At 60.5% G+C, this 55,965-nt stretch carries 54 protein-coding genes (2 of these 54 running past the window's edge); 31 read left to right on the top strand and 23 right to left on the bottom strand.

Annotated elements, in window-relative coordinates:
- The 5 genes in view from ACS5RD_RS19395 to ACS5RD_RS19415 are tightly spaced (at most 24 nt apart) and all read right to left on the bottom strand, a layout consistent with a single transcriptional unit that may run on beyond the window.
- Positions 1–1,052, bottom strand: the 5' portion of a protein-coding gene (locus ACS5RD_RS19395; RefSeq protein WP_489928745.1) for an aldehyde dehydrogenase. It extends 412 nt beyond the left edge of the window; 1,052 of the gene's 1,464 nt are visible here — the first part of the coding sequence; its start codon is at positions 1,050–1,052; the stop codon falls past the left edge of the window.
- 24 nt (positions 1,053–1,076) lie between these two features.
- Positions 1,077–2,114 carry an LLM class flavin-dependent oxidoreductase gene (locus tag ACS5RD_RS19400; protein ID WP_489928746.1) on the bottom strand — a complete coding sequence of 346 codons (1,038 nt, stop codon included), beginning with the start codon at positions 2,112–2,114 and terminating at the stop codon, positions 1,077–1,079.
- Positions 2,111–3,043, bottom strand: coding sequence for a flavin reductase family protein (locus ACS5RD_RS19405; protein ID WP_489928747.1), 933 nt, complete (start codon positions 3,041–3,043; stop codon positions 2,111–2,113). The genes ACS5RD_RS19400 and ACS5RD_RS19405 overlap by 4 nt, the downstream gene beginning before the upstream one ends.
- Positions 3,040–3,858, bottom strand: a complete 819-nt coding sequence (locus ACS5RD_RS19410) for an alpha/beta fold hydrolase (RefSeq protein WP_489928748.1) — start codon at positions 3,856–3,858, stop codon at positions 3,040–3,042. Before ACS5RD_RS19410 ends, ACS5RD_RS19405 begins: the two co-directional genes overlap by 4 nt.
- Positions 3,830–4,432 carry an amino acid synthesis family protein gene (locus ACS5RD_RS19415; RefSeq protein ID WP_489928749.1) on the bottom strand — a complete coding sequence of 201 codons (603 nt, stop codon included), beginning with the start codon at positions 4,430–4,432 and terminating at the stop codon, positions 3,830–3,832. Before ACS5RD_RS19415 ends, ACS5RD_RS19410 begins: the two co-directional genes overlap by 29 nt.
- Before the next feature lie 106 nt (positions 4,433–4,538).
- Between ACS5RD_RS19415 and ACS5RD_RS19420 the strand changes: the two genes are divergently transcribed.
- Both ACS5RD_RS19420 and ACS5RD_RS19425 read left to right on the top strand, forming a co-directional pair.
- Complete coding sequence (locus ACS5RD_RS19420; protein ID WP_054007152.1) at positions 4,539–5,216, top strand: GntR family transcriptional regulator; 678 nt, start codon at positions 4,539–4,541, stop codon at positions 5,214–5,216.
- Entirely contained in the window at positions 5,216–5,506 is a 291-nt protein-coding gene (locus tag ACS5RD_RS19425) for a DUF1330 domain-containing protein (protein ID WP_489928750.1), read from the top strand. Before ACS5RD_RS19420 ends, ACS5RD_RS19425 begins: the two co-directional genes overlap by 1 nt.
- On the opposite strand, the gene speB is transcribed toward ACS5RD_RS19425, so the two are convergent.
- Complete coding sequence (gene speB, locus ACS5RD_RS19430) at positions 5,503–6,462, bottom strand: agmatinase (RefSeq protein ID WP_489928751.1); 960 nt, start codon at positions 6,460–6,462, stop codon at positions 5,503–5,505. The genes ACS5RD_RS19425 and speB overlap by 4 nt on opposite strands.
- Before the next feature lie 227 nt (positions 6,463–6,689).
- Between speB and ACS5RD_RS19435 the strand changes: the two genes are divergently transcribed.
- Complete coding sequence (locus tag ACS5RD_RS19435) at positions 6,690–8,033, top strand: trimethylamine monooxygenase (protein ID WP_489928752.1); 1,344 nt, start codon at positions 6,690–6,692, stop codon at positions 8,031–8,033.
- 195 nt (positions 8,034–8,228) lie between these two features.
- Here ACS5RD_RS19435 and ACS5RD_RS19440 read toward each other — a convergent pair whose 3' ends face one another.
- The 5 genes from ACS5RD_RS19440 to ACS5RD_RS19460 form a co-directional block, all read right to left on the bottom strand.
- Positions 8,229–8,942 carry a type 1 glutamine amidotransferase gene (locus ACS5RD_RS19440; protein WP_489928753.1) on the bottom strand — a complete coding sequence of 238 codons (714 nt, stop codon included), beginning with the start codon at positions 8,940–8,942 and terminating at the stop codon, positions 8,229–8,231.
- A gap of 126 nt (positions 8,943–9,068) precedes the next feature.
- Entirely contained in the window at positions 9,069–10,376 is a 1,308-nt protein-coding gene (gene glnT, locus ACS5RD_RS19445) for a type III glutamate--ammonia ligase (protein ID WP_489928754.1), read from the bottom strand.
- A 63-nt stretch (positions 10,377–10,439) separates the two neighbouring features.
- Positions 10,440–11,765, bottom strand: a complete 1,326-nt coding sequence (locus ACS5RD_RS19450; RefSeq protein WP_489928755.1) for an FMN-binding glutamate synthase family protein — start codon at positions 11,763–11,765, stop codon at positions 10,440–10,442.
- Between the two features lie 7 nt (positions 11,766–11,772).
- On the bottom strand, positions 11,773–12,462 hold the full coding sequence (locus tag ACS5RD_RS19455; RefSeq protein ID WP_489928756.1) for a protein GlxC: 690 nt from the start codon (positions 12,460–12,462) through the stop codon (positions 11,773–11,775).
- Positions 12,463–12,464: 2 nt separating this feature from the next.
- Positions 12,465–13,361: a class II glutamine amidotransferase gene (locus ACS5RD_RS19460; protein ID WP_489928757.1), complete on the bottom strand. Its 897-nt coding sequence runs from the start codon at positions 13,359–13,361 to the stop codon at positions 12,465–12,467.
- A gap of 277 nt (positions 13,362–13,638) precedes the next feature.
- Here ACS5RD_RS19460 and ACS5RD_RS19465 point away from each other — a divergent pair, with 277 nt between their 5' ends.
- The 11 genes from ACS5RD_RS19465 (at position 13,639) to ACS5RD_RS19515 (ending at position 22,963) form a co-directional block, all read left to right on the top strand.
- Positions 13,639–13,929, top strand: a complete 291-nt coding sequence (locus ACS5RD_RS19465) for a hypothetical protein (protein WP_304925745.1) — start codon at positions 13,639–13,641, stop codon at positions 13,927–13,929.
- Complete coding sequence (locus ACS5RD_RS19470) at positions 13,930–14,310, top strand: hypothetical protein (protein WP_054007146.1); 381 nt, start codon at positions 13,930–13,932, stop codon at positions 14,308–14,310.
- A 9-nt stretch (positions 14,311–14,319) separates the two neighbouring features.
- Positions 14,320–14,508 (top strand): hypothetical protein, encoded by a 189-nt coding sequence (locus tag ACS5RD_RS19475; protein ID WP_489928758.1) that lies wholly within the window; start codon positions 14,320–14,322, stop codon positions 14,506–14,508.
- On the top strand, positions 14,495–15,922 hold the full coding sequence (locus ACS5RD_RS19480; protein WP_489928759.1) for an APC family permease: 1,428 nt from the start codon (positions 14,495–14,497) through the stop codon (positions 15,920–15,922). Before ACS5RD_RS19475 ends, ACS5RD_RS19480 begins: the two co-directional genes overlap by 14 nt.
- A 53-nt stretch (positions 15,923–15,975) precedes the next feature.
- Positions 15,976–16,635, top strand: a complete 660-nt coding sequence (locus ACS5RD_RS19485; protein ID WP_054007143.1) for a hypothetical protein — start codon at positions 15,976–15,978, stop codon at positions 16,633–16,635.
- Positions 16,632–16,904 carry a hypothetical protein gene (locus ACS5RD_RS19490; RefSeq protein WP_489928760.1) on the top strand — a complete coding sequence of 91 codons (273 nt, stop codon included), beginning with the start codon at positions 16,632–16,634 and terminating at the stop codon, positions 16,902–16,904. Before ACS5RD_RS19485 ends, ACS5RD_RS19490 begins: the two co-directional genes overlap by 4 nt.
- A gap of 213 nt (positions 16,905–17,117) precedes the next feature.
- The gene (locus tag ACS5RD_RS19495) at positions 17,118–18,890 is read left to right on the top strand and encodes a trimethylamine N-oxide permease (protein ID WP_489928761.1); all 1,773 of its coding nucleotides are present in this window, start codon (positions 17,118–17,120) and stop codon (positions 18,888–18,890) included.
- A 180-nt stretch (positions 18,891–19,070) separates the two neighbouring features.
- The gene (locus tag ACS5RD_RS19500) at positions 19,071–20,210 is read left to right on the top strand and encodes an aminomethyl transferase family protein (RefSeq protein WP_489928762.1); all 1,140 of its coding nucleotides are present in this window, start codon (positions 19,071–19,073) and stop codon (positions 20,208–20,210) included.
- A gap of 125 nt (positions 20,211–20,335) precedes the next feature.
- Positions 20,336–20,950 (top strand): dimethylamine monooxygenase subunit DmmA family protein, encoded by a 615-nt coding sequence (locus ACS5RD_RS19505; RefSeq protein ID WP_054007139.1) that lies wholly within the window; start codon positions 20,336–20,338, stop codon positions 20,948–20,950.
- Entirely contained in the window at positions 20,947–21,912 is a 966-nt protein-coding gene (locus ACS5RD_RS19510) for a PDR/VanB family oxidoreductase (RefSeq protein ID WP_489928763.1), read from the top strand. The genes ACS5RD_RS19505 and ACS5RD_RS19510 overlap by 4 nt, the downstream gene beginning before the upstream one ends.
- Before the next feature lie 10 nt (positions 21,913–21,922).
- Positions 21,923–22,963 (top strand): heme-dependent oxidative N-demethylase family protein, encoded by a 1,041-nt coding sequence (locus ACS5RD_RS19515; protein WP_054007137.1) that lies wholly within the window; start codon positions 21,923–21,925, stop codon positions 22,961–22,963.
- Positions 22,964–23,045: 82 nt separating this feature from the next.
- Here the strand turns inward: ACS5RD_RS19515 and ACS5RD_RS19520 are convergent, their stop codons facing one another.
- Positions 23,046–23,705: a helix-turn-helix domain-containing protein gene (locus ACS5RD_RS19520; RefSeq protein WP_054007136.1), complete on the bottom strand. Its 660-nt coding sequence runs from the start codon at positions 23,703–23,705 to the stop codon at positions 23,046–23,048.
- Positions 23,706–23,792: 87 nt separating this feature from the next.
- Here ACS5RD_RS19520 and ACS5RD_RS19525 point away from each other — a divergent pair, with 87 nt between their 5' ends.
- Positions 23,793–24,797: a GlxA family transcriptional regulator gene (locus ACS5RD_RS19525; RefSeq protein WP_489928764.1), complete on the top strand. Its 1,005-nt coding sequence runs from the start codon at positions 23,793–23,795 to the stop codon at positions 24,795–24,797.
- A gap of 73 nt (positions 24,798–24,870) precedes the next feature.
- Here the strand turns inward: ACS5RD_RS19525 and ACS5RD_RS19530 are convergent, their stop codons facing one another.
- From ACS5RD_RS19530 to ACS5RD_RS19550, 5 genes are all read right to left on the bottom strand, one after another.
- Entirely contained in the window at positions 24,871–25,434 is a 564-nt protein-coding gene (locus ACS5RD_RS19530; protein ID WP_489928765.1) for a sarcosine oxidase subunit gamma, read from the bottom strand.
- A complete protein-coding gene (locus tag ACS5RD_RS19535) occupies positions 25,427–28,324 on the bottom strand; it encodes a sarcosine oxidase subunit alpha family protein (RefSeq protein WP_489928766.1) in 2,898 nt (965 codons plus the stop codon). Before ACS5RD_RS19535 ends, ACS5RD_RS19530 begins: the two co-directional genes overlap by 8 nt.
- Positions 28,321–28,608, bottom strand: coding sequence for a sarcosine oxidase subunit delta (locus tag ACS5RD_RS19540; protein WP_489928767.1), 288 nt, complete (start codon positions 28,606–28,608; stop codon positions 28,321–28,323). Before ACS5RD_RS19540 ends, ACS5RD_RS19535 begins: the two co-directional genes overlap by 4 nt.
- 9 nt (positions 28,609–28,617) lie before the next feature.
- The gene (locus ACS5RD_RS19545) at positions 28,618–29,868 is read right to left on the bottom strand and encodes a sarcosine oxidase subunit beta family protein (protein ID WP_489928768.1); all 1,251 of its coding nucleotides are present in this window, start codon (positions 29,866–29,868) and stop codon (positions 28,618–28,620) included.
- 85 nt (positions 29,869–29,953) lie between these two features.
- The gene (locus ACS5RD_RS19550) at positions 29,954–30,796 is read right to left on the bottom strand and encodes an EamA family transporter (protein WP_489928769.1); all 843 of its coding nucleotides are present in this window, start codon (positions 30,794–30,796) and stop codon (positions 29,954–29,956) included.
- 120 nt (positions 30,797–30,916) lie between these two features.
- Here ACS5RD_RS19550 and ACS5RD_RS19555 point away from each other — a divergent pair, with 120 nt between their 5' ends.
- The 3 genes from ACS5RD_RS19555 to ACS5RD_RS19565 all read left to right on the top strand — a co-directional run bounded on the left by ACS5RD_RS19555 (position 30,917) and on the right by ACS5RD_RS19565 (position 34,063).
- Entirely contained in the window at positions 30,917–33,286 is a 2,370-nt protein-coding gene (locus ACS5RD_RS19555) for a trimethylamine N-oxide demethylase (RefSeq protein ID WP_489928770.1), read from the top strand.
- Positions 33,287–33,295: 9 nt separating this feature from the next.
- Positions 33,296–33,697 carry a group II truncated hemoglobin gene (locus tag ACS5RD_RS19560; RefSeq protein WP_489928771.1) on the top strand — a complete coding sequence of 134 codons (402 nt, stop codon included), beginning with the start codon at positions 33,296–33,298 and terminating at the stop codon, positions 33,695–33,697.
- A 144-nt stretch (positions 33,698–33,841) separates the two neighbouring features.
- Positions 33,842–34,063 (top strand): hypothetical protein, encoded by a 222-nt coding sequence (locus ACS5RD_RS19565; protein WP_489928772.1) that lies wholly within the window; start codon positions 33,842–33,844, stop codon positions 34,061–34,063.
- Between the two features lie 279 nt (positions 34,064–34,342).
- On the opposite strand, the gene ACS5RD_RS19570 is transcribed toward ACS5RD_RS19565, so the two are convergent.
- A complete protein-coding gene (locus tag ACS5RD_RS19570; RefSeq protein WP_489928773.1) occupies positions 34,343–35,197 on the bottom strand; it encodes a ParB/RepB/Spo0J family partition protein in 855 nt (284 codons plus the stop codon).
- An 85-nt stretch (positions 35,198–35,282) separates the two neighbouring features.
- On the bottom strand, positions 35,283–36,197 hold the full coding sequence (locus ACS5RD_RS19575) for a 2-hydroxyacid dehydrogenase (protein ID WP_489928774.1): 915 nt from the start codon (positions 36,195–36,197) through the stop codon (positions 35,283–35,285).
- A gap of 72 nt (positions 36,198–36,269) precedes the next feature.
- On the opposite strand from ACS5RD_RS19575, the gene ACS5RD_RS19580 reads away from it, so the two are divergent.
- Positions 36,270–37,019: an SDR family oxidoreductase gene (locus tag ACS5RD_RS19580; RefSeq protein WP_489928775.1), complete on the top strand. Its 750-nt coding sequence runs from the start codon at positions 36,270–36,272 to the stop codon at positions 37,017–37,019.
- Between the two features lie 17 nt (positions 37,020–37,036).
- A complete protein-coding gene (locus tag ACS5RD_RS19585; RefSeq protein ID WP_489928776.1) occupies positions 37,037–37,561 on the top strand; it encodes a gluconokinase in 525 nt (174 codons plus the stop codon).
- Positions 37,562–37,751: 190 nt separating this feature from the next.
- Here ACS5RD_RS19585 and ACS5RD_RS19590 read toward each other — a convergent pair whose 3' ends face one another.
- Positions 37,752–38,696, bottom strand: coding sequence for a LysR substrate-binding domain-containing protein (locus tag ACS5RD_RS19590; RefSeq protein WP_489928777.1), 945 nt, complete (start codon positions 38,694–38,696; stop codon positions 37,752–37,754).
- 143 nt (positions 38,697–38,839) lie between these two features.
- On the opposite strand from ACS5RD_RS19590, the gene chvE reads away from it, so the two are divergent.
- From chvE to ACS5RD_RS19625, 7 genes are all read left to right on the top strand, one after another.
- Entirely contained in the window at positions 38,840–39,916 is a 1,077-nt protein-coding gene (gene chvE, locus ACS5RD_RS19595; RefSeq protein WP_054007124.1) for a multiple monosaccharide ABC transporter substrate-binding protein, read from the top strand.
- A 52-nt stretch (positions 39,917–39,968) separates the two neighbouring features.
- Complete coding sequence (mmsA, locus tag ACS5RD_RS19600) at positions 39,969–41,498, top strand: multiple monosaccharide ABC transporter ATP-binding protein (protein ID WP_489928778.1); 1,530 nt, start codon at positions 39,969–39,971, stop codon at positions 41,496–41,498.
- Positions 41,498–42,673: a multiple monosaccharide ABC transporter permease gene (mmsB, locus tag ACS5RD_RS19605; RefSeq protein ID WP_489928779.1), complete on the top strand. Its 1,176-nt coding sequence runs from the start codon at positions 41,498–41,500 to the stop codon at positions 42,671–42,673. Before mmsA ends, mmsB begins: the two co-directional genes overlap by 1 nt.
- Positions 42,674–42,685: 12 nt before the next feature.
- A complete protein-coding gene (gene araD1 / locus ACS5RD_RS19610; protein WP_489928780.1) occupies positions 42,686–43,678 on the top strand; it encodes an AraD1 family protein in 993 nt (330 codons plus the stop codon).
- Positions 43,679–43,685: 7 nt separating this feature from the next.
- Positions 43,686–45,428: an L-arabinonate dehydratase gene (gene araD / locus ACS5RD_RS19615; protein WP_489928781.1), complete on the top strand. Its 1,743-nt coding sequence runs from the start codon at positions 43,686–43,688 to the stop codon at positions 45,426–45,428.
- Between the two features lie 11 nt (positions 45,429–45,439).
- Positions 45,440–46,351 carry a Gfo/Idh/MocA family protein gene (locus tag ACS5RD_RS19620; protein WP_489931409.1) on the top strand — a complete coding sequence of 304 codons (912 nt, stop codon included), beginning with the start codon at positions 45,440–45,442 and terminating at the stop codon, positions 46,349–46,351.
- A 73-nt stretch (positions 46,352–46,424) separates the two neighbouring features.
- Positions 46,425–47,930 (top strand): aldehyde dehydrogenase (NADP(+)), encoded by a 1,506-nt coding sequence (locus ACS5RD_RS19625; RefSeq protein WP_489928782.1) that lies wholly within the window; start codon positions 46,425–46,427, stop codon positions 47,928–47,930.
- A 43-nt stretch (positions 47,931–47,973) separates the two neighbouring features.
- On the opposite strand, the gene ACS5RD_RS19630 is transcribed toward ACS5RD_RS19625, so the two are convergent.
- The gene (locus ACS5RD_RS19630) at positions 47,974–49,125 is read right to left on the bottom strand and encodes a fumarylacetoacetate hydrolase family protein (protein ID WP_489928783.1); all 1,152 of its coding nucleotides are present in this window, start codon (positions 49,123–49,125) and stop codon (positions 47,974–47,976) included.
- Between the two features lie 72 nt (positions 49,126–49,197).
- Positions 49,198–50,559: a four-carbon acid sugar kinase family protein gene (locus tag ACS5RD_RS19635; RefSeq protein WP_489928784.1), complete on the bottom strand. Its 1,362-nt coding sequence runs from the start codon at positions 50,557–50,559 to the stop codon at positions 49,198–49,200.
- A 73-nt stretch (positions 50,560–50,632) separates the two neighbouring features.
- Here ACS5RD_RS19635 and ACS5RD_RS19640 point away from each other — a divergent pair, with 73 nt between their 5' ends.
- Positions 50,633–51,460, top strand: a complete 828-nt coding sequence (locus tag ACS5RD_RS19640) for a phosphogluconate dehydrogenase C-terminal domain-containing protein (RefSeq protein WP_489928785.1) — start codon at positions 50,633–50,635, stop codon at positions 51,458–51,460.
- Between the two features lie 49 nt (positions 51,461–51,509).
- On the opposite strand, the gene oiaX is transcribed toward ACS5RD_RS19640, so the two are convergent.
- Positions 51,510–52,757 carry a 3-oxo-isoapionate-4-phosphate decarboxylase OiaX gene (gene oiaX, locus ACS5RD_RS19645; protein ID WP_489928786.1) on the bottom strand — a complete coding sequence of 416 codons (1,248 nt, stop codon included), beginning with the start codon at positions 52,755–52,757 and terminating at the stop codon, positions 51,510–51,512.
- A gap of 100 nt (positions 52,758–52,857) precedes the next feature.
- Between oiaX and ACS5RD_RS19650 the strand changes: the two genes are divergently transcribed.
- The 3 genes in view from ACS5RD_RS19650 to nanR are tightly spaced (at most 54 nt apart) and all read left to right on the top strand, a layout consistent with a single transcriptional unit that may run on beyond the window.
- Positions 52,858–53,877, top strand: coding sequence for a Gfo/Idh/MocA family protein (locus ACS5RD_RS19650; protein ID WP_489928787.1), 1,020 nt, complete (start codon positions 52,858–52,860; stop codon positions 53,875–53,877).
- The gene (locus tag ACS5RD_RS19655; protein ID WP_489928788.1) at positions 53,874–55,511 is read left to right on the top strand and encodes a D-apionate lactonase family protein; all 1,638 of its coding nucleotides are present in this window, start codon (positions 53,874–53,876) and stop codon (positions 55,509–55,511) included. Before ACS5RD_RS19650 ends, ACS5RD_RS19655 begins: the two co-directional genes overlap by 4 nt.
- Positions 55,512–55,565: 54 nt before the next feature.
- A protein-coding gene (nanR, locus tag ACS5RD_RS19660; protein ID WP_489928789.1) for a transcriptional regulator NanR crosses the window boundary here: on the top strand, positions 55,566–55,965 show its 5' portion. Its footprint extends 305 nt past the window's final position; the window shows 400 of its 705 coding nt (coding positions 1–400); it begins with the start codon at positions 55,566–55,568; its stop codon lies off the right edge, out of view.

Genomic DNA, 55,965 nt, shown 5'->3' on the forward strand with positions numbered 1-55,965 from the left:
ACGCCGCCCGTTACCAATTTGGCCCCCTGCCCTAGGCTTTGCGCCACCAGGTCGGCAATCCGCACGCGTTGCCGCTGGGTACAAAGCGGGCCGACCTCGGTGGTCATCTGATCGGGGGCAGCAATCCGAATGGCTTCCGCCTTGGCCTTCAGCTTGGCGAGGAACGCGTCTTTCACCGAAGCCTGAATGATCAGGCGTGATCCTGCCACACAGCTCTGCCCGGTCGCCGCGAAAATACCCGAGATTTGCGCATTCACCGCCGAGTCCAGATCGGCATCTTCAAACACGATGAACGGCGATTTGCCGCCCAGCTCCAACGAGATCGAGGCAAGGTTCTCCGCCGAACCACGCACCACATGCCGCGCGGTTTCCGGCCCACCAGTGAAGGCGATATGGGCGACCTTCGGGTGGGTGGTAAGGGCTGCACCCGCCGCTGGGCCACCTGTGAGGATATTGACCACTCCGGGCGGGAAACCCGCTTCATGCACCAATTTTGCAAATTCCAGCATCGGCGCGGGACCGTCCTCGGACGCCTTCAACACCACCGTGCAGCCCGCAGCCAAAGCAGGGCCAAGCTTGACTGCCGACAGAAACAACTGACTGTTCCATGGCACGATCGCCGCCACCACGCCAATAGGTTCGCGCCTAAGCCAGACTTCCATATCCGGCTTGTCTATGGGGAGATGCGCGCCCTCGATCTTGTCAGCCAGACCCGCATAATAGCGATAATATTCCGCGACATAGGCGATCTGGGCAGAGGTTTCGCGGATGATCTTGCCGGTGTCTCGGGTTTCCAAAGCGGCCAAACGTGGGGCCGCTGCCTGTACCAGATCCGCCAGCTTATACAGCAATTTCCCCCGCGCCGAGGCGGTCAAACCCGCCCAAGCAGTGCTGCAAAACGCATCCCACGCGGCATCGACAGCGCGGCCCACATCGGCAGCGGAAGCCTCTGGCATCACCGCCCAGGGCTGACCCGTCGCCGGATCAAGGCTTTCAAAGCTGGCCGCGCCATCCTCAAAAACCCCACCGATATACTGTTGGAATCGCTGCATCATATCCCCTTGGGCGAAATTTGGTCAGGCGAAAGCTGGCATCACATCCTGCACAAAGCGCGTCAGTGACGCCTTTTTGCGCGCAAAACTCATGCCAGAGTCGATCCACAGGCTAAACTCATCATAGCCCAAATCCTGATAGCTTTTGATCCGCGCGATCACCTCGGCGGGTTGGCCGACGATGTTGTTCTTGCGCATCGCAGCCGCTGAATAGAACGGATGCGCCGCCACTTCTTCGGGTGTCAGTGTTTCAATCAGACCCTGCGAGATCGGGCGCTTGTTCAGGAACCAAGCTCCGAAGTAGTTGTAAAACAAGTTCAATTCTTCCGCACCAAGATCGGCATCCGCCTCGCTATCCGCCACATAGGTATGCCGCAGCACCATGATCTTTGGGCGCGGCACCTCCGGGTGGGCGGCACAGGCGGTGTTAAAGCGCTCCATCAGACTGACCACTTCTTCATCGCCCAGATGCAGCGGCGTCACCTGCACGTTGCAACCATTGGCCACCGCGAAATCGTGGCTGTTCGGATCGCGCGCCGCCACCCAGATCGGCGGGAACGGCTGCTGCACTGGCTTGGGGGCGGAAGTGGTTTTCGGAAACTGCCAATGCTCGCCGTTGTGCTCATAATCCCCGGCCCACAAGCCCTTGATCGCCGGAATCAGCTCGCGCATTTTCTGGCCAGCGGTCCAAGCGTCCAATCCGGGGCTCATCCGGTCATATTCAAAGGTGTAGGCTCCCCGCGCGATGCCCAGATCAAGTCGGCCATCCATGATGATATCGGCCATCGCAGCCTCGCCCGCCAAGCGGATCGGGTGCCAGAACGGTGCCACCACATTGCCAGTGCCAAGCCGCACATTCTTGGTGCGCCGCGCGAGGTCAACAAGGTTCAGAAACGGGTTCGGGGCGATGGTGAAATCCATACCGTGATGCTCGCCCGTCCAGATCGCGTGCATGCCATTTTCGTCAGCGATCTGGCAGAGTTCCAGCATTTCCTCATACAACCGCTGCTGCGGCTCATCGGCACTGACCCGCTCCATATGCACGAACAGTGAGAATTTCATGGCTTTTTTCCTTCGCCTTTTGCCGCAACCGGGGCAACCCGGCCAGAGTTCTGATTGCCAAAATAGATGCCGTAATCGCCGACACGCGCCTCATCGGCCAGCCGCTCTAGCATGATCCGCATGGCGGGATCGGTCACGTCATCAAAGCCGTTGGGGGTAAGTTCAACAAAGCCACCCATGCTGGGGGTGCCGCCCGTGCTGGGGCAGAGAAACGCAATATGCTGCTGGCCCGCCGCGACATCTTCATAGACCGAATAGATGAAGCCCGGCACCGCTTGCACGCCCGCAGCCTCGATTAGCGCCTGCAAGGTCGCCGTCGCCCCGTTCGCCCCAACGCGCGCCGTCGGAAGGCTTAGCCCGCCGCGGCCATCGTCTTGCAACAGCACATGGCCATCTTGCTCAATCAAAGCCGAAACGACCACCGCAGGCCCACTCGCCAAAGCCGCGCCCGCTTGTGCCGGGGTGAAATACGAGCCGCGATAATAGCCCAAACCGGCCTGCCCCGATGCCTCAAACGCCTCAACCCTACCGATCAGAATGGCATGATCTCCTGCATCGACCACCTGATGCAGACAGCAATCGAACCAAGCCGAAACCCCGTGTAGAATGGGCGCGCCATGCGGGCCAAGTTGCCATTGCACGCTGGCAAAACGATCCTCGACCGGCTTGGCAAAGGTATTCGACACATCCTTCTGGCTCTCCGACAAGATGTTGATGGCAAATCCTTTTGCCGCCATGAACCTTGCATAATTGCTGGAAGTTTTCGCTATGGACACCAGCAAAAGGGCTGGGTCCAGCGACACCGAAGAAAACGAATTGGCGGTAAAGCCAATCGGCGCGCCCGCCTCATCCAGCGTGGTCACAACGGTCACGCCGGTCATAAAGGTGCCAAACGCATCGCGCAGCAGGCGGCGGTTTTCCAATGTCATGCGCGTATTCCCTTTTTAGCGGCCAGCAGCGGCACCGCAAGCCAAGCCGCAAGCGCCGTATTAACCTGTGCCGGGGCCGTCAGATTGACCATATGGCGGTGGCCCTCAATCACCACAGCCTGCCCCATCGGCGCCGCCATCGCCATCGCTTTTGCCATCGCAGGGGTAGAGTTCGCATCCCCCGAAGCAGTCAAGACCAAGGCGGGGCTATGGATTTTCGGCCAAGCCTCCGCATAGGCCATATCGCCATTGGCAAAGGCGCGGTAAGCCGCCGCATAGCCTTGCAATTTAACCATACGCAGCCAACCCGCCACCTGTGCGCGCACCGCTTGATCCGCCGCGGTGTCGCCAAACCAGCGCGTCAGCGGCACGTCAATGTCATTCGCGCCGTTGGCCAAAGCGGCAGCCCGCGCCTGCACCGCCGCGCGCGCCTCGGGTGTGCGGCGATAAACCCCGTTCAAAACCGCCAGCCGCAGCACCAGATCAGGATGATCCACTGCCAACCCCGCCGCAATCAGCGCCCCCATCGAATGGCCCGCGACATTGACAAAACTACAGCCCAACTGCCGCAGGGTTTTCGCCGCCCAAGCCACATAATCCTTCAGATCCGGTTGCCCCGGTAGCAAATCTGACAACCCATGCCCCGGCATATCGAGCGCTATCACCCGGTTGGTTTTGGCGAAATGCGCGATCTGCGGCCCCCAAGCCTCGGCACACATGCCGACGCCGTGCAGCAGAACCAACGGCTCGCCCTGGCCCAACTCCAGATAGCTGATTTGCTGTCCGTCAGACAGCCGCAGGGTTTGCAGCGTCATGGCCCAGATCCTTAAGGTCTTGATAACGATCACCAATCCGATGGTGCGGCCGACCGCCGATGGAAGCCCCCAGTGCCACCACAATCTCATCCGCCGCCGGGGCATCCGGGATGGCGAAATGGATCGTCAGGTAATGCGAGCGGCGGCCTTCGTCGTTTTTATCCATCAGCGGGATCATCACCGGGGTATTCGCGCCACCCCGGATATTGGTGAACGCCAGATATGATTTCGCCCCGACCGCCGTGCGATAATGATTGCCAAACCGCAAGGTGTGGATCAGCGCCGAGGCGTGCTCGACCTCGCCATCCAGACCCACAATCGCGGCCTTGCCGTAGGCCTCAATCGCCTCACCCGAACCCGCAGCCTCCAGGATCATCGCGGTCAGCAGCGCGCCCAGATCGGGGGCAACATCATGGATCGCGGGCTTGAGGTTCTCAACAAAGCCCATCCCGGCCCAAGGGTTTTTCACCACCGCCGCCGCCGCGATCAGCTTCAACGGCACCGGGGCCGCTTTGCCGCCCTCGATCAGCGTGGTTTCAATATGGAGCAGGGTCTTGCGGATAACGGCTGGCATTGGGGCCTCAGAATCGCTGGGTTTCTCTAGTGGTATGATGGTATACCATATGACCGCATGTCAAGAACCAGTTGCGGTGATACTGTGCTTTCGCTACAGTCTGGTTATGAACCCGCTTGATGACCTGAAAATCACCCACCCGCCGCAGACCTTGCGCGAGATTGTGCTGGAGCGGATGCGCAGCGCGATCCTGTCAGGCCGCTTTGCCTCTGGCGAACGGTTGGTCGAACGCACGCTTTGCGACCAACTCGGCGTCAGCAGGTCAGTGGTGCGCGAGGCGATCCGCTATCTTGAGGCCGAAGGTCTGGTCGAAATCATGCCGAACAAAGGCCCGATGGTGGCCCGGATGGATTGGACACAGGCCGAGCAAATCTATGAAATCAGGCTACTTTTGGAACAAAACGCTGCCGCTGCCTGCGCTCAAGCCGCTGACGCCACAGTGAAAGCCAAGCTACAAGCGGCCACCCATGCCATCGAGGCCGCCTCTGCCGCCAATGAAAACCCCGCTCTGATTGCCGCCACAACCCGGTTTTACGAGATCATCTTCACCGCCGCAGGGCATCAGATCGCGTGGGAGGTCGTGCAGCGGCTGAACGGCCGGATCAGCCGCCTGCGCGCGATGACTTTGGCCACCACCGACCGCCGCGTTTCTGGCCCGGTGCGGATGGCGCGGATTTGTGCGGCGATCTGCGCCAATGACCCCGATAGCGCCGCGCAAGCCGTCTGCGATCATCTCGATGAAGCCGCCAAAATCGCCCACCGCCTGCTGAAAGAGGCCAAGTAATGCCCGCCTATTGGATCGCCCATGTCACCGTCACCGACACCGACACCGCGCGGTACAAGGGCTACCAAGCCCTCGCCCCGCTGGCTTTTGCGAAATTTGGCGCAAAATTTTTGGCCCGTGGCGGGGCGTCTGACAACCCCGAAGGTGCCGGATTTGAACGCCATGTCGTGATCGAATTTCCCGATCTGGCAACCGCCCGCGCCTGCTACGCCTCGCCCGAATATGGCGCCGCTAAAGCCGAGCGAGACGGTGCCGCGCGCGTGATGATCACCATGGTCGAAGGGCTTTAGCCAATGTGCTTTCCCTGCGGCACGCCCGGCAAAACGCAGAGCATTTCATACAGCAAATTCGCCCCGATCAGCGCGGTATTGCCCGACGGATCATAGGGCGGCGAAACCTCGACCAGATCGCCACCGACGATGTTCAGACCCGCACATCCGCGCACGATTTCAAGACCTTGCCAGATGGTAAGCCCGCCCGGCTCCACCGTGCCAGTGCCCGGCGCGAAGGCGGGATCAAGGCTATCAATATCATAGCTCAGATACACCGGCGCGTCGCCGATTTTCGCGCGAATTTCCGCCATCAGTGGCTTTAACGACTTATACCAACACTCCTCGGCCTGCACCACAGTCCAGCCGTTTTTGCGGCCCCAGTCGAAGTCTTCAAGGCTATACCCGGTGCCGCGCAAACCGATTTGAAAAACCTTATCATTCTGCAAACAGCCGTCTTCCCAAGCCCGCCGGAACGGGCAACCATGCGCGACTTTCTCACCAAACATCGTGTCATTCACATCGGCGTGAGCGTCGACATGAATCAGCGCCACCGGGCCATGTTTGGCTTTAATCGCCCGCAAAATCGGCCACGTCAGCGTGTGATCGCCGCCCAAAGTCAACGGCAAGGCGCCATGCGCCAGCACGCCGTTGTAATAGTCGGTGATGATATCGACCGTTTTTTTCAGATCAAAGGTGTTGATCGGCACATCGCCAATGTCGGCGACTTGCAGATGGTCAAACGGCGCAGCCCCCGTCGCCATGTTGAACGGCCGCAGCATACGGGATTCGTCGCGAATTTGGCGTGGCCCATGCCTTGTACCCGAACGGTTCGAGGTGCCGATATCCATCGGAATTCCGATGAAAGCCACATCCAGCCCGGCTGCGGTGTCTTGCGTCGGCAGACGCATCATCGTGGCTGGGCCGCCAAAGCGCGCCATCTCATTGCCGCCAAGCGGTTGATTGAATTTGGACATTTCTGCGATCTCTCCCAAAGCTTGCGTCCAGCTTAGCCGCAAGCCGCGATCCGTGGAAAGGGCTTTGTCTGCCACGGCTTTGCCGATTTTTCAGGCAGGCCGAAAGATTCATCTGTTTCATCTTTTTCCCAACAGGAAAATAATTTGACAGCAGCGCGCCTGTATCGCTAGCCTGTTTTCCAACAGGAATGCAGCCCGAACCGGGCGCGGACAACTCGGAGGAAGACATGACAAAACGTGTGGCAGTGATCGGCGCAGGGCCGTCTGGTCTGGCCCAACTGCGGGCTTTTCAATCGGCCAAGATGAAGGGCGCAGAAATCCCCGAAATTGTTTGTTTTGAAAAGCAATCCAACTGGGGCGGCTTGTGGAATTACACTTGGCGCACCGGGTTGGACGAGAATGGCGAGCCGGTTCACAGCTCAATGTATCGCTATCTGTGGTCGAATGGCCCGAAGGAAGGTCTTGAATTCGCGGATTATTCCTTTGAGGAACATTTCGGCAAGCAAATCGCCTCCTATCCTCCGCGCGCCGTGTTGTTCGACTACATTCAAGGCCGGGTGGTGAAGGCGGGCGTGCGCGATTGGATCCGGTTTTCGACCCCGGTGCGGTTTGTGAAATACAATGAAGATAAGGGCAATTTCACCGTCACCGCGCATGATATGAAAACCGACCGGATGTATGAGGAGGAATTTGACAACGTCATCGTCGCCTCTGGCCACTTCTCAACCCCCAACGTGCCAGAATATCCGGGCTTTGATAAATTTGGCGGCCGGGTGCTGCACGCGCATGACTTCCGCGACGCGATGGAGTTCAATGGCAAGGATATCCTGCTGCTGGGGTCGAGCTATTCGGCGGAAGATATTGGCTCACAGTGCTGGAAATATGGCGCGAAGACGATCACCGTCGCCTACCGGAATGCGCCTTTGGGCTATGATTGGCCGGAGAATTTCGTCGAGGTGCCTGCGCTGGTGCGGGTGGATGAGACCTCCGCGTATTTCAAAGATGGCACCAGCAAACGGGTCGATGCGATCATTCTGTGCACCGGGTATAAGCATCACTTCCCGTTCTTGCCCGATGATCTGCGGCTGAAAACCGCGAACCGTTTGGCTGCGGCGGATCTCTACAAGGGGGTGGTTTGGGTGAATAACCCGAAGTTGTTCTATGTCGGCATGCAGGACCAGTGGTTCACCTTTAACATGTTTGACGCGCAGGCGTGGTGGGTGCGGGATGTGATCTTGGGGCGGATTGCGGTGCCAGCGGATAACGCGGTGCTGCTGGCCGATGTGGTGGACCGGGTGGCGCGCGAGGATGCGGGGCAGGACGCGCATGATGCGATCCATTATCAGGGCGATTATGTGAAGGAACTGATCGCGGAAACTGACTATCCCAGCTTTGACGTGGATGGGGCCTGCGAGGCGTTCTTTGAGTGGAAGGACCACAAGAAAGCCGGGATCATGACCTTCCGCAACCACGCGTATCGGTCGGTGATTACCGGGTCGATGGCCCCGGTGCATCATACGCCTTGGAAGGATGCGCTGGAGGATAGTTTGGAAGCTTACCTTCGGAACTGAGGAAAGGAAAAAGGCCTCGGAATTCCCGGGGCCTTTTTGCTGGTCCCAACTCGGGACCTTTTTTATTGTGTTTATATTCAGCGCATTGCGAGGTGGTGTTAAGAAAAAATTAACGAATACGCTGTCTTGGGGCATCCTCTCTGCTCAAATATCTCCACCAGCGGCTCTGGTCAAATGCAGGCCGCTGCCAGAGGATCAGGCCACCAAAGCCTTAAGTCCTTCGGTGATTTGCACAGCTATCTTGCGAAACTCGGGCAAATGCGGAGTCACCGCTGCTTCTAGCCTTTCGGCAGCCACTGTCCCAATCGCGGCGTGCAGGGCGGCGCGGTATTCTGGTATCGTTTGCCAATCGGCGACGGTGGAGGGCAAGATTTCGAGGTGATATTGCACGCCGTAAGCATGGCGACCGACACGCATGGCTTGCACGGCGCAGGCGGGGTTGGAGGCCAGCACGACGGTGTCAGGCGGCACGGTTGTGACCTCAACGCCGTGCCATTGCAAAGTGGTCATCTCGACCGGGAGTTGGGCAAAGATCGAGTCAGAGCGCCCTGCCCCGGTTTGGGTGATTTGGGTGAGCCCGACTTCAGGGCGCGACATTGGGTGGGCTTGCCCGCCAAGGGAGACGGCAAGCAGTTGGTGGCCCAAACAGATGCCGAAATAGGGCCGTTTCAAGGTTTCGACCCAATGTTTGATCGCGGCTTTTTCGGCGATCAGCCATGGGTGCTCGGACTCCTGCCAGACATCCATCGGGCCGCCCATCACGGCGAGCAGGTCATAAGCGTCTAGAGCTGGGATTTGGCCGCCTTCGTCTAAAGCTATGACGTGCAACTCGTGGCCGTCGGTTGTCCAGAGTTCGGTGAAGATCCCGGCAGTCTCACAGACGAGGTGTTGGAAGATCAGGATTTTCATGGAAATCCGGCACTTGGGGCCGCAAGGGGAGCCTCCGGCGGGAGTATTTAGGCCAAGATGAAATTGTTTAGGGAGTGCTGGGTTTAGGGAGTGCCGGGGGTTTGCCCGGCACTCCCTTTGGTTTGGTTAGATGTCGAGGGTGTTTTCGTGTTCCCATTTCGAGAAATGGCTGACGTAGCTGTCCCACTCTTTGGCCTTGAGTTTCAGATAGGCGGCGGAGAATTCTTCGCCCATCGCGGCCTTCAGCGTGGTGTCTTTGTCGTAGTCGCGCAAAGCGTCGAGCAGGTTCAGCGGCAGTTTCGGCGCACCTGTGACGGTCTGACCTTGAGTATACATATCAATGTCATAGCGCGGGCCGGGATCGGCCTTTGTGCGCACACCGTCGAGGCCCGCGGCGAGGATCACGGCTTGCATCAGATAGGGGTTCGCCGCGCCATCGGGCAGGCGCAACTCAAAACGGCCCGGCCCCGGGACGCGGACCATGTGGGTGCGGTTGTTGCCTGTCCATGTCACAGTATTGGGTGCCCACGTCGCGCCGGATGAGGTGCGCGGCGCGTTGATACGTTTGTAGCTGTTGACGGTTGGGTTGCAGATCGCGGCCAAAGCGCTGGCGTGTTTCATGATGCCGCCGAGGAAGCTGCGGCCACGGTCCGACAGGCCCAACTCTTTGGAATCGTCGGAGAATACGTTCTTCTTGCCCGCAAGATCCCAGACCGAGATATGCGCGTGGCAACCCGAACCCGTCAGGCCTTTGAACGGCTTTGGCATGAAGGTGCAACGCAGCCCGTGCTTTTCAGCCACCGATTTCATCATGAATTTGAAGAAGCTGTGCTTGTCGGCGGTTTGCAGAACGTCGTCGTATTTCCAGTTCATCTCATACTGGCCAGTCGCGTCTTCGTGGTCGTTCTGGTAGGCTTCCCAGCCGAGTTCCAGCATGTAATCGCAAACCTCGGCGATCACGTCATACTGGCGCATCATAGCTTGCTGATCGTAGCAGGGTTTCTCTGCATTATCATAGGGATCGGCGATTTTGTCGCCTTCCGGGGTCAGCAGGAAGAATTCCGGCTCGACGCCAGTTTTGACGCGCAGGCCCTCTTTTGCGGCCTCGTCGACCAGTTTGCGCAGCACGTTGCGCGGGGCTTGGGCGACGGGTTGACCCTCCATCACGCAGTTAGAGGCGAGCCATGCGACCTCTTTTTTCCACGGCAGTTGGATGACGGATGAGGCATCCGGCACCGCCATCATATCCGGGTGGGCGGCGGTGAGGTCGAGCCAAGTGGCAAAACCTGCAAAGCCCGCGCCCGCAACGGCCATGTCGTTGATCGCTTGGGCTGGCACCAGTTTGGCGCGCTGCGAGCCGAACAGGTCGGTGTAGGAAATCATGAAGTATTTGACGCCTTTTTCCTTGGCATAGGCGGCTAGATCTTTGACCATTTAGGTCGCTCCCTGTCGTCTGTAAGGTAAAAGCCGGTCTGAATGTTCAGACCGGCCCATGAGTTAGAACCCGTTCTTGCCGGGAATCCATGAGGTGCCCGCAAGTGGAACGCCCGCCATAGCAGCGCCTTCGATGGTCAGCGCGCAGAGGTCTTCGGGTTCCAGATTGTTCAGATGGTTCTTGCCACAAGCGCGCGCGATGGTTTGCGCTTCCAGCGTCATCACCTTGAGGTAGTTTTTCAGGCGACGGCCACCGAGAATCGGGTCGAAACGGTTGAAAAGTTCCGGGTCTTGGGTGGTGATGCCTGCGGGATCTTTGCCCTCGTGCCAGTCATCATAGGCGCCTGCGGTGGTGCCGAGTTTGTTGTATTCGGATTCCCATTTAGGATCGTTATCGCCCAAAGCGATCAGGGCGGCGGTGCCGATGGCGACGGCGTCTGCGCCTAGCGCCATGGCTTTGGCGACATCAGCGCCGGTGCGGATGCCGCCCGAGACGATCAGTTGCACTTTGCGGTGCATGCCGAGGTCTTGCAGGGCTTTCACGGCGAGCGGAATACAGGCGAGGATCGGCATACCGACGTTTTCGATGAACACGTCTTGGGTGGCTGCGGTGCCGCCTTGCATGCCGTCGAGCACCACCACATCAGCACCGGCTTTGACGGCGAGGGCGGTATCGTAATAGGGGCGTGCGCCGCCAATCTTAACGTAGATCGGCTTTTCCCAATCGGTGATCTCGCGGATCTCCATGATCTTGATTTCAAGATCGTCCGGCCCGGTCCAATCGGGGTGGCGGCAGGCAGAGCGTTGGTCGATGCCTTTGGGAAGGTTGCGCATTTTGGCCACGCGGTCGGAGATTTTCTGACCCAGCAGCATACCGCCGCCGCCGGGTTTGGCACCTTGGCCGACCACGACTTCGATGGCGTCAGCGCGGCGCAGATCGTCTGGGTTCATACCGTAGCGGGAGGGCAGATATTGGTAAACGAGGGTGTTGGAATGGCCGCGTTCTTCTTCAGTCATGCCACCGTCACCGGTGGTGGTGGAGGTGCCAGCAGCGGAAGCTCCACGCCCGAGGGCTTCTTTGGCCGGACCCGAGAGCGCGCCGAAGGACATGCCTGCGATGGTGACGGGAATGTCGAGGTGGATCGGTTTTTTGGCGAAACGGGTGCCGAGCCAGACGTCGGTGGCGCATTTCTCGCGGTAGCCTTCGAGAGGGTAGCGGCTGATGGACGCGCCGAGGAACAGCAGGTCATCGAAATGCGGCAGTTTGCGTTTGGAACCGCCGCCGCGAATGTCGTAAATCCCGGTGGCTGCGGCGCGGCGGATTTCGGCGTTCACGTCGTTGGAATAGGTCCAGCTTTGCTTCGGCGGGGTATGGGGAAAATCGCTCATATATGCCTCAGTACGACGACGCGTTGTCGATGTTGAATGTGTAGAGTTTGCGGGCGGAGCCGTAGCGTTTGAAATCCGAAGGCTTGGCGAGGTGGTCGGCTTCGCCGCGCTTCAAGAGGTCGGCGATGATGGCGAGGTGTTCGGGGCGCATTTCTTTTTCAATGCAGTCGGTGCCGAGAGATTTCACCGTGCCGCGCACGAACAAATGTGCCTCGTACAGCGAGTCACCCAACGCGTCGCCTGCGTCACCCAGCACAAGGATGTTGCCGGATTGCGCCATGAAGCAGGACATATGGCCGATGTTGCCATGCACGACGATGTCGATGCCTTTCATCGAGATGCCGCAGCGCGACGAGGCGTTGCCCTTGATCACCAGAAGGCCGCCGCGCCCGGTAGCGCCTGCGTATTGCGAGGCGTCGCCGTCGATGATCACGGTGCCGGACATCATGTTTTCCGCCACGCCGGGGCCAGCCGAGCCTTTGACGCGGATAGTGGCTTGTTTGTTCATCCCGGCGCAGTAGTAGCCGGTTGATCCGCGCACGGTGATGTCGATCGGGGCGTCTACGCCGACGGCAATCGCGTGGCTGCCCTTGGGGTTGACCACTTCCCATGAAGTCTCGTTGGTCTGGCCTTTGAGGTTGTGGAGCGCTTGGTTCAGCGCGCGCAGGCCCTGCGCTTCAAGGTCGAAAGTCTGCATGTTCAGCGTTCCCAGAAGTAAACGGTGGCGGGTTCCGGTTCCCAGACGCGGGCGGATTCGATGCCCGGCAGGTTGACGAGGGCGCGGTATTCAGAACCGAAGGCGACGTATTGGTCGGTTTCGGCCATCACGGCGGGTTTGCAGGCGATTGGGTCACGGACCACGCCGAAGCCATCTTTGGTGCCGACCACGAAAGTGAAGAAACCGTCGAGATCGGTGAGCGTGGCTTCCAGCGCCTGCCCCAAGGTTTCACCCTGTTGCAGTTTGTGGCTAACGAAGGCCGCACCGACTTCGGTGTCGTTTTCAGTCTCGAACGTCATGCCCGCTTGCTTCAGCACGCGGCGCACGCCGTTGTGGTTGGAGAGCGAGCCGTTGTGGACCAAGCACTGATCCGGGCCTGTGGAGAACGGATGCGCGCCCATGGTGGTCACAGCGGATTCGGTGGCCATGCGGGTGTGACCGATACCGTGGGTGCCGTGCATTTTGGCAACCTCAAAGCGGGCCGCCACGTCTTTCGGCAGGCCGACTTCTTTATAAATTTCAATGCCTTCACCAGAGGACATGATCTTCATACCGGGGCGGATTTTCGCCAGAGCCGAGCGCGCCGCATCCAACTGGCCTGCGGGGACTTCCAGCACGGCATGGGTGGATTTCACCAGCATCAGCACCGGGGTGCCCAGCGCATCTTTCAGATCGGCGTCGAGGTTTTTGAAATCAATCTCGGGCGTGGCCGACTGCACGGTCAGCTTGCCGTGGCCGACTTTGCCTTGGGAATAGATCGCGATTCCGGCACTATCGGGGCCGCGGTCGGTCATGGTGATCAGCATATCAGTCAGCATTGCGCCCAACTGAGGTTGTAATTTGGGGTCCTTTAGGAAAAGCCCGACGATTCCGCACATGGCGACGACTCCTTGTCGTGTGGATATGGCGTTACGCTATCACGGCAAAATATTCCGTCAACTGTGAAGAAACTTTTTTTCACCGTGGGTAATGATTTTCATTTTGCCTGTTTTCTCATCAAATGCTTTGACAGAATGTCGCAGGGGGTGTTTCCTGTCAGAAAATAAAGTTCACGCAGAGAAATCATCTGGGAAATCAAGCGGGACAATAACCCGCTGCGACTGCTGCGCTATGGCCCTAGGCGCTGTCAGGTGGAGGGGGCCTTGGGAGGAAATCTTGTCTGATCTGAACACACGGATCGAGGCGATGCATCGAAGCGACACGCGGATTGCGTGGGCTTTTGTCATTGGCCTTTGGCTGGCGATTGGCTTTGTGGCCTATGGCACTTGGGACCTTGCGCCTTCGGGTGGCGCGCGGGTGATGCTGCTGATCGGCGGTGCTTTGGTGCTGATCTATAACACCGCCGCGATCATGGCGATGCTGCGGCATTACCGCGAGGACCGCGACTTTATGTATGGCTTGGACATCCAGTTCATGGATGCGGCCCGCGCGGCAAAGGGGAAATAGATGGCACGCTATATCCCCCCCGTTCAAAGCAAATTGGGCCAGATCATCGACGTGATCGTGCTGGTGGTGCTGTCGGTCGGCGCATTGTTCTTGCCGTTGTGGCTGGGGCTTGCAGGTTCCGCCAAGCTGCCGGTTCCGGTGGAAAACCCAACTTGGGAGAGTTTGGGGCAAAACCCGGTGATGGTGCAGCAATGGAACAAGCTGGGCTTTCCCGATGCGGCCTCGGCGCATGACATGATCACGGCGCGCTATGACTACAGTTTCAGCTGGGTGTCGCTGGCGGTGATGGTGATCGTGATCGTCGGCTATTTCGTGATGATGATCCGGTTTTCCGACATCGAATACCGCGAAGTGATCGCTGAGAAGTTTGGCGAGAAATAGGGGCGCATGATGGATACTTGGAATTACATCGAATACGGCGCTTGGGCACTGTCCGCGCTGTTCGGGCTGTTGATCGTGATCGACTGGATCAAGATCGACACCACCTATTCGGAAGAAATGCTGACCTCGTCGCGCGAAGGCGTGTTGGAAGCGATGACCGAAAAACATAAGCTGGAGGGCGGAGATGGCACACTCTGATACAGACGTGGACCACACCGCGCATGGCCAGTCGATGGGGCTGTTGCGGGTGCTGGGGCCAGCGCATGTTTGGGCGCTTGGCGTCGGCATCGTTCTGGTCGGCGAGTATATGGGCTGGAACTTTGCGGTGGGTAAAGGCGGGGCTTATGCAGCCCTGATCGCCTGCTGGTTCGCGGGGATTTTGTATTCCTGCGTGGCGATGATTGACTCGGAAGTGACATCAACAGTGGCCGCCGCTGGGGGCCAGTATACTCAAGCCAAGCATATCATCGGGCCGCTGATGGCGTTTAACGTCGGGCTTTATCTGGTGTTCGCCTATACGATGCTGGAGGCGGGCAACGCGATCACCTTGGGGTTCTTGGTGGATACCGTGGCGGGGATGACCGGGCATGAAGGCGGCTTAGATCAACGGCCATTCATCGTGCTGGCGATCATGTTTCTGGCATGGCTAAACTATCGCGGGGTGCTGGCGACGCTGACGTTCAACCTTGTGATCACCGCGATTGCGTTTTGCGCGATCATCACGATTTTCTTGGCAACCTCACCGTTGTTGGGGGCCGGCGAGATGCTGCACAAAGATCTGATGAGCGGTCAGGCGTCATTGCCTTACGGCTGGCTCGGGATCTTGGCCGCGATGCACTTTGGTCTGTGGTATTATCTCGGCATCGAGGGGACGACGCAGGCGGCGGAAGAAGTACGCTCGCCTGCGCGGTCGTTGCCGTTTGGCACCTTGGCCGGGATCATGACGCTGCTGATTGCCGCGACGCTGACCTGGTATATCTGCTCGGGGCTGATGCCGTGGGAATACTTAGGTGACGGGGTGAACGGGGCTGTGGCACCATTGTTCTCGGCGGCGCAGATTTCCGGGTCGTCGGCCTTGGTTTGGTTGCTGGGGATCGGGACGTTGTTTGCGACTTTGGCATCGGCGAACGGCTGTATCAATGATGCCTCGCGCGCTTGGTTCTCGATGGGGCGCGACCATTATCTGCCCGCGTGGTTTGGCGCGGTGCATCCGGTCTATCGCACGCCCTACCGCGCGATCATCTTTCTGGTGCCGATCGCGCTGATCTTTGCTTTGGGCGCACCTTTGGATCAGGTGATCACCTTCTCGATCCTGTCGGGGCTGCTCGGCTATACGTTCATGCCGATCAACATGATCATGTTCCGCAAGAAGTGGCCTTTGGATACCATCAAGCGCGGCTATGAGCATCCTTTGCACCCGCTGCCGGCGATCTCGCTGATGGCTTTGTGTTCGGTGACGTATTTCGCGGTGTTCCTCGGCTATGGCACGCAGCTGATTGCGATGATCGGGTTCTATATCGTGGTCAGCCTGTGGTTCCACTTCTGGCGCTATCGCTTTGTAAAACGCGCCGATCAGTTCACCATGCCGTGGCCACGTCCGCGCGGGTATTGAGACAGCTTCCGGCCCGCCCTGATCGGCGGGCCGGATCATTTTTGGGATAAAGCATGAAATTTCTGATCTGGGCTTTGGTGATTGCGATCGGCTGCGGCATTGCGGTGCGGTTGCGCGGGCAGAGCGCCAAGCGGTTTGCCGTGCGCGGGCGATATTTCGCGGCTGTTGAACCGTTGTTTGATGCGCCGATTGTCGCGCTTGCCCCGACCGGATTTCCCCGCCTCTCTGGCCGCTATCAGGGCGCGCTGTTTGATCTGCAAGTGGTGCCGGATACGCTGACCTACCGTAAACTGCCTGCGCTGTGGCTATTGGTGACGCTGGCGGAACCCACCCCTGTCCGTGCTACGCTGGATGTGATGCTGCGCCCGCGTGGGGTGGAGCCGTTCAGCAACTTTCGGGATTTGGCGGTGCAGATTGCCACTCCGCCGGGGTTTCCTGAGGATTGTGCTATTCGCAGCGATGCGCCAAAGGCTGCGCCGCCTGCTGAACTGGTGCTGAAGCATCTGGAACGGCTGGATGCGGATTTGCTGAAAGAGCTGGTGATCTCACCCAAGGGCTTGCGGCTGGTGTGGCTGGCCGAGGAAGCCGACCGCACCCGCTATCTGGCCTTCCGTGATGCGGAGATGGGCAAAGTGCCGCTGGCCCCTGCCCTGTTAGAACCTTTGCTGGCCGCATTGCTGGCGCTGCGCGATGATCTGAAGGAGTTGCCATGAGCCAACCTCTGAATCCCCGTCTGGTCTTGCTGGCCGCGACGATCCTGCCGGGGTCTGGCCAAGTGCTGAACCGTCAGCCGATCCGGGGGCTGACGTTTGTGTTCTTCATCATCCTGCTCGGCGCGTTCACTCTGAAAACTGCAAGCTCCGAGGTGTCACTGGTCGGCAAACTGGCAGGCGGCTTGTTCGTCTGGGCGCTGGCAATGATCGATGCCTACAAAACCGCGCGTATCCGATTCGAGATTTGGCGGCATGGCAAAGCCAGCTGATCGCCCGATTTTGTGGCAAAACTTGTGGGAGAGACTCGGAAAATCAAATCCGCATCGGATCAAAAGTTAAAAATTATTCCTCGCAGGTGAAAAATCGCTTTGCGCTTGGCCTGCGCCGCTTCAATGTGTCGCAATCTAAAGCAACCGATCCGGCACAACCAAACGATCCGGCCAGAGCAAGGCCGGACAGCAACAGGGACAAAGGAACACTTGATGTCTACAGAAAGCAAAGCGGGCGATCTGCATCGCACGCTCAATTGGAAGGGCGCCTTCTGGGTCGCCGCAGGGGTGCCGCCCCTTGTACTGTTTTCCATCGGCGGTATCGCGGGGGTGGCCGGGCAAGCCGCCTTCGTGGTCTGGATGCTGTCGATGATCATGGGCTTTTCGCAGAGCTTCACCTATGCCGAAATGGCGGGTATGTTCGGCAATAAATCCGGCGGCACCTCGGTTTATGGCGCGACGGCTTGGCTGCGCTATTCCAAACTGATCGCGCCTTTGTCGGTCTGGTGCAACTGGTTCGCATGGTCGCCCGTGCTGTCACTCGGCTGTGCGATTGCGGCGGGTTATATCCTGAACGCGTTGTTCCCGATCCCCCTCGATACGGCACCGCAAGTGGTGGCATGGGTCGCGGCGCATCTGGCGGATTACACCGCGGCCACGCCCGCAGTCGTCGACTATATCACAGCCAACGCAGGCACCGCGCCCGAAGCAGCTATTCAAGCCGTGGCTTCTGCCGATGGCGTCGCGGCCCTGACCCCCGCGTTCCGGGTGTGGGAGGCTTATGCGCTGAACATTCCAGGTCTGGGTGTGCTGCACTTCAACTCCACCTTCGTAATCGGCGTCGTGCTGATGCTGATCATGCTGGCGATCCAGCATCGCGGCATTGCCACCACGGCATCTGCGCAAAAGGTGCTGGCGGTGGTGGTCTTGGTGCCGCTGCTGTTGGTGGGCTTGATCCCGATCCTGACCGGCGAGATCAACACGATGAACGTGACGGGCATCGTGCCGCCAACTTCCAGCTATTCTGGGGTAAATGGTGAGTGGAATGTCGGCGGCTGGACGCTGTTTCTGGGTGGCATGTATATTGCCGCTTGGTCGACCTACGGCTTTGAGACTGCGGTTTGCTATACCGCCGAGCTGAAAGACCCCAAGCGCGATACGTTCCGGGCGATTTTCTACTCGGGGCTTTTGTGCATCGTGTTCTTCTTCCTGATCCCGTTCTCGTTCCAAGGTGTTTACGGCCTGAGCGGCATGTTGACCCCCGGCGTGATCGACGGCACAGGGGTGGCAGAGGCTTTGGGTGCGATGGTTGGCTCGAACCCGATCTTCATCCAGATCTTCGTGATCCTGATGATCCTCGCGCTGTTTCTGGCGATCATGACCGCAATGGCCGGGTCTTCGCGGACTTTGTATCAGGGCTCGCGTGATGGCTGGCTGCCGAAGTATCTGAGCAAAACCAACAGCCACGGCGCGCCTGTCGGGGCGATGTGGACGGATTTCGGCTTTAACGTCATCCTGCTGGCTTTGGCTTCGGATATCGGCGGTTACTTCTATGTGCTGGCGATTTCCAACGTCGGCTACATCATCTTCAACTTCCTCAACCTGAATGCAGGCTGGATTCACCGGATTGACTCGGGCCATCTGAACCGTCCGTGGAAAGCGCCAAACTGGCTGATTGGCGTCAACACCGTGCTGGCCTTTGTGAACGCGCTGTTCTTGGGCGCGGGTGCTAAGGTCTGGGGCTATGAAAACGCCTTGTGGTCGGGTGCGGTGTTTGCCGCCTTCATCCTGCCGGTGTTCTGGTTCCGCCACTATGTGCAGGACAAGGGCCATTTCCCGAAGGAAGCGATGGAGGACCTGGGTCTCACCGATCACGGCGATCTGGGGCCGCGCAAGGCCGGGATGCTGCCCTATCTGGCGCTGGTTGCCGGGGTTGCGGTGGTGCTGTGGGCGAACTGGTTCTTCGTGCTGCCTGTCGCGGCCTGAACTGCTGTTAAATTGTGCAAACGGGCGGTCTTCGGGCCGCCCGTTTGTATTTCCCCGCCCGCACGCAAGAAAAGGTCGAAATTATTCCCTGACAGGAAATAATTTTGCACAAGAAGGTTGATTTTAACATTTACCGGTCGCAGACTGTTGCCAGAAAATTATCCGCTCTAGGGGGGCTACATGACAAATTCCTGGCGATTCTCCACGCTCGCAGACCGTCACCGTGCGTTGGGGTCCAATCTGGAAGACTGGTCCGGCATGGGTACGGCTTGGTCCTATGAGAAGGGCGACCCGGATGCCGAATATATGGCGATCCGCACCAAAGCCGGATTGATGGACGTGTCGGGGCTGAAGAAGGTGCATATCACCGGGCACGGCGCCAGCCATGTGATCGAGCGCGCGACGACGCGGAACATTGAGAAGCTGATGCCGGGGCGCTCGGTCTATGCGGCGATGCTGAACGACGCGGGCAAGTTCGTCGATGACTGCGTGATTTACCGCACCGGGCCGAATGCGTTCATGGTGGTGCATGGCTCGGGTGGCGGCTTTGAGCAATTGACGATGGCGGCGCATGGGCGCGATGTCTCGGTACGGTTTGACGACAACCTGCACGACCTCTCGCTGCAAGGGCCGCTGGCGGTGGATTATCTGGCGAAGCATGTGCCGGGCATCCGGGACCTCGCGTATTTCAGCCATATGCAGACCTCGCTGTTCGGCAAGCCGGTGATGATCTCGCGCACTGGCTATACCGGCGAGCGTGGCTATGAGCTGTTCTGCCGGGGCCAAGACGCGCCGATGATCTGGGATCGGATTCTGGAGGAAGGTGCTGCGATGGGGATCATTCCCTGCCGGTTTACCACTTTGGACATGCTGCGGACCGAAAGCTATCTGTTGTTCTTCCCGTTCGATAACTCGGAAATGTATCCGTTTGAGAACGAAGGCCCCGGCGATACCCTGTGGGAACTCGGCCTTGATTTCACCGTATCACCCGGCAAGACCGGCTTCCGCGGTGCGGAGGAGCATTACCGTCTGAAAGGACGCGAGCGCTTCAAAATCTGGGGGCTGAAGCTTGAGGGCAAGAATGTACCGGGCAATGGCGCGCCAGTGTTCAAGGGTAAGGACAAGGTCGGCGTGGTGACGCAAGCGATGTATTCGCCGCTGAACGACTGGACCATCGCCATCGCCCGCCTGCCCGTCGACTGCGCCAACAACGGCACCAAACTGGTGGTCAACTGCGCCACGCATGGCGAGATTGCCGCCACCACGCATGCGATGCCGTTCTTTGATGTCGAGAAAAAGCGGCGGACGGCGAAGGGCTAAGGCTTTTATCTTGGCAAAAACACTCCCGCCGGAGGCATCCGGCAGTAGCCGAAGCAGCCTCAGGCGGGAGTATTTGGACCAAGATGAAATCGTGCAGGGCAGATCGTTCAGGGATTGACGGAACTATGACGAAGACGATGTTCGAGCCTTCCATCACCAGCCGCCCGGTTTACGGCGTGCTTTCGCCCGGCGTGGGCTCGGCGCATTTGTTTGTCGCTGATGGTGAGGGCGCAGAGGCAGTGTGCGATCTGTTTGCCAAGGCTGAGGCAGCCGAGATGAAATCGGCCAGCCACATCATCTATATGCCGGGGGCGAATGGCTGCGATAGGTCTGCGGCTTTGCAGGCTTTGGGGGTGGCGCAGTTCTACCGCGCGCCGAGTTTTGCCTCCGCACAGCCACGATTGGCCAAGGTGTTGGCCGATGCGCATATGGGATTGCAGGTTTATGCGGCAGGCACCGAAGGGCTGATGGCGCAGGTGGCGACGGCGGCGCAAGCGGCTGGCCTGCCCTATGAGGCGGTGCAGATGGAGCATCGCGGCAGCCTCGCGCGGCGGGTGCAATGCGTGCATTGCAAGGGCGTGACCGAGAATGTCACGCTTGATCCCTTCGTGTGCAGCCATTGCGGCCTGAGCCTGTTCGTGCGCGATCACTTCTCGCGCCGTATTGCGGCGTTTCAGGGCGTGAATATTGATGCGGAAGACCCCGGATTGGTTCCGGCTTCGGTGGAGCGGTTCAAATGAGTGTTGGTGCCCCCAAAATCCCCGTTGTTGTGGCCGAAGTGGTCGAAGTTAATGAACTGATCAAACGCTTCCGCTTTGTGCGCCGCGATGGTGCCGCGATGCCGATCTTCTCGGGCGGCTCGCATGTGGTGGTTGAGATGGACGACCACGGCACCCGCCGGATGAACCCCTATTCTCTGATGAGCCATCCTGCCGACACGATGGGTTATGAAATCTCAGTGCGCCGGGACGAGGTCGGGCGGGGCGGCTCGCTCTATATGCACAATCATGTGAAGCCGGGGATGGCGATGGTGCTGAGCCAACCCGTCAACCTGTTCCCGCTGGATGCGCGCGCGAAGAAACATCTGATGATCGCGGGTGGTATTGGCATCACGCCGTTTGTCGCACAAATGGCGCAGGTTGAGACGATGGGCGGGCGGTTTGAGCTGCATTATTCGGTGCGATCGCCTGCTTTGGGGGCCTATGTGGACCGCTTGCAACAGCATTATGGCCCGCGCGTGCATGTCTATTTTGACGAGCTTAAACAGCAGATTGATCTGAAAACCCTGCTGAAATCGCAGCCGCTTGGCACCCATATCTATGTCTGCGGCCCCAAAGGGATGATCGGTTGGGTCCATGCCACGGCAAAGGCGATGGGTTGGCCGGATCGCGCGGTTCATTCCGAGGAATTCTTGGCACCCCCGGTTGGTCTGGCCTTTGACGTGCAGCTTGCGGCCTCGGGCAAATCATTCACCGTCCAGCCGAACCAATCCTTGCTGGAGGCGATTGAGGCGGCGGGGGTGGAGGCGCCTTATCTCTGCCGCGGCGGCGCTTGTGGGCAGTGTGAGACGGAAGTGCTGCGCTGCGACGGCCATATCGAGCATAACGATCACTGGCTGACCGATGATCAGAAAGCGGCGAATACGAAAATCATGCCATGCGTGTCGCGGTTTCGGGGCGCTGCCCTGATCCTCGACCGATAGGGGGGAGCCTATGTCACTGGATTTCAACGACGAAACCTTTCGGGGCGACTATACCTTCAAGAATTCGGCAAAAGCGATCAAGCGCTTTCCGTTTCCGTTCCCCGAAGACAGCTACATGTATTCGGTGAATATGGAGCCGCATGTGCCCGGACCTGTGGGCAGCATTTTCGAGCATATGTTCGACGTGGACGAGCATTATGTGGCGGAAATGCGCGACCGCGCGCAGGTGCTTGCGGACGATCCGCTGCGTTGCCAGTCGTTGCCGCACATGGAACTGGCGGGCTGGGACTTGCTGGAACTGATCATGGAGAGCAAGGCGCGGGATTATCCGCATTGGTTCGAGTTGCACAAGGATGGCAACAACTGGCACTGGATCAACAAGCCGCTGCAGATTGAGCAGCGCTTTACCTTCATGGATGCCTCCACCCTGCCCTACGGGCCGCTGGAATATATCACCCGGCAGACGCAAGGCGATTTTACCCTGCAAGATCAGCGCGATGATGATCTGTGGATTGAGGCCGGGATGGTGACCACCCAAGCCGACTGGTCGTTGGATTTCGACATTGGCATGAGCTTCAAGCAATGGCACGCGCCGGTGCCTTTGGCTGGCCAAATGGGGATCTTTGATCGCGCGTTGAAATTCCTGCTGAAGCTGCAGCATGGCGCACCCGTGCGGCGGTTCAACTGGACGATGACCGTCGATCCATTGCTGGACACCAGCCCCGAGAATTACCCGAAATGGGGCCCGTCGAAAACCACGATGACGCCGGAAACCATCGGTCACCGCCAGCATCTTCGGGTGGAGTTGCAGACGCTGCACCGTTTGCCGCGCTCTAATGCCATCGTGTTCCCGATTCGCTGTTATCTGATCCGGTTTGAGGAATTGGTGACGGTGCCGAAATGGGCGCGGCGTTTGCACCGGGTGGTGCGGGATATCCCGGATGAATTGGCGACCTATAAGGGTTTTCTGCGCAACAAGCCGCTGATGCTGGACTATCTGGCGCAGTTTGACGACGGACAGCCGACCTCGCTGGGGTTTGCGCCGGACTGATGGGGTTCGTGTTCCGAACAAATACCGCCTTCGTATGCGCTCAATCTCCGGGCGCGTGCGAGGGCCGAAGTTGCAAAACGCCTTACGCCTGTTTGTAAGAAATCACCGACAGATAGCGGGCCGGAAGTTTCACCAGAACCTCTGGCCCATGCTGGGCGTCGGCGTCAAAGAACAAGCTATCCCCCGGTTTCAGATGGAAAAGCTGATCGCCATGCCGATATTCGACCTCTCCTTCCAGCATATAGAGCAGTTCGATCCCGTCGTGCTGGAAAGCCGGGAAGGTGTCGGATTCGGTGGTGAGGGTAATCAGATAGGGTTCGACCAAAACACCCGAATCATTCGATCCGATATGGCCCAAAAGGTGGTATTGATGGCCTGCGCGGGTGCCACGCCGCTCAATTTCAATGTGGTCGCCGGCCTTGACATGCTGCACTTCGCGGCGCTCTTCAAAGCCGCGAAAGAACGAGGTGACCGGGGTGGAAAACGCGTGTGACAGGATTTGCAGGGTGGTCAGCGAGGGCGATGTGATGCCGTTCTCGATCTTTGACAGCATGCCGATCGACAGCCCGGTGACGCCTGCCAAATCGGCCACCGTCATGCCCTGCGCACGGCGGAAAGCCCGGACCGAGCGGCCAATCGCCATCTCCAGATTGCGCTCGGACAACTCGCGCACCCGGTGCGGATCTTGGTCAAACGCCGGTTTCGAACGTGGCAGGTTGGGTTCGTCAGCTTCGATGTCCATCAATAAGGCTCCATCCGCTATGACACTTGCTCTTGTTTACTACCGTGAAACAGATTCTCACTCAACAGAAAATTCCCGACGATGAATATGCACCGCGATACCGCTGCGACTTTGGGGTTTTTGCTGTTCCCTGGCTTTCCGATGGCCTGTTTGACTTCGGCGATCGAACCCTTGCGGGCGGCGAATGAAATCACTGGGCGGAAAGAGTTCAGCTGGAAGCTGATCGGCGAGGCGGCAAGCCCGATCCGCTCATCCGCCGAGGTGCGGTTTGACCCGGATGTGACGTTGAGTGATGCGGTGGGCTTGGATTACCTGTTTTTCCTCTCAGCCCCGACCGCGCAGTTTCAGAACCCCAAGCGCGGCAATGCGCAGGTGCGCTGGCTGGATCGTTCGGGCGTGGTGCTGGGCGGGTTTTCGGGCGGAATCTTTCCGCTGGTGCGCTCTGGCGTGATGGAGAAACATGCGGTGTCGGTGCATTGGTGCTATGAGGCCGCGTTCAAGGGCGAGTTTCCCGAGATGCAGGCGTCACAGGCGGTGATCCTGCGGGATCGGCGGCGTTATACGGCTTCGGGGGCCGGGGCGGTGTTCGATCTGATGCTGCGGCTGATCGAGGAGCGGTTGGGCCGTGATACGATGACAGAGGTGGCCTGCTGGTTTCAGCATCCGTTTGTGCGCACCGAAGATGCGGCGCAGAAGGTGCCGGTGCAAAAGCAGGGCGGCACCGATGATCTGCTGCCAGATACGGTCCGCGCGGCGATTGCAATTTTTGGCGAGAATATCGAAGACCCGTTGCAGATCGCTGACGTGGCCGAGGCTTTGGCGATGTCAGAGCGGCATCTGGAGCGCTGCTTCAAGCAGGCGACGGGGCAAAGCCCGCTGAAATACTACCGCCTGATGCGGCTGCGCAAAGCGCGGCAGCGGGTGCTGTATTCCACCCAAAGCATCCGCGAGATCGCGCAATCGGTCGGCTATGCCAGCTCGACGCCGATGACCAAGCATTACGCTGAAGCGTTTGGCGTCAATCCGAATGACGAGCGCCGTAGGTTGATCGGCCTGCGGGGGCTGGCAGGGGCGATGCCACCGAACGACTAGGGCGTGATTTGCGCAAAGGGCGGGGGATTACGCATCCCCCGCCCCCCCTCTCGGATAAAGTTCTGCAGCCCGATCAGAACGCGGATTTCGCCGCGGTCGTCAGTGCATGATGCAGGCTGTGGGCGGATGAGCGCGGGCCAATAATGGAAACTTCGACATCGCTGCTGCGCACCACATAGCAGCCTAAGTGGTCGATCACAGTGCGGGTGGCGGCCCCTACCCCGGCGCGGCCCAGATCATAGTTGCACAGCCGTTCAAACAGCGCGGGCAGGTCAGCGGCGGTGAGGTCAAAGCGCACCCAGGCGTCGGTCTGCTCGGTGATCGAAGCCGCCTCGCCGAAGATCGGTTTCAGGATAGCGCTGATGTCTTCATGCGTGGCGAAGGGGGCCTCAATCATCCATTGCTCGGGGCCGAGCCAGATTGCGCTGTAGGTCGCGGCAGCTTGTGATCGACCGGGGCCGGGCAGCGGGATGCCTGCGGTTTGGGCGGCGCCTGCCACTTCGGCTTCGCGGCCCCTACGGGACGCCAGCGAGGCAAGCGCAGTGCCTACATTCTCACTGATCGTCACCGCGCCGATGATTTCGGTGATCGGTTTGTCATGACCCAACGGGGTGAGGGATTTCAATGGATTAGCCACGGAGACGCTCCCCCTCAGGATCAAAGAAATGCGGACTGATGATTTCGACTTCGACATCGGTTTTCGCCAGCAGGTTGACGCTGCGCAGCCGCTCGCCCTTGCGATTATCGCCGGATTTCAGATAACCGAGGCCGATGGAATGGCCCAGATGCGGCGAATAGACCACCGAGGTGAGCCAGCCGCCATCATTCGCCGCCACCGCTTCGGCACCTTTGGCCAAGAAATGCGCACCTGCGGTGAGGGCGTCGCTTGGGTTAACCGGTTTGACGCCGACAAGGCGGTAGCCATTGGGCGCGGTCATGCCCTCGCGTTGGCTTAGCACCATGCCGATACTGTCTTTCTTGCGCGACACCATTTTGCCAAGGCCCATGTTCAGCGCCGAAGATTGACCGTTCAGCTCATTGCCCGCGACATGGCCCTTCTCAACCCGCATCACGCCCAAGGCTTCGGTCCCGTAAACGACCGCGTCAAACTCGCGCCCAGCTTCAACCAAAGCCCGGATCATCGCGTCGCCATAACGGGTCGGCACCGCGATTTCATAGGCGCGTTCGCCCGAGAAGCTGATGCGGAACAGCCGCGCGCGAGTGCCTTGCACGGTGATATTGCCGCAAGCCATGTAGGGGAAGGCGGCGTCAGAGATATCCTGATCGACCAGCTTTTCCAGAAGTTTCCGCGCGTTGGGGCCTGCGACGGAATACTGCGCCCAAGCCTCGGTCGTCGAGATCAGTTGCACATCCAGATCAGGCCACAGCACTTGGCGGCAGTACTCCAGATGGCGGAACACCGGTACGGCATTGGCGGTGGTGGTGGTCATCACATATTCGTTTTGCCCCATCCGCGCCGTGGTGCCATCGTCCATCACCATGCCATCTTCGCGCAGCATCAGACCGTAGCGGACCTTGCCGACAGCCAGACTGCCGAAGGTGTTGGCGTAGACGCGATCCAGAAACAGGCCCGCATCGGTGCCTTGGATGTCGATTTTTCCCAAGGTGGTCACGTCGCAGATCCCCGCCGATTTGCGGGTTTGCAGCACCTCACGGTCGACGGATTGCCGCCATGTGGTCTCGCCCGCGCGGGGCAGCCATTGCGCGCGCAGCCAGTAGCCGACCTCGACAAAGATTGCCCCCTGCTCGGTGGCCCATTTATGGCTGGGCGCGTGGCGGGTGGGTTTGAAATCATGACCGCGTGCTCGCCCCCCGAGTGCGCCCATCGCGACGGGCGTATAGGGCGGGCGGTAGATCGTGGTGCCGGTTTGCGGGATGGTCTTGCCGGTCAGTTCGGCCATCACCGCAAGGCCCAGCACATTGCCGGTTTTGCCCTGGTCGGTCGCCATGCCGAGGGTGGTATAGCGTTTCAGGTGTTCGACCGAGACGAAACCTTCCTGCTTGGCCAGCTTCACATCTTTGACCGTCACGTCGTTCTGCTGATCGACCCAGGCGCGGCCTTTGCCGGAATGGACATACCATGCGGGGGACAGGTTGAGGGGTGCGTCTTCGGCCTTTGGCACATCGGCACTGGCTTTGATGCCAAGGTCGGCGAGTATGGCCACAGCTTGCGCAGCCCCAGTGGTGAGGGCAGCATGGGTGGACATGGCACCCGCCGCAGCGCCCACGCAGGACAGGCCCGCGATGCTTTCCGGCGCGGGAAGGAAGGCGGCGATACTGTCATCCCAGATCGGACGGCCGCGATGGTTCGAGGCGATGTTGAGGTTGGGGTTCCAGCCGCCCGAGACGCCCAGGGCGCTGACTTGCAGGGTTTCGGTTTGGCCGTTGCCACGTCGGACCGTGATAGATTTCAGACCCAAGCGGCCTGCGGAATCAATGACTTCATCGCCTTTGCGGGCGTCGATCAGGGTGACATCAAGGCCCTTGGCTTTCAGATCAGAAACCGTGCGCAGGCCATCGTCGTTGTTGGTGAACACAGCAACCTTTTCGCCCACCGCCACGCCCCAGCGGTTGGCATAGGCGCGCAAGGCACCCGCCAGCATGATGCCGGGGCGATCGTTGTTTTCAAACGCAATCGGGCGCTCGGTTGCTCCGGCGGCGAGGATGGTGCGGGCGGTGTAGATGCGCCACAGGATTTGCCGCGGTTTACCGGGAAGCGGCTGCGCGAGATGGTCCGAGACACGTTCAACCGCGCCATAGATGCTGTGATCGAAAGCGCCGATCACGGTTGTGCGAGTCATCAGGCGGACATTCGGCAGGGCTGCGAGTTCCAGCACGGTTTTCGCCGCCCAATCCGCCCCGGCAACGCCGCCGATCTCCAGCGTTTCGGCGTTCAGTCTGCCCCCCATGCAGAAATCTTCATCGGCGAGGATCACCCGCGCCCCTGCCCGTCCGGCGGTCAAAGCGGCGGAAAGACCCGCGGGGCCAGCACCGATGATCAGCAGGTCGCAGTGCAGGAAGCCTTTGTCGTAATCATCAGGGTCGTCTTGCTTGGACAGGCTGCCAAGGCCCGCAGCGCTGCGGATGATGGGTTCGTAGATCTTTTCCCAGAACGCGGCCGGCCACATGAAGGTTTTGTAGTAGAAGCCTGCCGCGAAGAACGGCGACAGGCGGTCGTTGATCGCCATCGCGTCAAATTTGAGGCTCGGCCAGCGATTCTGGCTTTGTGCACTGAGGCCATCGAACAACTCAATCACCGTCGCCCGCGTGTTGGGTTCTTGCCGCGCGCCGGTGCGCAACTCGACAATCGCGTTAGGCTCCTCGGACCCCGCCGAAATCACCCCGCGCGGGCGGTGGTATTTGAAGCTGCGGCCCATCAGGCGGACGTTATTGGCCAGCAATGCCGAGGCCAAAGTATCGCCGGGATGGCCATTGTAGGAAACGCCATCAAAGCTGAAGCGCAGGGTTTTGCTGCGGTCGATCTGACCGCCAGAGATACGGCTCATTTGCTGCGACCTTCTGTGCGGGCCACGTCGCGGGCCAGTTCTACGGCGGTGATTTCGTGGGTCACGGTGTTGCGGGTGACGACCAGCCAAGAGCGGTCGCCCTGTTCGTGATACCACAACTCGCGGTGTGCCCCGGCGGGGTTATCGCGCAAGTAGGTGTAATCAATGAACTTATCCAAAGCACCTTCGGCCATGCCATCCGGGCGGTGGATCAAAGCGGCATCGCCGAGGTAGACGAATTCTTGCGAATCCCGAGGCCCCAAAAGCGGATGATTGATGATCATAGTCTGCTCCTAGTGCAAATTCGGCTGGGCGCCCTGGCCCTTTTCGTCGATCATCAGGCCCTTGGCGAAACGATCAAATCGGTAGGCGGTGGCGGTGCTGTGCGGGATATCTTTGGCCAACAGATGTGCGAAGACAAAGCCGCTCGCAGGCGTCGCCTTGAAGCCGCCATAGCACCAACCGCCATTGAAATAGAGCCCGTCGATATGGGTCTTGTCGATGATCGGCGAGCCATCCATCGACATATCCATTATGCCGCCCCACATCCGCAGCAGGCGGGCGCGGCCAATCATTGGCATCAGCGACATGCCGCCTTCGGCCACATCCTCGACCACAGGCAGGTTGCCGCGTTGGGCGTAAGAGTTATAGCCGTCGATGTCGCCGCCAAACACCAAGCCGCCCTTGTCGGATTGGCTGACATAAAAATGCCCCGCGCCATAGGTGATCACGCCGTCGATCAGCGGCTTTAGCCCTTCGGATACAAAGGCTTGCAGCACATGGCTTTCCATCGGCAGGCGCATCCCCGCCCCGGCCATCACCTTGGAAGACGATCCAGCCACCGCCACGCCAACCTTTTTCGCACCAATGAACCCGCGCGAGGTGTCCACCCCCAGCACGCGGCCATTCTCAATCCGCATCCCCAAAACCTCGCAGTTCTGGATGATGTCCACGCCGCGACTGTCCGCCCCGCGCGCGTAGCCCCAAGCCACCGCATCATGCCGCACCGTGCCGCCACGCCGCTGCATCAAAGCGCCCTTGATCGGGAAGCGGGCGTTCTCAAAGTTCAGGAACGGATACATCGCCCGCACCTGATCCTTGTTCAACAGCTCGGCATCCGCGCCGTGCATGATCATCGCATTGCCACGCCGGGTGGCGGCATCGCGCTGCGCATCGGTGTGGAACAGGTTGATGATGCCGCGCTGAGAAACCATGGCGTTGTAGTTGAAGTCCTGCTCCAACCCCTCCCACAGCTTCATCGAGAATTCGTAGAACGGCTCGTTGCCATCCAGCAGGTAGTTCGAGCGGACAATCGTGGTATTTCGCCCCACGTTGCCGCCGCCGATCCAGCCCTTTTCCAGCACCGCGATCCGCGCCTGTTTGAACTCTTTCGCCAGATAATAGGCGGTGGCCAATCCATGCCCGCCACCACCGACAATGATATAGTCATATGAGGCTTGCGGAGCCGGATCGCGCCACGCTGGTTTCCAGCCTTTATGCCCGGTCAAAGCCTCGGCAATCACCCTAAAACCCGAATAGCGCATGTGGTGTTCCTATGTCCTGCTGAGGCTGAATATGGCGCGAAGTTGCGGGTGGTGTGCTTTCATTCCCGACAAGCAGCCCTTCGTTTCAGACAAGGCCCAACGCGGCGATGCCTGCAAAGACAATCACTGCGCCAAACCATTGCAGCGGCGTCATGGCCTCAGTCAGAAAGCGCCACGCCAGCACGATGGTGACAATACCGAAGATCGACGCGGCCACCGAGGCGAACTCGGGCCGCGCAAACCCGCCCGCAATGGTCACGGCGGTCAGCGCGGTGACATCCAAGGCCCCCATCAACGCAAGCTGCGGCAAGAATATAAAAGCGGATTTTAGATCAATGCGTTGCATGACGACCCACATCAGCATCGCGCCACAAGCTGCGAGCCGTGCCACCAATGAAACTGGCAAATCCGCTCCCTGCTCTGCCGCCCATTGCAGCAGACCGAATGTGGCGGCAAAGCTGACGCAGGCCAGCAGTGACCACGCCACGGCGGCCCGCATGTTGCCCGCAGTACCATCGCCTTCTCCCCGTGCCACGATGGCAATACCACCCACCACAGCAGCCACGCCCAGCCAGACAAGCGGCCCCGCCTCGGCCCCGCGCACCACAGCGAAAGCGACCGAGAGCAGCGGAAATGCGCCGCAAATCGGCGCGACCAACCGTACCGGACCAATCGCAAACGCCCGATACAAGCCATAGCCCGCCAAGGCCGCCGCCAGACCCGCGGCCAGAGTCAACCGCAGCACTGGCGCGGTCAGTGTCGCCCAGCCGCCCGCGAAAATCGCCACAGGTGCCAGCAAAGCCGCCCCCACCACCAAGACGATCAGATACAGCGCCGCCGCATCAGCTTTCGGCCCGATCTTGCGCACGGTGAAGTCATGCAGCCCCCACAGAAGCGCCGCCAAAAGTCCAAGCATCAGCGATTGCACAACATTCCTCCGGTTTGTGGCCTGCGGCAAACTAGCCGCGTAAAACTCTTGCGCAAATCCCTATCTGCGATATTCTTTAAAAGAAACAAATTTGCCGTGTATGCAAAAAGTGAGGCTCTGATGCTCGACTCATACCCGACTGTTCGCCCCGGCCCGCCGCGTCCCAGCCAGATTCTGACGCCCGAACCCTTTGGCGCGCGCGCAGGGTTGGAGAAGTTTGAGATTCCGGGCGGTGGCGCTTGGCTGATCGCCTTGGGCGCGGGCGACCGCGTGACGGTGATCAACCTTGAGGGCGGTCAGCGCGCCGAGTTGGTCGCTGCCGATGATCAAGGCCGCGTCGATCCGGGGATTCTGGGTGCCAGCGGCAATTCGGATGCGGCGGGGCTGAAGGCGCTGCTGGCGGCTGGCACCGCATCCGGCATGGTGGGATTGCGACTGGGGATCGAACGGCGCGGCATCAATCTTGCTGCGGCGCAAGCCATTGCCTGCTTTGGCGAAGCCTCGCCCGCCGGGGATGAGGAAAGCTTCACTGCCAGCCGCGACGGTGTGTTGATCATCGCCGCTCCGGGTGCCGCGATGCAGCCCGAGGCGCAGGATACCGTGACACCCATCGGCGTGCGGGTGCAACGCTCCACCCTGCTCGGGATCAAGAAGTTTGAACTGCCCGACCCGTTGGCAACCCCAGTGCTGGATCTGCGAGTGAAGTCGGCAACGGCGGAAAGTTATTTCGTGAAGGCTGGCGATTATATCCAGATCATTGACGTAGAAGGTCGCCAATGCACGGATTTTCAATGCTTTTCCGCCCGCAAGCTGGATAAGGGGCTGGAGCATCCGTTGGATGTGACCACCTCGCGCACACTGATGGGCCATGCCTATTCCATGCCCGGTCTGCACGCGAAATACTACGATCAGGATTGGCTGCCGCTGGTCGAGGTCATTCAGGACACCGTGGGCCGCCACGACGCCTTTGCGATGGCCTGTGCGGCAAAATACTATGACGACATCGGCTATCCCGGCCATGTCAACTGCTCGGACAATTTCAACGCTGTCCTCGCCCCGCACGGCGTCACCGCCCGCCCGGGTTGGATGGCGGTGAACCTGTTCTTCAACACCGCGATTGACGCGCATGGTGTGCTGGTCACCGACGAGCCGTGGTCGCGTCCCGGCGACTATGTTCTGCTGCGTGCTCTGACCGATCTGGTCTGCGTGAATTCCGCCTGCCCCGACGATACCTCACCCGCAAACGGTTGGTATCTCTCGGATATTCATGTGCGCACCTATGACGGTGCCGAAACTTTCCAGCGGTCCATCGCCTACCGCCCCACCCCGACATCGGAGCCTGTGATGACCAAAGAGACCGCTTTCCACGCCAAGATCGCCGAGAAAACCCGCAATCTGGTGGAATATAAGGGCTACTGGCTGCCCCAGACCTATGCCTCGAACGGCGCGATTGAGGAATACTGGGCCTGCCGCGAAAAGGCCGTGGTGATGGATCTGTCGCCGCTGCGCAAATTCGAAGTGACCGGCCCGGATGCCGAGGCGTTGCTGCACTATTGCCTGACGCGGGATGTGAAGAAGCTGTCGGTGGGTCAGGTGGTCTATTCCGCGATGTGCTACGAGCATGGCGGCATGATCGACGATGGCACGCTGTTCCGGCTGGGCAAGGATCAGTTCCGCTGGATTGGCGGCGATGATTACTCGGGGATTTGGCTGCGTGAGCAGGCTGAAAAGCTGGGTCTGAAGGTGATGGTGCGGAGTTCCACCGATCAGCTGCACAATCTGGCGGTGCAGGGGCCGAACAGCCGCGAGATTATCAAGCGGATGGTTTGGACAGCGCCGCACCAGCCGACGATTGAAGAACTCGGCTGGTTCCGCCTGACGCCTGCGCGTCTCGGTGGGCCGAACGGCGTGCCGCTGGTGGTGTCGCGGACCGGTTATACCGGCGAGTTGGGCTTTGAGGTGTTCTGCCATCCGAAAGACGGGGCGGCGGTCTGGGATGCGGTGTGGGAGAATGGTGCCGATCAGGGCCTGCGGCCAATGGGCCTCGCGGCGCTGGATATGGTGCGGATTGAAGCCGGGTTGATCTTTGCGGGCTACGATTTCAGCGACCAGACCGATCCGTTCGAGGCTGGCATCGGCTTTACTGTGCCGTTGAAATCGAAAACCGATGATTTCATCGGGCGCGACGCGCTGATCCGCCGCAAGGAAAACCCGCGCGACAAGTTTGTCGGGCTGGAGATTGATGCGGCGGTGGATGTTGGGCACGGCGACTGCATCCATATTGGTCGCGCGCAGATTGGGGTGGTGACTTCGGCGATGCGCTCACCTTTGCTGGGCAAGAATATCGCGCTCGCCCGCGTTGATATGGCCCATGCGGCGGTCGGAACGGCGGTGGAGGTCGGCAAACTCGACGGGCAGCAGAAACGGTTGCCTGCGGTGATTACGGCAACCTCGGCTTACGATCCGAAGAAAACACGTCCGCAATCGTAGGGGGTGGGCATGTCCTCGGTGATCGATCGGATCGGCGGCGAGGCGGTGGTTCGGGCGCTGGTGGAGCGGTTCTATGATCTGATCGAGACCGTGCCCGAGGGGCGGCAGATCCTGCACCTGCATTTCCGGGGGCATGGGATTGCTCACGTGAGAGCCGCGCAGTTTGAGTTTCTGTGCGGCTTTCTGGGTGGGCGGCGGGATTATATGGAACGGGTGGGGGCGCTGAGTTTGAAGGAGCAGCACGCCCATGTTCCGATCCGGCCCGAGGATGCCGAGGATTGGCTGACTTTAATGGGGCAGGCTTTGCAGGACGTGGGGGTGGTCGAGCCGGTTAGGGGGCAGGTTTTCGGGGCCTTCCAGCGGGCCGCCCGGGCGCTGATCAACCGGGAGGCAGGCTCGGCTGCGGAGTAGTGTCCACGTGTGGACAGAGGGTGGGGGTTAGGGATTTCAAGGGGTTAGGTGGGGGTTGTTAAGGGAATTTTAAGGATTTTGCAGCGAAATGGCGTGAGGCAATGACTGCGTGATCTTTTTGAAAGAGTGAAGCTGGGGAGCAAAATGAAAATCACTGGAGAGCAGGTCAGAATAGCATTGCTCGTGATCGCGATGCAGATGATTTGCATATACATTGATTATTTCAATGCTTTACCGCATTTTGACGTTGGAAAGAGGTATGTAGTTCATTTCTTAGCGCTCTACACAGCGCCACTGGCGTTTGGCTTTGGAATGGTTCTTCAAATAATTGAATGGGTAAGTGCATGGTTGGCACCTAAAAAATGAACCTTCATCTTTGTGATATATTTCGTTTTTTGTCAGATCAGCGGCGCGCGGCTTTTCTTCAAACCGATCTGAAAACGCTCCTGCGGAGCGTTTTCAGATCGGTTTGTTGGCCATAAGGCTGAAAGCCGTTGGGCAAGGGGTGTGGGGCAGCAGGCTGGGGTTTGGGAAATCGGGGCGCGCCTGACTGGGTGGGCGCATTTCGCGCCTGCCCATGGGCAGGCAGGCGCGGCCCGATTTGTTTTCGAACAAATCGGGCAAGGCAAGGGACGGTGGGCGGGGTTAGTGGGGCTGGAAGTAGCGCTCTATGTGATCCATCACATCGTCGATAAGAGCGCCGGAGCGGGCTTCCGGGCCGCAGAAGCGCATGATCCAGCCGTCACCGGATTTTTCCCGCCTGATCGTTAACCCTTGTTTCAGCTGCAGCAGGCGTCTGGGGCGGCCGGGGGTGGCGGCGGTGGCTTCCTCGGTGGGATCGAGCGACTCGGAGAGGATCGGCAGCAGGGCTTGCCATTGGGCGGGCAAGGCGGAGTGGCGGTGGTCGCGCAGGGTCAGGTGGATCAGCTCGGACAGGCCGGCGCGCAGGGCGGCGCTGAGGCGGTGCATCTGGCGGCCTGTGAGGCGTTCGGGGGTGGCGATGGCGTCTTCTAGGTCTTCGACGACCTCGGCGAAGCTGCGCAAGCGGGCGCGTTTTTGACGCGTGGCGGAGGCGTGTAGGGTTTGGGTGGCATTGTCTAGGGTGTCGAAGATACCGTCGCGGGTGGCGGCCAATAAGGTCGCGCCTTTCTCCCAAGCACTTGTTTCGGCGCGGATTTCGTTTTCAGCCACCATATCGGCCATCGCTTGTGGGATGGTATCGGGGGTGCGCAGGAAGGCGGCGATCTGCGTGAAGCTGCCGTTTTGGCGCAGGGTTGTGAGGCGCTGGTGGGCGGTGAGGCGGCGCAGGCCGGAGATCAGGCCGTAGCGGTGGGTTTCAGTGGGTTGCGAGAGTTTCCAGACCTCGATGGGCATGCGCAGGCCGGAGGTGGCGATGGAGGTGGTGAGCTCTTGCAGGGCGTCCTCGTCAAGCTGAGTGCGGTCGCGCGGCAGGGCTTCGGCGTCGATCTCGGTGATGGGAATGAGGATGTGGGGGGTCATGTCGTGCTCCGCTGGGTTTGGCGGATTGGAGCGTGGTTTGGTTAAGATTGGGTGGCGGGTGCGGGCGGTTTTGGGACGGGGGTTCTCAAATCACTGGGGTGAGCAGGGGGCGGCTTGCGAAATATGCTTCGAGGTTGTCGCGCATCAACTGGCCCATGGCGCGGCGGGTTTGCAGGGTGGCGGAGGCGTGGTGGGGTTGTAGGAGGGTGTTGGTCAGGGGGGCGAAGCGGGGGTTGATCTGAGGTTCATTGTCGAACACGTCGAGGGCGGCTCCGGCGATTTGGTTTGTTTCTAGGGCGTGCAGGAGGGCGTTTTCGTCGATATTGGCGGCGCGGGAGATGTTGATCAGAAAGCCATCGGGGCCGAGGGCTTTGAGAGTTTCGGCGTTGATGATGTGGTGGGTCTCAGAGGTGGCTGCGGCGGTGACGATGAGGAAATCGGCGTGGGTGGCCAGCGCTATGGCGTCGGGGATGTATTTGTAGGGCAAGGGTTTTTCGCTGCGGGCGGAATAGGCGATGTCCATGCCGAAGCCGATGAGGCGTTGGGCGACGTCTTGGCCGATGCGGCCCATGCCGAGGATGCCGACTTTGGCACCCCAGACGCGGCGTTGGAGGGGAAAGCTGGCGGTGGCCCATGCGCCGGAGCGGGCGTGGCGGTCGGCGGCTGGGATCTGGCGTGCGATGGCGAGCATCATGCCTACGGCGAGGTCGGCGCAGTCTCCGGTTAAGACGTCAGGGGTGTTGGTGACTTGGATGTTGCGCGCTGCGCAGAGGGAGAGGTCGACGGCATCGTAACCGACGCCGTAGATGGCGATGAGTTTGAGGTTGGGGCAGGCTTGGATCACTTCGCTGGCGACCCCTGCCCCGCCGTTGGTGGCGATGGCTTCGATCAGGCCGAAATCGGGGTTTTGGTCGAGGTGGTGGACGGTGTAGGCGGCGTCGAGGGCGGTTTGGTCCGATGCGGGGTAGCTGGCGATCTGGAGGATGTGGGGTTTGGGCATTTTGGCCTCCGGTTGACAGCAGGGGTTTGCGCTACCTAACTGGGGCGCGGGCGGGGTGTCGAGGGGGAACGGATGGGGCTGTTTGATCTGACGGGCAAGCGCGCGCTGATCACCGGGGCGTCGCAGGGCATTGGGCTGGCGCTGGCAAAGGGGCTGGCGGAGGCGGGGGCTGCGGTGGTGCTGAACGGGCGGGATGCGGGGCGGCTGGAAAAGGCTGTGGCTGAGGTGCCGGGGGCGCGCGGGTTGGCGTTTGATGTGACGGATTACAAGGCTGCGCGGGCGGCGGTGGATGGGTTTGAGGCCGAGGTGGGGGCGATTGATATTCTGGTGAACAATGCCGGGATGCAGCATCGCGGGGCCTTGGAAGACTTCCCGGAGGAAGCGTTTCAGCGCCTGTTGCAGACGAATATTGCCAGCGTTTTCAATGTCGGGCAGGCCTGCGCGCGGCATATGATCCGCCGGGGCGCGGGGAAGATCATCAACATCGCCTCGGTGCAGACGGCTTTGGCGCGGCCGGGGATCGCGCCTTATACCGCGACCAAGGGGGCGGTGGGGAACCTGACCAAAGGCATGGCCGTCGATTGGGCGCGGCATGGGTTGCAATGCAATGCGATTGCGCCGGGGTATTTTGATACGCCTTTGAATGCGGCACTGGTCGCGGACCCGGCATTTACCGAATGGTTGGAAAAGCGCACGCCTGCCGGGCGTTGGGGACGGGTCGAGGAACTGGTGGGGGCTTGCGTGTTTCTTGCCTCGGCGGCGTCGAGTTTCGTGAATGGGCAGTGTTTGTATGTCGATGGCGGGATTACCGCCAGTTTGTGAGGCGGGGGTGAGGGCTGATGAAGATCGTTCTGATGGGGGTGGCGGGGTGCGGGAAATCCTCGGTCGGAGTGGTGTTGGGGGAGGCACTGGCCCTGCCCTACCGCGATGGCGATGATCTGCATCCGGCAGAGAATATCGCCAAGATGAGCCGGGGCGAGGCTTTGACGGATGCGGACCGCTGGCCTTGGCTGGCGCTGGTGGGGCAGGCTTTGCGCGCGCCGGGGATTATCGGTTGCTCGGCTTTGAAGCGGTCGTATCGGGAGTTGATCGACGCGGAGGCGGGTGGCGGCGTGGTGTTTGTGCATCTGTCGGGATCGCGGGCGGTGATTGAAGGCCGGATGCGAGGGCGGACGGGGCATTTCATGCCGCCTGCTTTGCTCGACAGCCAGTTTGCGACTTTGGAGGTGCCCGCGCCGGATGAGCAGGCCGTGGTCGTGGATATTGATCAGCCGCTGGAGGCTGTGGTGGCGGAGATTGTTCGGAAGCTTAAGCGTCTTGGGCTGGCGGCTGGGGGCTCTCCCCCAGACCCCGAGGATATTTAAGCCAATGTGAAAGCAAATTTGAATTAAATTTTATGGGATTGGTTGGAACTTAAGCATTGGCCTCTCCTGCTCTCCCCCCTTGGTGCTTTCATCTTGGCGAAAATACTCCACGGGGGTCCGGGGGTGTGAAACCACGGTGTTGGCGGCTTGGTGCGTAGCATACAAGAAAATCTTGACCACGCTGACGGAGTCATAAAGTCACCATATTCTGAATCTCCCTTGCCAGCCTTGCGGCCACCGGCGGCAGGATGCTGCCTGCGCGGGTGACGAGGCCGAAGGGTTCGACCTCGATGCCGAGATCAATCGCGAGTTCGGTGTAGGGGGCGTCGGGGTGGGCGGAGAAGCTGGTGACCACGGCGCGGGCGAGCGGGGCGATGGCGTTGGATTGTTGGATCAGAGCGAAGATCAACAGGAAGGATGCGGTGGAGAGGCGCTGCGGTGGACTGGGCATGCCGCTGGCGCGCAGGCGGGCGTGGACGGCGCGCGACAGCAGCGAGTCTGGCGGCGGCATCACCCAATCGTAGGACATCAGGTCTGTCGGTGTGGGGTGGGGGTGATTGGCAAGCGGGTGGCCTTTGCGCACGACGAGGCTGACGGGTTCGGTGGCGATGGCGGTCAGGGTGAACAGATCGCGGGTCGGGCCTTCGGGAAGGCGACCTATGACGAAATCCAAGCGTCCGGCAAGGAGTTGTTCGCAGAGCAGGTCCGAGGGCGAGACGACGACCTCAACCGTCACCAGCGGCGCGGTGAGGCGGGCGTTGCGCAAAGTCGGCAACACGCGGTCGATGGCGGGGCCGGTGACGGAACCGATGCGGACATGGCCGGTGCTGCCAGAGGCCACTTCGGTCATATCGCGGGCGGCGTCGCGCAGCTCCATCTGGATGCGTTGGGCGCGGGCGGCGAGGGCTTGGCCTACGGCGGTGAGCGACATGCCGCGCCCGGTGCGGTGGTGGACGGGTTGGCCGACGATGCGTTCCACCTCGGATAGCAGGCGCGAGGCGGCGGGTTGGGTGGTGCCGATCTGACCTGCGGCGAGGCTGATCTGTCCCGTGTCGGCCAAGGCGGCCAGCAGGCGCAAATGGCTCAGTTTCAGGCCGCGCTGGGCCAGAAGATCGGCACTGAGGGGCTTTGGCATATCAATACCGCCATATGTCTATACGATTTCATCATTTGACCGATATATTTCGCTGTTGCAAGAGTGCCGCACGGTCTCGGGAGGGCCTACCTTTTCGATCCGTCGGGTTATCGCGGCCAATGTGCCGCTTGGGAGGATACAGAATGCAAGTTTCAAGACGGGCGCTTTTGGCGCTGGGCGGCGCTGCAGCTGCAACTTCGGTGTTCGGTCTGCCGGCTTTCGCGCAAGACAAAGGCACCATCGGCATCGCCATGCCGACGCAATCGTCGGCGCGTTGGATCTCGGACGGCAAGTCGATGGTGGATCAGTTCACCGCAGCGGGCTACACCGCTGATCTGCAATATGCAGAAGACGACATTCCGAACCAGTTGAGCCAGATTGAAAACATGATCACCAATGGCGTCAAAGCACTGGTGATTGCGGCGATTGACGGCACCACTTTGTCGAACGCTTTGGATGCGGCCAACAAGGCTGGCATCAAGATCATCGCTTATGACCGCCTGATCCGTGATAGCGGCTCGGTCGATTACTATGCGACGTTCGACAACTTCAAAGTTGGCGTGCAGCAGGCGACTTCGCTGGTTGAAGGCTTGAAAGAGCGTTTTGCGGACACCAAGCCGTGGAATGTTGAGCTGTTCGGCGGCTCGCCGGATGATAACAACGCGTTCTTCTTCTATGATGGCGCGATGTCGGTGTTGCAGCCGCTGATTGATGCGGGCGATATTGCCATTCCGTCGGGTCAGTCTGGTATGAAGGTGGTCGGCACCCTGCGTTGGGATGCGGCTGTCGCTCAGGCGCGCATGGACAACCTGCTGTCGTCGAACTACGGCGACAAAGTGCTACATGGCGCGCTGTCGCCTTACGATGGTCTGTCGATCGGGATTCTGTCGTCGGTCAAGGGCGTTGGCTACGGTTCGGGCGACCTGAAAATGCCGATCGTCACCGGGCAAGATTGCGAAATCCCCTCGGTGAAGTCGATGATCGCAGGCGAGCAGTATTCCTCGATCTTCAAGGACACCCGCGAGCTGGCGAAAGTCACCGTCAAGATGGTCGATGCCGTGCTGTCGGGCGCTGAGCCGGAAATCAACGACACCAAAACCTATGACAATGGCGTCAAAGTTGTGCCGTCGTATCTGCTGGAAAGCCAGCCGGTCAACGCCACCAACTACGAAGCTGTGCTGGTGACTTCGGGTTATTACACCGCTGATCAGCTGAAGTAAGCTAACTCCGTGCCCGTCTCTCTGAGGCGGGCACGGGATTTAGGGGGGAACCATGACAGCATTGTTGGAAATGCGGGGGATCAGTAAGGTCTTTCCGGGTGTTCGGGCGTTGGATAACGTGTCGCTCAGCGTGCAGCCGGGAGAGATCCACGCGATCTGCGGCGAGAATGGCGCAGGCAAATCGACGCTGATGAAGGTGCTGTCGGGGGTTTATCCGTTTGGCTCTTACGAGGGCGATATCATTTATGACGGCGAGACTTTGGCTTGCCGCAACATCCGCGACAGCGAAGCGCGCGGGATTATCATTATTCACCAAGAGCTTGCTCTGGTGCCGCTGCTGTCGATTGCCGAGAACCTGTTTCTGGGCAACGAGGTGGCGAAGAACGGTGTGATCAACTGGGGCGAGGCCTATCAGCGCACTGAGGGGCTGTTGAAGAAGGTCGGGTTGAACGAACTGCCGACCACCAAGGTCGAAAAGCTGGGCGTTGGCAAGCAGCAGTTGATTGAGATTGCCAAGGCTTTGGCCAAGGATGTGCGATTGTTGATCCTCGACGAGCCGACCGCGGCTTTGCAGGAGAATGACAGCCAGAAACTGCTCGACCTGATGCTGGAATTGAAGGCGCAGGGGGTGACGCAGATTATCATCAGCCACAAGCTGAACGAGATTTCTCGGGTGGCGGACCGGATCACCGTGATCCGCGATGGCGCTTCGGTCTCGACGATGGACAAGCATGAGATCACCGAAGACCGCATCATCCGCGATATGGTCGGCCGCGATATGGCGCATCGCTACCCGGAACGCACGCCCAATCCGGGGCCGGTGCTGATGGAGGTTGCGGGCTGGAATGTCTGGCACACCGAACAGGCCGAGCGGCAGATCATCAAGGATGTGTCGTTCAACGTGAGGAAGGGCGAGATCGTTGGCATTGCCGGGCTGATGGGCACCGGGCGCACCGAACTTGCGATGTCAATCTTTGGCAAATCTTATGGGCAGGGCCATAAAGGTTCGATCAAGATGCATGGCGCTGAAGTGGATGTGTCCACCGTGCCGAAAGCGGTCAAAGCCGGGATTGCTTATGTCACCGAAGACCGCAAGGGGCTGGGGCTGATCCTTGAAGAACCGATTGTGAAAAATATCACTCTCGCCAATTTGGCCGGGGTGGCGATGCGCGGCGTGCTGGATAAGCGGCGCGAAACCCGTGTGGCCGAGGGCTATCGCAAGCAACTCGCGATCCGCACACCGGGGGTGCAGCAGAAGGTGGTGAACCTGTCGGGCGGCAACCAGCAAAAGGTGGTGTTGTCGAAATGGCTGTTCACCGAGCCTGAGGTGCTGATCCTTGACGAGCCCACCCGTGGCATCGACGTGGGTGCGAAGTTTGAGATTTACACCATTATGAAGGAACTCGCCGAACAGGGCCGGTCTATCGTGATGATCAGCTCGGAAATGCCCGAGTTGTTGGGGATGTGTGACCGGATTTATGTGATGAATGAGGGGCGCATCGTGGGGGAATTGGATCGGGCCGAGGCCAGCCAAGAGAAGATCATGGCGTTGATCCTGAAGGGCGAAGGGAAGGCTGCATAATGGCACAAGAGAAAAAATCCAGCTCGGCTTTGGGCGACCGCTTGCGTGAAAACGGCATGTTGTTGGCGCTGGTCGCCATTGTGGCGCTGTTTTCTATACTGCTCGCCTATCAGGGCAAAACGTTTTTGCAGCCGCAAAACATCACCAACATCTTCTTGCAGAATGGCCATGTGATCATCCTTGCCTTGGGGATGCTGCTGGTGATCGTGTCGGGGCATATTGACCTTTCGGTCGGCTCGGTTGCGGCGTTCACTGGGGCGGTTGCTGCGTATTTGACGGTCAATCTGGGGCTGCCGTTCTACGTGGTTATTCCGTTGACGCTGATTGTCGGCGGTTGCATTGGTGCTGTGCAAGGCTATTGGGTGGCATTCTGGCGCATCCCTTCGTTTATCGTGACGTTGGCGGGGATGATGGTGTTTCGCGGCGCTACGATGTGGATGCTCGGCGGGCAGAACATCGGGCCGTTTCCGAAAGAATTCCAAGCGATTTCAAGCGGTTTCCTACCGGATTTGACCGGGATCGGCCAGCCGCATGGGCTGACGGTGATCTTGGTGGTGCTGGCGATTGGCGCGCAATTCTGGCTGGGGTTCCGTGCCCGCGCACGCGATGCCGAGTTCGGGATTGAGCCAGAGCCAATGGCTTTGTTCATGGGCCGCACCGTGCTGATCGCCGCCGCAACCGCCTTTGTTGGCTATCAGTTGGCTTACCTGAAAGGCTTGCCGAACGTGCTGGTGGTGCTGATCGTGCTGACCGTGCTCTATGCGTTTTTCACCGAAAACACCACGATGGGACGGCGAATTTACGCGGTAGGCGGCAATGAAAAGGCGGCGAAACTGTCGGGCATCAACTCGGATCGGCTGGTGTTTGCCTGTTTTGTGAACATGGGCGTATTGGCCGCTTTGGCGGGCATGATGGTGACGGCGCGGTTGAACTCGGCGACACCGAAAGCCGGCACCGGGTTTGAGTTGGACGCGATTGCCTCGGTGTTCATCGGTGGGGCATCGATGACCGGCGGGTCGGGCAAGATCGTCGGCGTGGTGATCGGTGCGCTGATCATGGGTGTGATGAACATGGGCATGTCGATCATGGGCATCGGCATTGATTATCAGCAGATGATCAAGGGTCTGGTGCTGTTGGCTGCCGTGATCTTCGACGTATACAATAAAGCGAAATAAGGCAGAAATATCATGCTGTTGTCTCAGATACTTAATGCGGATGGCTCAATCAGCGTGGTGGCGCGGGAAGGCTCCGAGGCGGCGGTTGTGCGCGGCACTGTCAGCACCTATGCACTGGCGTCGGAGGCTTTGGCGCAGGGTCGCGGATTGGCCGAAGTGATCGCGGCGCGGGGCCTGGGCGAGGCGGTGGATCTGGTGGCTTTGGCGGCGGCCGGGCGGCTGGCGCTGCCGATCACCCATCCTGACCTCACGCATATGCATCTGACCGGGACCGGGCTGACGCATCTGGGGTCGGCTGCGACGCGCGATGCGATGCACGCCAAGCTGGACGGGGCCGAGACGCTGACCGACAGCATGAAGATGTTCCAAATGGGGCTGGCGGATGGCCGGCCCGCGCCGGGTCAGGTGGGCGTGCAACCGGAGTGGTTTTACAAGGGCAACGGTTATACGGCGGTGGCCCCCGGAAGTGCTTTGACCTCGCCGGGTTTTGCGCTGGATGGCGGTGAGGAGCCGGAACTCGCGGGCATTTACCTGATTGATGCGGATGGCACCCCGGCGCGGGTCGGCTGGGCCTTGGCGAATGAGTTTTCCGACCATGTGACCGAGCGGATCAACTACCTGTTCCTCGCCCATTCCAAGCTGCGCGAGGCGTCGTTCGGGCCGGAGTTGCTGGTGGGCGATCTGCCGAACGATGTGCGCGGTTCAAGCCGGATTTGGCGTGATGGGAAGGCGATCTTTGACAAGCCGTTTCTGTCCGGTGAAGCGAACATGTCGCATACGTTTGCGAACCTGGAGCATCACCATTTCAAATATGATCTGTTCCGCCATCCCGGCGATCTGCATGTCCATATGTTTGGCACCGCGACGTTGAGTTTTGCCGAGGGGCTGAACGTGCTGCCCGGCGATGTGTTTGAGATTCAGGTGGACGCGTTTGGTCTGCCGCTGCGCAATACTTTGGCCGTTGCCCCTGCCCAGTCGGGCGCGGTGACTGTCAAGCAACTCTGAGGATAACATGACCTTCAAACCTGCCGCATGGCCCCGCAAACTGCGCTCGCAAACTTGGTTTGGCGGCACGTCGAAGGACAATATCTACCACCGCGGCTGGATGAAAAACCAAGGCTTCCCGCCGGATTTGTTCGATGGCCGCCCGGTGATTGGCATCCTGAACACATGGTCGGAACTGACGCCCTGCAACGCGCATCTGCGCGATCTGGCCGAGCGGGTGAAGCATGGGATTTATGAGGCCGGCGGTTTTCCTGTTGAGGTTCCGGTGTTTTCGGCTTCGGAAAGCGCGTTCCGACCGACCGCGATGATGTTCCGAAACCTCGCCGCGATGGCGGTTGAGGAAGCCATGCGCGGGCAGCCGATGGATGGCTGCGTGCTGATGGTAGGCTGTGACAAGACCACGCCTTCGCTTTTGATGGCGGCGGCCAGCACCGATATTCCGTCGATTGTGGTGACGGGCGGGCCGATGCTGAACGGTTATTACAAGAATGAGCGGGTTGGCTCTGGCACGCATCTTTGGAAGTTTTCCGAGGCCGTGAAGGCTGGAACAATGACGCGTGAAGAGTTTGTCGACGCGGAAGCCTCGATGTCGCGCTCTCCGGGGTCGTGCAATACGATGGGGACGGCGTCGACGATGGCCTCGATGGCGGAAGCTTTGGGCATGGCGTTGTCGGGCAATGCGGCGATTCCGGCTGTGGACTCTCGCCGCCGTGTGATGGCGCAACTGACGGGTCGGCGGATTGTGCAGATGGTCAAGGATGATCTGAAGCCGTCCGATATCCTGAAGAAAGAAGCGTTTGAAAACGCCATTCGCACCAATGCGGCGATTGGTGGTTCAACCAACGCGGTGATCCACCTGCTCGCGATTGCGGGTCGGGTGGGGATCGATTTGACGCTGGAAGACTGGGACCGTTGCGGGCGCGATGTGCCGACGATTGTGAATCTGATGCCGTCGGGCAAATACCTGATGGAGGAATTCTTCTACGCAGGTGGCCTGCCCGTGGTGATCAAGCGGCTGGGCGAGGCCGGGTTGCTGCATAAGGATGCGCTGACGGTTTCGGGCGAAACGGCTTGGGAGCAGGTCAAGGATGTGGTGAACCACAACGACGACGTGATCCTGCCTGCCGACAAAGCCCTCGCGCAATCGGGCGGCGTGGTGGTGGTGAAGGGCAATCTCGCGCCGAAGGGGGCTGTGCTGAAACCCTCCGCCGCGACCGCCGCTTTGCTGACCCACCGGGGACGTGCCGTGGTGTTCGAGGATATCGACGACTACAAAGCCAAGATTAATGATGAGGCTTTGGACATCGACGAGACTTGCATCATGGTGTTAAAAAACTGCGGCCCGAAAGGCTATCCCGGCATGGCAGAGGTCGGCAATATGGGCCTGCCGCCGAAGATCCTGCGCCGTGGCATCACCGATATGGTGCGGATTTCCGATGCGCGGATGTCGGGCACGGCCTATGGCACGGTGGTGCTGCACACCTCGCCCGAAGCCGCCGCTGGTGGCCCCTTGGCCGTGGTGCAGAACGGCGATTTCATTGAACTCGACGTGCCGAACCGTCGGTTGCATCTGGACATTTCCGATGAAGAACTGGCGGCGCGGTTGGCGGAATGGGTGCCGATCCATCCCTTGTATGAAAGCGGCTACGGCTGGCTGCATCAGCGCCATGTTGAGGGCGCCGATACCGGGGCGGACCTCGACTTCCTGAAGGGCGCGCGCGGCAATGCGGTGGGTAAGGATTCGCACTGATGCCCAAACCTATGAAAGTCGCGCTGGTCGGCATCGGCAAGATTGCCGTTGATCAGCATGTTCCAGCGATTGCCAACTCGCCGGATTGGGAGTTGGCGGCGACGGTTTCGCGCAAAGGCTCGGTTGACGGCGTCGAAGCGTTTGACGATTTCGCGGCGTTTTTGGCGGCACGGCCCGATGTGACGGTTGTGTCGTTGTGCCTGCCCCCGGTGCCTCGGTTTGACTATGCCGAGGCTGCGCTGCTGGCGGGGCGGCATGTGATGCTGGAGAAGCCGCCGGGGGCAACCTTGGCAGAGGTTCATGCATTACAGGCGCTTGCGGGCGCAAAGGGCCTGACGCTGTACACCACTTGGCACAGCCGGATGGCGCATGCGGTGGCTCCGGCGAAGGCTTGGCTGGCGGATAAGGCCATTCTGCGCGCCCATATCACTTGGCGTGAAGATGTGCGCAAATGGCATCCGGGGCAGGATTGGGTGTTTGAGCCGGGTGGCATGGGGGTGTTCGATCCCGGCATCAATGCGCTCTCGATCCTGACCGAAATCCTGCCCGCCCCGGTGCATCTGACCGCCGCCAGTTTGGAGTTCCCGGCCAACCGCCAGACCCCGATCGCAGCAAAACTGACCTTCTCGGGCCATGTCACCGCCGATTTCGACTGGCGGCAAACCGGGCCGCAGACTTGGGATATCGAGGTCGACACCGACCAAGGCGCGATGGCTTTGCGGATGGGCGGCAATGTGCTGGAGATCGGCGGCAAAGCGGCGGGCGGCGAGAATACCATCATGGGCGAATACCCGGCGCTGTATAAGCGGATGGCGGAATTGGTGGCGCAGGGGGCGTCTGAGGTTGATCTCGCCCCCATGGTCCACGTCGCCGACGCGCTGACTTTGGGCTGCCGTATTGAAACCGAGGCTTTTGATTTCTAATTTCACATTGGCTTAAATATCCCACGGGGGTCTGGGGGTGTGAAACCCCCAGCCGTCGATCAAGGAGACCATCATGCTCATAGGCAAACACCTCATCGCAGGCAACTGGGTCGCAGGCGACACGACCTTTATGTCCTCTCCCGCCACGGGTGAAGCCCTCGCTTTTGCGGTCGGCACGCCGGCGCATGTCGATGCGGCGGTGCAGGGGGCTGAGGCGGCATATCCCAGCTATTCAGCGCTCAGCCGTGAGGCGCGGGCGGCTTTCTTGGACAAGATCGCCGAGGAAATTGACGCGCGGGGGCCGGAAATCACCGCGATTGGCACTTCGGAAACCGGGCTGCCCGCAGCGCGGCTGGAGGGGGAGCGAGGGCGCACAACCGGGCAGTTGCGGCTGTTTGCCAACCATATCCGCAAGGGCGAATATCTGGATCGTCGCTTTGACGCGGCACAGCCGGATCGTGCGCCTGCTCCGCGCCCGGAAATCCGCATGATGCAGGTGCCAGTGGGGCCGGTTGCAGTGTTTGGGGCCTCGAACTTTCCGCTCGCGTTCTCAACAGCGGGCGGCGATACCGCCAGCGCCTTGGCGGCGGGCTGCCCTGTGGTGGTCAAGGGCCATTCGGCGCATCCGGGCACCGGTGAGATTGTGGCCCAAGCCATTGATGCGGCTGTGAAAGCCTGTGGAATTCATCCCGGCGCATTTTCGTTGGTGCAAGGCGGCAACCGCGATGTCGGTGAGGCTTTGGTGCAGCATCCGCTGATCAAGGCGGTGGGGTTCACTGGGTCTTTGGGCGGCGGTCGGGCTTTGTTTGATCTCTGCGCGCGCAGGCCCGAGCCGATCCCGTTCTTTGGGGAACTCGGTTCGGTCAACCCGATGTTCCTGCTGCCTGCTGCGGTGGCAGCGCGCGGCGCGGCACTGGCTGCGGGTTGGGCCGGCTCTTTGACGATGGGGGCTGGCCAGTTCTGCACCAATCCCGGCATCGCGGTGGTGGTCGACGGGGCTGAGGCGCAGGCGTTTATCGACGCAGCCAAGGCTGGGCTGGCTAAAGTTGGTGCGCAGACCATGCTGACGGACGGTATCGCGCAAGCCTATCGCGCCGGGCGTGACCGTGTCGCAGCATCGGCAGGCGTGCAGGAAGTGCTGACCTCGGTCTGCGATATGCGGCAGGCGACGCCTTATCTGTTTGAGGTTTCGGGGGCGGATTGGCTGGCCAACCATGCTTTGGGCGAGGAAGTGTTCGGGCCTTTGGGGCTGGTGGTGCGGGTTGCCGATTTCGCGGAAATGCAGGCGGTGGCAAGTGCGTTGCAGGGGCAGTTGACCTGCACATTGCAGATTGATCCGGCGGATTATCCGCAGGCGCGGCTGCTGTTGCCGGTGTTGGAGCGCAAGGCCGGGCGGGTTCTCGCCAACGGCTTCCCGACGGGCGTTGAGGTGGTCGATGCGCAGGTGCATGGCGGGCCTTATCCGGCCTCGACCAATTTTGGCGCGACTTCTGTGGGGACGTTGTCGATCCGGCGCTGGTTGCGTCCGGTTGCATTCCAGAACCTGCCAGCCGAGTTGTTTCCGGCGGATTTGGTTTAAGAAAGGCCGGGGGGACTCGTCCCCCCAGACCTCCCGTGTCTGGTTAGAGCAGGCCTCTTCCTGCCAGATTGCGCATCAGGGCGCTGGTGCCAAAGCTCCATTCCGGGGCCTCGGTAGACAGCCGCACGGTGTTGCGCAGGGTTCCGAGTTCTGGCGTGGCGATGGTCACCACGTCGCCGATATGGTGGGTGAAGCCCTGCCCCGGCCCGTCGCGGTCTTGCACCGGTGAGAACATCGTGCCGCAGTAGAGCATGAAGCCATCGGGGTATTGGTGATGGCGACCCCGGGTTTGCGCGACCAGATCGGCGGGATCGCGGCTGATTTGGCGCATCGAGGAGGCGCCTTGCAGGTGGAAGCCGTCTTCGCCGGTGACGGTCAGGGTGAGATCGAGATTGCGGACGGTGTCTAGGGTGAAATCGCCGTAGAAGATGCGGATGAACGGGCCGATGCTGGCGGCGGCGTTGTTGTCTTTCGCCTTGCCCAGCAGCAGCGCCGAGCGGCCTTCGACATCGCGCAGATTCACATCATTGCCAAGCGTCGCGCCGACGATTTGGCCAGTGGCATTGACCGCCAGTACCACCTCGGGCTCGGGGTTGTTCCATTTGCTGATCGGATGCAGACCGACCGATGCACCGTAGCCGACCGCAGACATCGGCTGGGCTTTGGTAAAAACCTCGGCATCGGGGCCGATGCCGACTTCCAGATATTGGCTCCAGAGGTTTTCGGCTTGCAGCAGGGCTTTGACCTCGGCGGCTTTGGGCGAGCCGGGGATCAGATCGCGCAAGCTGTTGCCGATCACATCCGCCACGCGGGCGCGGATTTCAGTGGCGCGGGCGGGGTTTCCGGCGGCGCGTTCCTCGATCACCCGTTCGACCATCGAGCGCGCGAAGGTGACGCCGCAGGCTTTGACCGCTTGCAGGTCGTTTGGGGCGAGGAGGTGGGTTTGGTTTTGGTCGGGCTCGATGGAGGCTGCAGCGATTTCTGACAGAGGGCCTATGTCTTCGCCTTGGATACTGTTGATAAATCTTGCGATATCAGTCTGTTCCAGCGCATCGCGCATCGTCGGGGCGGCTTTGCTGGTGATGTCAATGACGCGATCCTCGCGCAGGGTTACAAGGCTGGGGCCGATGCCTGCACGCCAGATGCGGCCCAGCCAGAGGCCGTTTGGCAGGGTGAGATTTTCGGTTTGCGACATGGTTCGGCCTTGGTTAGTTTGTGGCGAGAGTGGGGGATTTTGGCGGTGGTGTCGATGGCTTAGCGCGGGGATTTAGCGCGGTCCGCCGCCCTGTCTGATCCAGCCGAAATAGTCGGCGCTGCCCATTTGGCCGCCTTTCAGCGCCAGTTGCAACCCGTCATGCACGCCGTCACCATGGGCGGTAAACAGCGCAGCACCGGGGATGGTGGGGGCGAGGGCACTGAGCGCGAACAGCCCCAACTGGCGCGCGCCGTGGCCGGAGGTGTCGCCGCCAGAAATCACGGCGCGGCGGATTTTGGAGGCTTTCAAGGTGGCGTCCAGCACCCGGCCAAGGCTTTCACCGATGCGTTGGTTGGCGGTTTCGGAGGAGATTTGGCTTTGCGACAGGGCTGTGCGGAAGGCGGCGACGGCGGGGTCGGCAGGGCCAGCGGCGGTGAGGATCAGCGGGCTTTGGCCTTGGTCGATCAGCTTTAGGGCGGCTTGGGTGGCTGCAGCCTCGGCGGCTTCGGGGGTAGTCAGCAGAGTTGCGGCGTTCAGGCGGACAAGGCCGAAGCCGTTTGCGGCGGACCATTCAATCTGGGCGGCGGTGGTGGGTGAGACCGAACCCGAGACGGCGACGATCTGCGCGAACTCGCCGGCCGAGGGCGTAGGGGGAGCGGTGGGGATCAGGCCCTCACGCTGCCAATGTTCGATAAGTGCATATTCTACGCCCTGAGAGCCAATGAGAAGCCGCAAATTATCGTGATTCTGCCAGATCAAGCGACCTGCGGCGGCATCTGTCTCGGCTGTCATCGTATCAAAGCTGAGCAGACGGGCGGTTTGCAGCGCGCTGTTCAGAGCGGTTTGGGCGGTTTGCGGATCGGCCAAAGCCTCGAGATCCAGCAGCGCCGATGGCAGATCCGTTTGCGTCGCCAAGTGGCGCAGCACGTCGGATTCCGCCATCGGCGTGACCGGGTGCTGCGCCATCACCGGGTGGCGGTCAAGGCGGAACACCCCCTGCGGGGTGCCCGCGAACAGATGACCGAAGGCTTGGTAGCGGCGCATCCGGGGAGCGGCGGTCAGCACGGGGATGCCCTTTGACGGGCGGGCTTGCAGCGCAAGGTTAATGGCGATGCCGATGTTTCCGACATGGCGTGCGGAATCGAGGGTGGAGCAAATTTTATAATGCAGGAAGGGGGCATCCAGCGCGGCCAGAAACGCCAAAGGTGCGGGCATGTTCGCAGCCATCCATTCCGGGCTATGACTGCGGGCGGTGGAGGCGATTCCCAAACCCCGCATGCCGGGAAAGCGGGCCAGTTGCGCAGGCGTCGGTGTGTCGAAGAACAGGATCGAGGGCAGGCCTGCGAAGGTTAATGCCTCCATCACCGCCGCTGATCCGGTGAAATCATCGCCATACCATGTCATCAGCAGGCCGTTCGGCAGGATTTCTCGCATTATGGTTCCTTCGGCTTGACCTCGGCATATTATCTCATCATACCAGTTGGGCAAGAGGCGAATGGAGAAAGCTATGACGAAGATTGCGCTGTTTGGTGCGGGCGGGAAGATGGGCGTGCGGCTGTCGCGCAATCTGGCGAAAACCGATTATACGGTGGCGCATGTGGAGGTGTCCGAGGCGGGTCAGGCGCGCTTGCGCGACGCTATCGGTGCGGAGTGTGTGGCGCCTGCGGTCGCGGTTCTGGGCGCGGACGTGGTGGTACTGGCGGTGCCGGATACCGCGATTGGCAAGGTCGCCGGAATGGTGGTGCCGCTGGTGGCGCCGGGGACGGTTGTGATCTGTCTGGATGCGGCCGCACCCTTTGCCGGGCATTTGCCGCCGCGCGCGGACATCACTTATTTCGTCACCCACCCCTGCCATCCGCCGATTTTCAACGATGAAACCGACCCCGAGGCCAAGCGCGATTTCTTTGGCGGGGTGGCGGCAAAGCAGGGCGTTGTTAACGCGCTGATGCAGGGGCCAGAGGCGCATTATGCGGTGGGGGAGGCAGTGGCGCAGGCGATTTTCGCGCCGGTGGTGCGCTCTCATCGCGTCACGGTGGAGCAGATGGCGATGCTGGAGCCGGGGTTGTCGGAGACTGTTGTGGCCTCGCTTCTGGTGGTGATGCGTGAGGCGATGGACGAATGTGTGGCGCGCGGGGTGCCGCAAGCGGCGGCGCGGGATTTCCTGCTGGGGCATATGAACATCCTCGCGGCGGTGATCTTTGACGAACAGCCGGGGGTGTTCTCGGATGCCTGCAACAAGGCCATTGAGTTCGGCAAGCCGATGCTGATGCGGGATGACTGGAAGAAAGTGTTTGAGTGGGACGAGATTACTGCATCTATTCAACGAATTACCTGAGCTTCTTCAGGTGAATGGACGCCCCCTTCCGCAAGGTTGGGGGCGTTTTTTATTTCTGGTCGAATTTCTGAAGTGCCTGCGCCAACTCTTTGTGATCTTTGGCATAATCGGCCAAGGCCACGCCCTGCACCGCCGCCTCCCACGCCTGACGGATCGCGGCGACGCCGGAAGCCGCGCCGCCGGGATGGCCGTGAATACCGCCACCGCCGAGATACATCAGGTCGGTGGTCTGCCCGGTTCTGGCATAGGTTTCAATGGCTTGACCGCCCCATTGGCCGGAGCCCACCACCGGCAAGGGGCGGTCGGTAGGGCTGAAAATCGGGGTGCGGCAAGAGTGGAACGAACGTACGAAACTCTCGTCCGGCTCCCAATATTTTGCGGCTATGCCGTTGATTTGAAACTGATCTACTCCCAGCAGCCGCCAGATTTTGCCATAGGCGGTGAATTCCATCCCCAGACCTGGATGGCGGGTCAGGATATCCCAGCCGTTGCGATGGGCGTGCAGGCACAAGGCAGAGCGTTTGCGCAGGAAAGTCATGCCGCCGTAGCCGACCGAGTTGATGTTGATCACCGCCGCGTTGCCACCAGCTTTGACCACAAGATCATGATTTTCCAGCATTTGATCGGGATCAGCCGAGGAAATACCCCACGCATACATCACCCGTTTGCCCGTGCGCTGTTCGTGGGCATCAATCACCGGCATCACGGCGGCGATGCGGTCCGCCAAGGGCGAATAACCGGGGCTCATCAGTTTTTCGTCGTCTTTGATGAAGTCAACGCCGGCCTCGCACAGATCTCTCACCATCAACGCGGTTTCAGAAGGCGTCAGGCCCAAGGCGGGTTTGATGATCGAGCCTATGATCGGACGGTTGTAGACATTGGTCAGTTTGCGTGAGCCGTCAATGCCGAATTGCGGGCCGGGGTGGCGGGCAAAAGCAGCAGGCAGGTCGAAATCCATCACCCGCACGCCAGACAACCCGCGCATCGCATAGACGCCGCCGACGGTGATGGTCATCAAGGCAGCGATGTCGGTGCCGACAGCTTCCAAGGGGTAGCCGATCACCACATCGGCGCGGTGGAAAGTGCTGCCTTCGGTGGGGAAGGACGGGGTTTTGCTATCGGGCAAAGCGGTGATCGACAGCACGCGGGCGGCGCAGCGGGCTTTCACCGCCGCCGTTTCCCCCGGCAGGTCGGTGAAAGTTCCGGTCGACTGATCCGAGGCGATTTTTGCCGCCAGCGCAGCCGGATCGCCCGGTGTTTCCAGACGGTAGGTGACTTTGATCAGATCATCGGACATCGGCGGCCTCTCGAATACATGTAGCTTGCATACTCATCATACCTGTTGAATTCAAGCGCCCTGCGTGGCAAGTTGGATGCAGTTTGGAAGGAGCCTTGTTTTGCCACAACCCCTGATCGGTGCCGTGATCGGCTGCGGATTTTTCGCACAAAATCAGCTACATGCTTGGGCCGATCTGCCGGGCGCGCGGATTGTGGCTTTGTGCGACCGCGATGCGGTGCGGTTGGCGGAGACTGCCGCGCGGTTTGGCATTGCGCGGACCTATACCGATGCAGGCGAAATGTTTGCCGCCGAGCGGCTGGATTTCGTCGATATTGCGACCACGGTTGCTTCGCATCGGCCCTTGGTCGAGATGGCGGCGCGGGCCGGGGTGCATGTGATCTGCCAAAAGCCGTTTGCCGCGAACATTGCGGATGCCCGGGCGATGGTGGCGTCGGTGGAGGCTGCAGGTAAGACTCTGATGGTGCATGAGAATTTTCGCTGGCAATCGGCGGTGCGGCGGGTGATTGAGATCGTGCGGTCGGGCGAACTGGGCGAGGTGTTCTTTGGCCGGGTCAGTTTCCGGTCTGGCTTTGATGTGTTCGCGGGCCAGCCCTATCTCGCCGAGGGCAAGCGGTTTATCATTGAGGATCTGGGCATCCACACCCTTGATATTGCGCGGGCTTTGTTTGGCGACGTGGTGCGGATGGCGGCGACGACCAAGCGGATAAACCCAGGCATCAAGGGCGAGGATGTGGCGACGATGCTGCTGACGCATGGCTCGGGCGCGACGAGCGTGGTCGATTGTTCCTATGCCACTCAGCGCCGCCCGGAGACTTTCCCGGAAAGTTTGATAGACATTGACGGCACCAAGGGCAGCTTGCGGCTGGAGGCGGGCTATCGGTTGGTGATGGCGGATCGGGTGGAGGATCTGTCACCACCCGTGTTGGCTTGGGCGAGCCGACCTTGGCACAATATTCAGGAAAGCGTGCTGATCATCCAGCGGCATTTTCTGGACTGTATCGCGGCGGGCACTCAGCCGGAAACCTCGGGTGCGGATAATTTGCAGACTTTGGCGCTGGTGGAGGCCGCCTATCTTTCTGCGGCAGAAGGCCGGATGGTGGAGTTGGCAGAGCTATGAAGATCACCCATGGCGCGCTGAGTTTCGACTACGAGGACGGCGCGCTGCGGCGGGTCTGCTTGGGCGGGGTCGAAGTGATCCGGGGCATCGCCTATCTGGTTAGGGACCGCGATTGGGGCACCTTGGTGCCGCAGATCAGCGAGGAAGTGATTGAACGGACACGGATTTCCTACCGCGTGCGGTTTGAAAGCCAAGGTGCCGCTTTGATGGTGGCTGTAGTGATCGACTTTGCCGAGGGGCTGAACTTTACCGCCCATGCGCAAGCAGATGGCGATTTTGAGACCAATCGCGCGGGCTTTACCGTGCTGCATCCGATCACCGGGGTGGCGGGTGCGCCTGTGTTGGTGGAGCACTGCGATGGAACGCGCCGCCGTGCGCAGTTTCCCTTGCTGATCGCACCGTGGCAGCCGTTTCAAGACCTGCGCGTGCTAACGCATTGGCTGGGCGGCTGGCAGATTGCGTGCCGGATGGAGGGCGATGCGTTTGAGATGGAGGACCAACGGCAATGGGGCGATGCCAGTTACAAGACCTATGTGCGACCCTTGGCGCGGCTCTGGCCGTATCAGATTGCGGATGAGGCCAGGTTTGATCAGGCGGTGCGGTTGCATTGGCAGGCGGCCACGGTGACGGAAACCGCCCTGCCCGATCCTCGGGCCAGCGGGATTTTTCCGCAAACGGCGCTTGTGATCACCGCCGAGGAGGCTGTGCTGGCGGCGCGGCGCCCTGCTGATTTGGCGGTCGTCAAGCCGCAGCGGCTGCTCTGCCATTTCGATGCAACCCGGCACGGCTTGGCAGAGTTGCAGGCTTTCGCCGCCTTGCAGTCGGTTTATGACGCGGCCTATGATCTGGAGTTGATCGCACGTTGCGACGGCGATCTGGATTTTGAATTTTCCAACCATGCCTATGACTTGGCCGTATCGGGGCTGCGCGTCGCCTCGATCATGGTCTGCCCTGCAGTGGACCGACAATCGACTCCGCCGGGATCAGAATGGCCGCCCTGCCCGCCCTTGGCGGAGGTCTACCTTGCCGCCCGCAAAGCCTTTCCCGGTGTAAGCTTGGGCGGTGGCATGGTCAGTTTCTTCCCCGAATTGAACCGCAAACGCCCCCCCGTCGCGATGCTGGATTTCGTCAGCCACGGCCTTTGCCCAATCGTGCATGATGCCAGCGACGCGGGCGTGATGCAGACGCTGGAGGCGGTGCCACATATCACCGCCTCGGCCCGCGCGATCATCGGGGGGAAGGCTTACCGCTTGGGGCCCAGCACGATTGCGATGCGGCAGAATCCTTACGGCGCACGGGTAATCCCCAATCCGAGGCTGGCGCTGGTGTGTATGACCGACGATGACCCCCGGCATCGCACGGAGTTTGGCGCGATTTATGCGATGGAATTGGCGGCGGCGCTGGTCGGATCCGGGGTAGAGGTGTGGACTCCGGCGGCGCTTTACGGGCCGCGCGGGGTGATGGATTGGAATGGGTGCAGCTACCCGCTCGCGCGTGTGCTGGCAGATCTTGCGGCGCGGGCGGGGGAACCGGTGGAGGCCGAATTGCTGCCGAATGTCGCGGCGCGGTTGCGGTTTGCGGGGGCCGAGATGACAACAAATCTGGCGAGATTTGTGCGGACGGAGCTTGCCTGACTGCAGGGTTTGCGCCTAAGCGGAACGGAGTGCGGTGGTAAGATTGGGGGCGTGATGGTTTCGGAAAAGATCACCCGGCGCAAGCTTTCGGATCAGGTGTTTGACCGGCTGCGGGCGATGATCCTGACCGGCGAATTGGCCGCAGGTGCTGTGGTGCCGTCGGAACGCGCGCTGATGGAGCGGTTTGGAGTGGGGCGTCCTGCGGTGCGCGAGGCCTTGCAGCAGATGCACACCATGGGCCTGATCACCATCGCGCATGGCGAGCGCAGCCGGGTCAAGCCGTTGAACGCAAGTGCGGTGCTGGGACAGGTCGATGCGGTGGCGCAGCTGCTTTTGTCAGCGGAACCGGGGGCTTTGGCGCATCTGAAAGAAGCCCGGCGAATGTTTGAGGCGGGCATGGTGCGGCTGGCGGCCGAGAAGGCAAGTGCTGTGGACGTGGCGGATCTGCAGGCAA

The organism is Cypionkella sp. PAMC25878 (genome assembly GCF_058135695.1).

Excerpts from the sequence above, each read along its gene's own strand:
- araD (WP_489928781.1), top strand. The coding sequence starts at position 43,686 with ATGACCTTCAAACCTGCCGCATGGCCCCGCAAACTGCGCTCGCAAACT.
- ACS5RD_RS19515 (WP_054007137.1), top strand. The coding sequence starts at position 21,923 with ATGTCACTGGATTTCAACGACGAAACCTTTCGGGGCGACTATACCTTC.
- ACS5RD_RS19450 (WP_489928755.1), bottom strand. The coding sequence starts at position 11,765 with ATGAGCGATTTTCCCCATACCCCGCCGAAGCAAAGCTGGACCTATTCC.
- ACS5RD_RS19585 (WP_489928776.1), top strand. The coding sequence starts at position 37,037 with ATGAAGATCGTTCTGATGGGGGTGGCGGGGTGCGGGAAATCCTCGGTC.
- ACS5RD_RS19555 (WP_489928770.1), top strand. The coding sequence starts at position 30,917 with ATGCTCGACTCATACCCGACTGTTCGCCCCGGCCCGCCGCGTCCCAGC.
- oiaX (WP_489928786.1), bottom strand. The coding sequence starts at position 52,757 with ATGTCCGATGATCTGATCAAAGTCACCTACCGTCTGGAAACACCGGGC.
- ACS5RD_RS19420 (WP_054007152.1), top strand. The coding sequence starts at position 4,539 with ATGAACCCGCTTGATGACCTGAAAATCACCCACCCGCCGCAGACCTTG.
- ACS5RD_RS19470 (WP_054007146.1), top strand. The coding sequence starts at position 13,930 with ATGGCACGCTATATCCCCCCCGTTCAAAGCAAATTGGGCCAGATCATC.
- araD1 (WP_489928780.1), top strand. The coding sequence starts at position 42,686 with ATGCTGTTGTCTCAGATACTTAATGCGGATGGCTCAATCAGCGTGGTG.
- mmsB (WP_489928779.1), top strand. The coding sequence starts at position 41,498 with ATGGCACAAGAGAAAAAATCCAGCTCGGCTTTGGGCGACCGCTTGCGT.
- ACS5RD_RS19415 (WP_489928749.1), bottom strand. The coding sequence starts at position 4,432 with ATGCCAGCCGTTATCCGCAAGACCCTGCTCCATATTGAAACCACGCTG.
- ACS5RD_RS19490 (WP_489928760.1), top strand. The coding sequence starts at position 16,632 with ATGAGCCAACCTCTGAATCCCCGTCTGGTCTTGCTGGCCGCGACGATC.
- ACS5RD_RS19640 (WP_489928785.1), top strand. The coding sequence starts at position 50,633 with ATGACGAAGATTGCGCTGTTTGGTGCGGGCGGGAAGATGGGCGTGCGG.
- ACS5RD_RS19410 (WP_489928748.1), bottom strand. The coding sequence starts at position 3,858 with ATGACGCTGCAAACCCTGCGGCTGTCTGACGGACAGCAAATCAGCTAT.
- ACS5RD_RS19545 (WP_489928768.1), bottom strand. The coding sequence starts at position 29,868 with ATGCGCTATTCGGGTTTTAGGGTGATTGCCGAGGCTTTGACCGGGCAT.
- ACS5RD_RS19535 (WP_489928766.1), bottom strand. The coding sequence starts at position 28,324 with ATGAGCCGTATCTCTGGCGGTCAGATCGACCGCAGCAAAACCCTGCGC.
- ACS5RD_RS19620 (WP_489931409.1), top strand. The coding sequence starts at position 45,440 with ATGAAAGTCGCGCTGGTCGGCATCGGCAAGATTGCCGTTGATCAGCAT.
- ACS5RD_RS19435 (WP_489928752.1), top strand. The coding sequence starts at position 6,690 with ATGACAAAACGTGTGGCAGTGATCGGCGCAGGGCCGTCTGGTCTGGCC.
- glnT (WP_489928754.1), bottom strand. The coding sequence starts at position 10,376 with ATGGTCAAAGATCTAGCCGCCTATGCCAAGGAAAAAGGCGTCAAATAC.
- ACS5RD_RS19560 (WP_489928771.1), top strand. The coding sequence starts at position 33,296 with ATGTCCTCGGTGATCGATCGGATCGGCGGCGAGGCGGTGGTTCGGGCG.
- ACS5RD_RS19525 (WP_489928764.1), top strand. The coding sequence starts at position 23,793 with ATGCACCGCGATACCGCTGCGACTTTGGGGTTTTTGCTGTTCCCTGGC.
- ACS5RD_RS19635 (WP_489928784.1), bottom strand. The coding sequence starts at position 50,559 with ATGCGAGAAATCCTGCCGAACGGCCTGCTGATGACATGGTATGGCGAT.
- ACS5RD_RS19580 (WP_489928775.1), top strand. The coding sequence starts at position 36,270 with ATGGGGCTGTTTGATCTGACGGGCAAGCGCGCGCTGATCACCGGGGCG.
- ACS5RD_RS19565 (WP_489928772.1), top strand. The coding sequence starts at position 33,842 with ATGAAAATCACTGGAGAGCAGGTCAGAATAGCATTGCTCGTGATCGCG.
- ACS5RD_RS19495 (WP_489928761.1), top strand. The coding sequence starts at position 17,118 with ATGTCTACAGAAAGCAAAGCGGGCGATCTGCATCGCACGCTCAATTGG.
- ACS5RD_RS19590 (WP_489928777.1), bottom strand. The coding sequence starts at position 38,696 with ATGCCAAAGCCCCTCAGTGCCGATCTTCTGGCCCAGCGCGGCCTGAAA.
- ACS5RD_RS19575 (WP_489928774.1), bottom strand. The coding sequence starts at position 36,197 with ATGCCCAAACCCCACATCCTCCAGATCGCCAGCTACCCCGCATCGGAC.
- ACS5RD_RS19460 (WP_489928757.1), bottom strand. The coding sequence starts at position 13,361 with ATGTGCGGAATCGTCGGGCTTTTCCTAAAGGACCCCAAATTACAACCT.
- ACS5RD_RS19400 (WP_489928746.1), bottom strand. The coding sequence starts at position 2,114 with ATGAAATTCTCACTGTTCGTGCATATGGAGCGGGTCAGTGCCGATGAG.
- chvE (WP_054007124.1), top strand. The coding sequence starts at position 38,840 with ATGCAAGTTTCAAGACGGGCGCTTTTGGCGCTGGGCGGCGCTGCAGCT.
- ACS5RD_RS19540 (WP_489928767.1), bottom strand. The coding sequence starts at position 28,608 with ATGATCATCAATCATCCGCTTTTGGGGCCTCGGGATTCGCAAGAATTC.
- ACS5RD_RS19455 (WP_489928756.1), bottom strand. The coding sequence starts at position 12,462 with ATGCAGACTTTCGACCTTGAAGCGCAGGGCCTGCGCGCGCTGAACCAA.
- ACS5RD_RS19405 (WP_489928747.1), bottom strand. The coding sequence starts at position 3,043 with ATGACATTGGAAAACCGCCGCCTGCTGCGCGATGCGTTTGGCACCTTT.
- ACS5RD_RS19475 (WP_489928758.1), top strand. The coding sequence starts at position 14,320 with ATGGATACTTGGAATTACATCGAATACGGCGCTTGGGCACTGTCCGCG.
- ACS5RD_RS19510 (WP_489928763.1), top strand. The coding sequence starts at position 20,947 with ATGAGTGTTGGTGCCCCCAAAATCCCCGTTGTTGTGGCCGAAGTGGTC.
- ACS5RD_RS19570 (WP_489928773.1), bottom strand. The coding sequence starts at position 35,197 with ATGACCCCCCACATCCTCATTCCCATCACCGAGATCGACGCCGAAGCC.
- ACS5RD_RS19440 (WP_489928753.1), bottom strand. The coding sequence starts at position 8,942 with ATGAAAATCCTGATCTTCCAACACCTCGTCTGTGAGACTGCCGGGATC.
- ACS5RD_RS19655 (WP_489928788.1), top strand. The coding sequence starts at position 53,874 with ATGAAGATCACCCATGGCGCGCTGAGTTTCGACTACGAGGACGGCGCG.
- ACS5RD_RS19630 (WP_489928783.1), bottom strand. The coding sequence starts at position 49,125 with ATGTCGCAAACCGAAAATCTCACCCTGCCAAACGGCCTCTGGCTGGGC.
- ACS5RD_RS19505 (WP_054007139.1), top strand. The coding sequence starts at position 20,336 with ATGACGAAGACGATGTTCGAGCCTTCCATCACCAGCCGCCCGGTTTAC.
- speB (WP_489928751.1), bottom strand. The coding sequence starts at position 6,462 with ATGTCCAAATTCAATCAACCGCTTGGCGGCAATGAGATGGCGCGCTTT.
- ACS5RD_RS19425 (WP_489928750.1), top strand. The coding sequence starts at position 5,216 with ATGCCCGCCTATTGGATCGCCCATGTCACCGTCACCGACACCGACACC.
- ACS5RD_RS19480 (WP_489928759.1), top strand. The coding sequence starts at position 14,495 with ATGGCACACTCTGATACAGACGTGGACCACACCGCGCATGGCCAGTCG.
- ACS5RD_RS19520 (WP_054007136.1), bottom strand. The coding sequence starts at position 23,705 with ATGGACATCGAAGCTGACGAACCCAACCTGCCACGTTCGAAACCGGCG.
- mmsA (WP_489928778.1), top strand. The coding sequence starts at position 39,969 with ATGACAGCATTGTTGGAAATGCGGGGGATCAGTAAGGTCTTTCCGGGT.
- ACS5RD_RS19485 (WP_054007143.1), top strand. The coding sequence starts at position 15,976 with ATGAAATTTCTGATCTGGGCTTTGGTGATTGCGATCGGCTGCGGCATT.
- ACS5RD_RS19500 (WP_489928762.1), top strand. The coding sequence starts at position 19,071 with ATGACAAATTCCTGGCGATTCTCCACGCTCGCAGACCGTCACCGTGCG.
- ACS5RD_RS19625 (WP_489928782.1), top strand. The coding sequence starts at position 46,425 with ATGCTCATAGGCAAACACCTCATCGCAGGCAACTGGGTCGCAGGCGAC.